Annotated in this window: 56 protein-coding genes (1 of these 56 only partly in view); 28 read left to right on the top strand and 28 right to left on the bottom strand. The window is 73.1% G+C overall.

Annotation, left to right across the window (positions count from 1 at the left end; genetic code table 11):
- From AB0O53_RS31715 to AB0O53_RS31700, 4 genes are all read left to right on the top strand, one after another.
- On the top strand, window positions 1-116 hold the final stretch of the coding sequence (locus AB0O53_RS31715; RefSeq protein WP_173429180.1) for a DUF4442 domain-containing protein. Its footprint begins 337 nt before the window's first position; only the last 116 of its 453 coding nucleotides appear in the window; its start codon lies off the left edge, out of view; its stop codon occupies window positions 114-116.
- Window positions 117-208: 92 nt separating this feature from the next.
- Complete coding sequence (locus AB0O53_RS31710) at window positions 209-409, top strand: type II toxin-antitoxin system VapB family antitoxin (protein WP_350991425.1); 201 nt, start codon at window positions 209-211, stop codon at window positions 407-409.
- A 115-nt stretch (window positions 410-524) separates the two neighbouring features.
- Window positions 525-3062, top strand: a complete 2538-nt coding sequence (locus AB0O53_RS31705) for a glycoside hydrolase family 3 C-terminal domain-containing protein (protein ID WP_365200198.1) — start codon at window positions 525-527, stop codon at window positions 3060-3062.
- Between the two features lie 58 nt (window positions 3063-3120).
- On the top strand, window positions 3121-3804 hold the full coding sequence (locus tag AB0O53_RS31700; protein ID WP_350990716.1) for a DedA family protein: 684 nt from the start codon (window positions 3121-3123) through the stop codon (window positions 3802-3804).
- Between the two features lie 114 nt (window positions 3805-3918).
- Here AB0O53_RS31700 and AB0O53_RS31695 read toward each other — a convergent pair whose 3' ends face one another.
- Window positions 3919-4464 (bottom strand): gamma carbonic anhydrase family protein, encoded by a 546-nt coding sequence (locus AB0O53_RS31695; RefSeq protein WP_350990718.1) that lies wholly within the window; start codon window positions 4462-4464, stop codon window positions 3919-3921.
- Window positions 4465-4617: 153 nt separating this feature from the next.
- On the opposite strand from AB0O53_RS31695, the gene AB0O53_RS31690 reads away from it, so the two are divergent.
- The gene (locus AB0O53_RS31690) at window positions 4618-5436 is read left to right on the top strand and encodes an acyltransferase (RefSeq protein ID WP_365200193.1); all 819 of its coding nucleotides are present in this window, start codon (window positions 4618-4620) and stop codon (window positions 5434-5436) included.
- 47 nt (window positions 5437-5483) lie between these two features.
- Here AB0O53_RS31690 and AB0O53_RS31685 read toward each other — a convergent pair whose 3' ends face one another.
- Complete coding sequence (locus AB0O53_RS31685; protein ID WP_365200190.1) at window positions 5484-6350, bottom strand: EamA family transporter; 867 nt, start codon at window positions 6348-6350, stop codon at window positions 5484-5486.
- 107 nt (window positions 6351-6457) lie between these two features.
- Here AB0O53_RS31685 and AB0O53_RS31680 point away from each other — a divergent pair, with 107 nt between their 5' ends.
- Entirely contained in the window at window positions 6458-7087 is a 630-nt protein-coding gene (locus AB0O53_RS31680) for a helix-turn-helix domain-containing protein (protein WP_365200266.1), read from the top strand.
- Here AB0O53_RS31680 and AB0O53_RS31675 read toward each other — a convergent pair.
- Window positions 7084-7488: a CoA-binding protein gene (locus tag AB0O53_RS31675; RefSeq protein ID WP_365200187.1), complete on the bottom strand. Its 405-nt coding sequence runs from the start codon at window positions 7486-7488 to the stop codon at window positions 7084-7086. The two genes, AB0O53_RS31680 and AB0O53_RS31675, sit on opposite strands and share 4 nt — an antisense overlap.
- Window positions 7489-7665: 177 nt before the next feature.
- Here AB0O53_RS31675 and AB0O53_RS31670 point away from each other — a divergent pair, with 177 nt between their 5' ends.
- From AB0O53_RS31670 to AB0O53_RS31660, 3 genes are all read left to right on the top strand, one after another.
- Complete coding sequence (locus AB0O53_RS31670) at window positions 7666-8292, top strand: YigZ family protein (protein ID WP_350990726.1); 627 nt, start codon at window positions 7666-7668, stop codon at window positions 8290-8292.
- Window positions 8293-8377: 85 nt separating this feature from the next.
- The gene (locus AB0O53_RS31665; protein WP_350990728.1) at window positions 8378-9547 is read left to right on the top strand and encodes an exonuclease SbcCD subunit D; all 1170 of its coding nucleotides are present in this window, start codon (window positions 8378-8380) and stop codon (window positions 9545-9547) included.
- A complete protein-coding gene (locus tag AB0O53_RS31660; RefSeq protein ID WP_365200182.1) occupies window positions 9544-12555 on the top strand; it encodes an AAA family ATPase in 3012 nt (1003 codons plus the stop codon). The genes AB0O53_RS31665 and AB0O53_RS31660 overlap by 4 nt, the downstream gene beginning before the upstream one ends.
- Here the strand turns inward: AB0O53_RS31660 and AB0O53_RS31655 are convergent.
- Window positions 12545-12991, bottom strand: a complete 447-nt coding sequence (locus tag AB0O53_RS31655) for an Lrp/AsnC family transcriptional regulator (protein ID WP_350990732.1) — start codon at window positions 12989-12991, stop codon at window positions 12545-12547. The two genes, AB0O53_RS31660 and AB0O53_RS31655, sit on opposite strands and share 11 nt — an antisense overlap.
- 94 nt (window positions 12992-13085) lie before the next feature.
- On the opposite strand from AB0O53_RS31655, the gene AB0O53_RS31650 reads away from it, so the two are divergent.
- On the top strand, window positions 13086-13610 hold the full coding sequence (locus AB0O53_RS31650; protein WP_365200179.1) for a rhodanese-like domain-containing protein: 525 nt from the start codon (window positions 13086-13088) through the stop codon (window positions 13608-13610).
- A 77-nt stretch (window positions 13611-13687) separates the two neighbouring features.
- Here the strand turns inward: AB0O53_RS31650 and AB0O53_RS31645 are convergent, their stop codons facing one another.
- From AB0O53_RS31645 to AB0O53_RS31630, 4 genes are all read right to left on the bottom strand, one after another.
- Window positions 13688-15391: a DUF885 domain-containing protein gene (locus AB0O53_RS31645; RefSeq protein ID WP_350990734.1), complete on the bottom strand. Its 1704-nt coding sequence runs from the start codon at window positions 15389-15391 to the stop codon at window positions 13688-13690.
- A gap of 243 nt (window positions 15392-15634) precedes the next feature.
- Complete coding sequence (locus AB0O53_RS31640; protein ID WP_350990736.1) at window positions 15635-17095, bottom strand: GNAT family N-acetyltransferase; 1461 nt, start codon at window positions 17093-17095, stop codon at window positions 15635-15637.
- A gap of 79 nt (window positions 17096-17174) precedes the next feature.
- Window positions 17175-18776, bottom strand: coding sequence for an alkaline phosphatase D family protein (locus AB0O53_RS31635; protein ID WP_350990738.1), 1602 nt, complete (start codon window positions 18774-18776; stop codon window positions 17175-17177).
- A gap of 155 nt (window positions 18777-18931) precedes the next feature.
- A complete protein-coding gene (locus AB0O53_RS31630) occupies window positions 18932-19783 on the bottom strand; it encodes an alpha/beta fold hydrolase (protein WP_350990740.1) in 852 nt (283 codons plus the stop codon).
- 288 nt (window positions 19784-20071) lie between these two features.
- On the opposite strand from AB0O53_RS31630, the gene AB0O53_RS31625 reads away from it, so the two are divergent.
- Window positions 20072-20839: a GntR family transcriptional regulator gene (locus tag AB0O53_RS31625; RefSeq protein ID WP_350990742.1), complete on the top strand. Its 768-nt coding sequence runs from the start codon at window positions 20072-20074 to the stop codon at window positions 20837-20839.
- Window positions 20840-20984: 145 nt separating this feature from the next.
- Here AB0O53_RS31625 and AB0O53_RS31620 read toward each other — a convergent pair whose 3' ends face one another.
- The 3 genes from AB0O53_RS31620 to AB0O53_RS31610 form a co-directional block, all read right to left on the bottom strand.
- The gene (locus AB0O53_RS31620) at window positions 20985-22142 is read right to left on the bottom strand and encodes an ROK family transcriptional regulator (protein WP_350990744.1); all 1158 of its coding nucleotides are present in this window, start codon (window positions 22140-22142) and stop codon (window positions 20985-20987) included.
- Between the two features lie 101 nt (window positions 22143-22243).
- Window positions 22244-22894 carry a response regulator gene (locus tag AB0O53_RS31615; protein WP_183069011.1) on the bottom strand — a complete coding sequence of 217 codons (651 nt, stop codon included), beginning with the start codon at window positions 22892-22894 and terminating at the stop codon, window positions 22244-22246.
- A 4-nt stretch (window positions 22895-22898) separates the two neighbouring features.
- Window positions 22899-24077, bottom strand: a complete 1179-nt coding sequence (locus AB0O53_RS31610) for a sensor histidine kinase (RefSeq protein WP_365200173.1) — start codon at window positions 24075-24077, stop codon at window positions 22899-22901.
- A gap of 108 nt (window positions 24078-24185) precedes the next feature.
- Between AB0O53_RS31610 and AB0O53_RS31605 the strand changes: the two genes are divergently transcribed.
- From AB0O53_RS31605 to AB0O53_RS31585, 5 genes are all read left to right on the top strand, one after another.
- Window positions 24186-25097 (top strand): ABC transporter ATP-binding protein, encoded by a 912-nt coding sequence (locus tag AB0O53_RS31605; protein ID WP_350990747.1) that lies wholly within the window; start codon window positions 24186-24188, stop codon window positions 25095-25097.
- Between the two features lie 25 nt (window positions 25098-25122).
- Entirely contained in the window at window positions 25123-25872 is a 750-nt protein-coding gene (locus tag AB0O53_RS31600) for an ABC-2 transporter permease family protein (RefSeq protein WP_365200169.1), read from the top strand.
- Between the two features lie 40 nt (window positions 25873-25912).
- A complete protein-coding gene (locus AB0O53_RS31595; RefSeq protein WP_365200167.1) occupies window positions 25913-26350 on the top strand; it encodes a hypothetical protein in 438 nt (145 codons plus the stop codon).
- A gap of 10 nt (window positions 26351-26360) precedes the next feature.
- Window positions 26361-26837: a hypothetical protein gene (locus tag AB0O53_RS31590; RefSeq protein WP_365200164.1), complete on the top strand. Its 477-nt coding sequence runs from the start codon at window positions 26361-26363 to the stop codon at window positions 26835-26837.
- Window positions 26838-26985: 148 nt separating this feature from the next.
- Window positions 26986-27474, top strand: a complete 489-nt coding sequence (locus AB0O53_RS31585) for a hypothetical protein (RefSeq protein WP_365200161.1) — start codon at window positions 26986-26988, stop codon at window positions 27472-27474.
- 88 nt (window positions 27475-27562) lie between these two features.
- Here the strand turns inward: AB0O53_RS31585 and mug are convergent, their stop codons facing one another.
- The 5 genes from mug to AB0O53_RS31560 form a co-directional block, all read right to left on the bottom strand.
- Entirely contained in the window at window positions 27563-28153 is a 591-nt protein-coding gene (gene mug, locus AB0O53_RS31580) for a G/U mismatch-specific DNA glycosylase (RefSeq protein WP_350991429.1), read from the bottom strand.
- The gene (gene purB / locus AB0O53_RS31575; RefSeq protein WP_359125651.1) at window positions 28150-29583 is read right to left on the bottom strand and encodes an adenylosuccinate lyase; all 1434 of its coding nucleotides are present in this window, start codon (window positions 29581-29583) and stop codon (window positions 28150-28152) included. The genes mug and purB overlap by 4 nt, the downstream gene beginning before the upstream one ends.
- A gap of 71 nt (window positions 29584-29654) precedes the next feature.
- Window positions 29655-30437: an SGNH/GDSL hydrolase family protein gene (locus tag AB0O53_RS31570; protein WP_350990756.1), complete on the bottom strand. Its 783-nt coding sequence runs from the start codon at window positions 30435-30437 to the stop codon at window positions 29655-29657.
- 67 nt (window positions 30438-30504) lie between these two features.
- Complete coding sequence (locus tag AB0O53_RS31565; protein WP_350990758.1) at window positions 30505-31530, bottom strand: hemolysin family protein; 1026 nt, start codon at window positions 31528-31530, stop codon at window positions 30505-30507.
- A complete protein-coding gene (locus tag AB0O53_RS31560) occupies window positions 31527-32870 on the bottom strand; it encodes a hemolysin family protein (protein WP_350990760.1) in 1344 nt (447 codons plus the stop codon). Before AB0O53_RS31560 ends, AB0O53_RS31565 begins: the two co-directional genes overlap by 4 nt.
- A 209-nt stretch (window positions 32871-33079) precedes the next feature.
- Here AB0O53_RS31560 and AB0O53_RS31555 point away from each other — a divergent pair, with 209 nt between their 5' ends.
- Entirely contained in the window at window positions 33080-33550 is a 471-nt protein-coding gene (locus AB0O53_RS31555; protein ID WP_350990762.1) for a GNAT family N-acetyltransferase, read from the top strand.
- Between the two features lie 300 nt (window positions 33551-33850).
- Here the strand turns inward: AB0O53_RS31555 and bioD are convergent, their stop codons facing one another.
- Genes bioD through bioB form a run of 3 tightly spaced genes read right to left on the bottom strand, consistent with a single transcriptional unit; the run spans window position 33851 to window position 37191 of the window.
- Window positions 33851-34594 (bottom strand): dethiobiotin synthase, encoded by a 744-nt coding sequence (gene bioD / locus AB0O53_RS31550; protein ID WP_365200157.1) that lies wholly within the window; start codon window positions 34592-34594, stop codon window positions 33851-33853.
- 10 nt (window positions 34595-34604) lie between these two features.
- Window positions 34605-35927, bottom strand: coding sequence for an adenosylmethionine--8-amino-7-oxononanoate transaminase (locus AB0O53_RS31545; protein WP_365200154.1), 1323 nt, complete (start codon window positions 35925-35927; stop codon window positions 34605-34607).
- Window positions 35920-37191: a biotin synthase BioB gene (gene bioB, locus AB0O53_RS31540; protein ID WP_365200152.1), complete on the bottom strand. Its 1272-nt coding sequence runs from the start codon at window positions 37189-37191 to the stop codon at window positions 35920-35922. Before bioB ends, AB0O53_RS31545 begins: the two co-directional genes overlap by 8 nt.
- A gap of 156 nt (window positions 37192-37347) precedes the next feature.
- Here bioB and AB0O53_RS31535 point away from each other — a divergent pair, with 156 nt between their 5' ends.
- Window positions 37348-38526 carry an 8-amino-7-oxononanoate synthase gene (locus AB0O53_RS31535; RefSeq protein ID WP_365200149.1) on the top strand — a complete coding sequence of 393 codons (1179 nt, stop codon included), beginning with the start codon at window positions 37348-37350 and terminating at the stop codon, window positions 38524-38526.
- Here the strand turns inward: AB0O53_RS31535 and AB0O53_RS31530 are convergent.
- Together AB0O53_RS31530 and AB0O53_RS31525 are read right to left on the bottom strand one after the other, a co-directional pair.
- Window positions 38523-38759, bottom strand: coding sequence for a DUF397 domain-containing protein (locus AB0O53_RS31530; protein WP_350990772.1), 237 nt, complete (start codon window positions 38757-38759; stop codon window positions 38523-38525). The genes AB0O53_RS31535 and AB0O53_RS31530 overlap by 4 nt on opposite strands.
- A 13-nt stretch (window positions 38760-38772) precedes the next feature.
- Window positions 38773-39657 (bottom strand): helix-turn-helix domain-containing protein, encoded by an 885-nt coding sequence (locus AB0O53_RS31525; RefSeq protein WP_365200146.1) that lies wholly within the window; start codon window positions 39655-39657, stop codon window positions 38773-38775.
- A gap of 196 nt (window positions 39658-39853) precedes the next feature.
- On the opposite strand from AB0O53_RS31525, the gene AB0O53_RS31520 reads away from it, so the two are divergent.
- The 8 genes from AB0O53_RS31520 (at window position 39854) to AB0O53_RS31485 (ending at window position 47128) form a co-directional block, all read left to right on the top strand.
- Window positions 39854-40303, top strand: a complete 450-nt coding sequence (locus AB0O53_RS31520) for an ATP-binding protein (RefSeq protein ID WP_350990774.1) — start codon at window positions 39854-39856, stop codon at window positions 40301-40303.
- A gap of 435 nt (window positions 40304-40738) precedes the next feature.
- Entirely contained in the window at window positions 40739-41041 is a 303-nt protein-coding gene (locus AB0O53_RS31515) for an urease subunit gamma (protein WP_030660405.1), read from the top strand.
- A 15-nt stretch (window positions 41042-41056) separates the two neighbouring features.
- Window positions 41057-41368 carry an urease subunit beta gene (locus tag AB0O53_RS31510; protein ID WP_030660408.1) on the top strand — a complete coding sequence of 104 codons (312 nt, stop codon included), beginning with the start codon at window positions 41057-41059 and terminating at the stop codon, window positions 41366-41368.
- A complete protein-coding gene (locus tag AB0O53_RS31505) occupies window positions 41361-43082 on the top strand; it encodes an urease subunit alpha (RefSeq protein ID WP_365200141.1) in 1722 nt (573 codons plus the stop codon). The genes AB0O53_RS31510 and AB0O53_RS31505 overlap by 8 nt, the downstream gene beginning before the upstream one ends.
- Before the next feature lie 13 nt (window positions 43083-43095).
- Window positions 43096-43770: an urease accessory protein UreF gene (locus AB0O53_RS31500; RefSeq protein WP_350990777.1), complete on the top strand. Its 675-nt coding sequence runs from the start codon at window positions 43096-43098 to the stop codon at window positions 43768-43770.
- A gap of 37 nt (window positions 43771-43807) precedes the next feature.
- Window positions 43808-44503 (top strand): urease accessory protein UreG, encoded by a 696-nt coding sequence (gene ureG / locus AB0O53_RS31495; RefSeq protein WP_350990779.1) that lies wholly within the window; start codon window positions 43808-43810, stop codon window positions 44501-44503.
- A complete protein-coding gene (locus AB0O53_RS31490) occupies window positions 44500-45285 on the top strand; it encodes an urease accessory protein UreD (protein ID WP_365200137.1) in 786 nt (261 codons plus the stop codon). Before ureG ends, AB0O53_RS31490 begins: the two co-directional genes overlap by 4 nt.
- A 181-nt stretch (window positions 45286-45466) precedes the next feature.
- Window positions 45467-47128: an alpha/beta hydrolase gene (locus tag AB0O53_RS31485; protein WP_350990782.1), complete on the top strand. Its 1662-nt coding sequence runs from the start codon at window positions 45467-45469 to the stop codon at window positions 47126-47128.
- 48 nt (window positions 47129-47176) lie between these two features.
- Here AB0O53_RS31485 and AB0O53_RS31480 read toward each other — a convergent pair whose 3' ends face one another.
- From AB0O53_RS31480 to AB0O53_RS31455, 6 genes are all read right to left on the bottom strand, one after another.
- The gene (locus AB0O53_RS31480; protein ID WP_350990784.1) at window positions 47177-47887 is read right to left on the bottom strand and encodes a lysophospholipid acyltransferase family protein; all 711 of its coding nucleotides are present in this window, start codon (window positions 47885-47887) and stop codon (window positions 47177-47179) included.
- 84 nt (window positions 47888-47971) lie between these two features.
- On the bottom strand, window positions 47972-48130 hold the full coding sequence (locus AB0O53_RS31475; protein WP_031150049.1) for a hypothetical protein: 159 nt from the start codon (window positions 48128-48130) through the stop codon (window positions 47972-47974).
- Window positions 48131-48162: 32 nt separating this feature from the next.
- On the bottom strand, window positions 48163-49119 hold the full coding sequence (locus tag AB0O53_RS31470) for a cytochrome c oxidase assembly protein (protein WP_350990786.1): 957 nt from the start codon (window positions 49117-49119) through the stop codon (window positions 48163-48165).
- A 125-nt stretch (window positions 49120-49244) separates the two neighbouring features.
- The gene (locus tag AB0O53_RS31465; RefSeq protein ID WP_350990788.1) at window positions 49245-50270 is read right to left on the bottom strand and encodes a 6-phosphofructokinase; all 1026 of its coding nucleotides are present in this window, start codon (window positions 50268-50270) and stop codon (window positions 49245-49247) included.
- A 215-nt stretch (window positions 50271-50485) separates the two neighbouring features.
- Window positions 50486-51214, bottom strand: coding sequence for a type 1 glutamine amidotransferase (locus AB0O53_RS31460; RefSeq protein ID WP_030660438.1), 729 nt, complete (start codon window positions 51212-51214; stop codon window positions 50486-50488).
- A gap of 28 nt (window positions 51215-51242) precedes the next feature.
- The gene (locus AB0O53_RS31455; protein ID WP_350990792.1) at window positions 51243-52481 is read right to left on the bottom strand and encodes a MurT ligase domain-containing protein; all 1239 of its coding nucleotides are present in this window, start codon (window positions 52479-52481) and stop codon (window positions 51243-51245) included.
- 123 nt (window positions 52482-52604) lie between these two features.
- Between AB0O53_RS31455 and def the strand changes: the two genes are divergently transcribed.
- On the top strand, window positions 52605-53159 hold the full coding sequence (gene def, locus AB0O53_RS31450) for a peptide deformylase (protein WP_350990794.1): 555 nt from the start codon (window positions 52605-52607) through the stop codon (window positions 53157-53159).
- 185 nt (window positions 53160-53344) lie between these two features.
- On the opposite strand, the gene AB0O53_RS31445 is transcribed toward def, so the two are convergent.
- Entirely contained in the window at window positions 53345-53989 is a 645-nt protein-coding gene (locus tag AB0O53_RS31445; RefSeq protein ID WP_350990796.1) for a TetR/AcrR family transcriptional regulator, read from the bottom strand.
- A gap of 214 nt (window positions 53990-54203) precedes the next feature.
- Between AB0O53_RS31445 and AB0O53_RS31440 the strand changes: the two genes are divergently transcribed.
- Complete coding sequence (locus AB0O53_RS31440) at window positions 54204-55433, top strand: acyl-CoA dehydrogenase family protein (RefSeq protein WP_031150059.1); 1230 nt, start codon at window positions 54204-54206, stop codon at window positions 55431-55433.
- The last annotated feature ends 130 nt before the right edge of the window (window positions 55434-55563 follow it).

Here is a 55563-nt window from a genome sequence, read left to right as displayed (position 1 = left end):
CCGAACTCGACGCGGGCGGCCGCCCCGAGTTCCCGGTCACCATCGCCATCCAGCGCGAGGACGAGGCCGTCACCGGCGAAATGACCGTCGTCTGGACCCTGCGCCCCAACGCGTGACGTCCGGCCCGGTACGTGCCCGTCGCCCCAAGGGCGACGGGCACGCCTGCTTCCGGCGCTAGAGTCCTGCCACGACGATGGAGGGGGTACCCGTGGCCAAGGTCAACATCAGCCTCGACGCCGAGCTCGTGGTGGAGGTGATGGTGCTCGCCGGAGTGGGCTCCCCGCAGGACGCGGTGGAGGCCGTCGTACGGGACTACATCGCGCGCGGACACCGCACCGAGGCGCGCGTCCAGCGCCAGGACGAACCCCGCCGCAGCACCGACAGCCTGCCGCCCCTGCCGGAGGGCTGAACCTGCGCGCCCCCGGTGGCGCGTCTCGGCCGGGCCCGCGCTCCCGCGGCGCACAGTGGCACCGGGAGCGGTCCGGCGCGGGCCGCTCCCGCCGACCCACGCCGCAGGGAGCACCATGAGCGAGGACGTGTCCAGACGTTCGGCGATGAGGCTGATCGCCGCGGCGGGCGCGGTGGGTGCCTCCCTCGGAGCCGGCGGCTGCGCCCCCACCGTGCCGCCGCCCGGCGCCGCCCGGCGGGCGTCCGCGAGCGGCGCACCGGGCGCACCCGCCGCCGGGAGCGGCAGCGGAACGGGTACGGGCGGCGCCGCCCGGATCGACGCCCTGCTGGAGCGGCTCACCCTGGAGGAGAAGACCGCCCTGCTGCACGGGGCCCCCGACCCCGCCTCCCGGGGCCAGGCCGGATACGTGCCCGGCGTACCCAGGCTGGGGATCCCGGCCCTGCGCCTGGCCGACGGGCCCGCCGGGGTACGGACCGACCGGCCCGCCACCGCACTGCCCGCGCCCGTGCTGCTCGCCTCCGCATTCGACCCGGCGCTGGCCCGCGAGTACGGACGCGTCATCGGCCGCGAGGGCCGGGCCCTCGGCCAGGACGTCGTCCTGGCCCCCATGGTCAACCTCATCCGCACCCCGTACGCCGGCCGGAACTTCGAGACCTTCTCCGAGGACCCGCGCCTGACCGCCGACCTGGTCGGGGAGCTGGTCCGCGGGATCCAGGACGAGGGGCTCATCGCCACCGTCAAGCACTTCGCCCTCAACAACCAGGAACAGGGCCGCGACACCGTCGACGTGACCGTCGGCGAGCAGACCCTGCGCGAGACCGAGCTGCGGGGCTTCGAGGCCGCCGTGGCCGCCGGCGCGGGCGCCGTGATGGGCGCCTACAACAAGGTCAACGGCGTCCACGCCTGCGAGAGCAAGCCGCTGCTCGACGAACTGCTGAGGGGAGGCTGGGGGTTCGACGGCTGGGTGGTCTCCGACTGGGGCGCCGCCCACAGCACCGTCGCCGCCATCCGCGCCGGCCTCGACATGGAGATGCCCGGCGGCACCCACTTCGGCGAGCCGCTGCGCGAGGCGGTGCGCGGCGGCTCCGTACCGGAGGCCGCCGTGGACCAGGCCGTGCACCGGATCCTGGCCACCATGGACCGCTTCGGGCTGCTCGCGGCCCGGCAGCCGGCCCGGCCGCCGCGCGATGCCGCGGCCGGGGCCCGGGTCGCCCGCAAGGTGGCCACCGCCGGCGCGGTGCTCCTGCGCAACGAGCACGGCACCCTGCCGCTGACCGGGGCCGCGGCCCGCTCGATCGCGGTGATCGGGCCCACCGCCCAGGTGCCGTTCACCGGCGGCGGGGGCAGCTCGCACGTGGTCCCCGACGGCGCGGCCGCCCCGCTCACCGCCATCCGGCGGCGGGCCGGGAAGGGCGGGGCCGTGCAGCACGCCCTCGGCGAGGACCTCTACGGGCGGCCGCTCCCGGCGAAGCTGCTGACCCCGGGCGTCGACCTGGAGGCCCGCGAGGTCGGCCCCGGGCGCGCGTGGACGTACGAGGGCGAGTTCCGCCTCGCGGCGGACGACGAGTGGACCCTCCTGGTCCACTACACCGGGAAGCGCCCCGGTGTACGCCTCGACGGGGAGGAGCTGTTCCCCGTCCGGCAGGGCACGGCCGAGCACTACGCGGGCGGACTGCTCGGCTCCGCACCCGACGGGATGGCCGTGCGCCGCCGCACCCTCGCGCTCAAGGCGGGCACCCACCGGCTCGCCGTGACCGCGGCCGGCGGGGACAAGGGCCAGCGACTGCGCCTGCGGCACATCACGGGGGCGATCCGGGCCGCGGACCTGGCCGAGGCGGTGCGGACGGCGAAGGCGGCCCGCAGCGTGGTCCTGTTCGCCTACGAGGACTCCACCGAGGGCCGCGACCGCACCTCACTCGCCCTCCCCGGCGGGCAGGAGCGGCTGATCGAGGCGGTGGCCGCCGCGAACCCCCGTACGACGGTCGTGCTCAACACCCCGTCCGCCACGACCATGCCGTGGCTCTCCCGTACCGGAGCGGTCCTGCAGATGTACTACCCGGGACAGGAGGGCGCCGGAGCCACCGCCGACGTGCTCTTCGGCGACGTGGACCCCGGGGGCCGCCTCACCCAGACCTTCCCGGCCGACGAACGGACGACCCCGGTCGGCGCGGACCCGTCGCGCTACCCGGGGGTGGGCGGCCGGCAGGAGTACGCGGAGGGCGTCCACGTGGGCCACCGCTGGTACGACGCCAAGCGGGCGACCCCGCTCTTCCCCTTCGGGCACGGCCTGTCCTACACGGCCTGGCAGTACGAGAAGCTCACGGTCCGTCCGCAGCGCGGCGGACTGCGCGTGGAGTTCACGGTCCGCAACACCGGTCGGCGCAAGGGGACGGAGGTGGCCCAGGTGTACCTGGGCCCGTCCGAGGAACTCCGGCTCGACCAGCCGGTGCGCGCACTGGCCGGCTACCGGCGGATCACCCTCGCGCCGGGCGCGGCGCAGCGCGTCACCGTCGACATCGACGCCCGGACGCTGTCGTCGTGGGATCCGGAGAAGCACGCCTGGGTGCGGGGCACCGGCCGCCGTGAGGTGTTCGCGGGACGTTCCTCGCGGGAACTGCCTCTGAGGGCGAAGGTCGTACCGGCGAGCCGATAGGCTGCCCGTTCGGCGTGTCACAGGGGGCGCGCCGGGGACGATTCGGGAGGACGCACCGGTGCACATCCAGGAATGGCTGGAGACGATTCCGGCGGTCAGCATCTATCTCCTGGTGGGCCTGGTCATCGGCCTGGAGAGCCTCGGCATCCCGCTCCCCGGCGAGATCATCCTGGTCAGCTCGGCGCTGCTCGCCTCGCAGCACGGGGAGATCGACCCCGTCGTGCTGGGGCTCTGCGCGATCACCGGCGCCATCGTGGGCGACTCGATCGGCTACGCCATCGGACGCAGGGGCGGCAAGCCGCTGCTGGAGCGGCTCGGCCGGCGCTTCCCCAAGCACTTCGGGCCCCAGCAGGTGGCCCTGGCGGAACGCTCCTTCGAGAAGTGGGGCATGTGGGCCGTCTTCTTCGGCCGGTTCGTCGCCCTGCTGCGGATCTTCGCCGGTCCGCTCGCGGGCGTGCTGCACATGCCGTACTGGCGGTTCCTCGTCGCCAACGTCCTCGGCGGGATCCTCTGGGCGGGCGGAACCACCGCCGTCATCTACTCGGTCGGCATCGTCGCGGAGCCCTGGCTGAAGCGGTTCTCCTGGCTGGCCCTGGGCCTGGCCGTGGCGTTCGGACTCGTCGTGACCCTGGTGGTGCGCAGCCGGATGAAGAAGGCGGCCGAGGCGGCCGGGGCCGCCGGAGCGGCCGACGCGGAGATCCCCGCGCAGCCGGCGGCCGCCCGCGCCACCGTCGGCGAGTGACGGCGACGCGGACACCGGAGCCGGACCGACCGGAGCGGTCGGAATGGTCGGAGCGGTCGGTCGAACCGGTCCGGGGCGGTCGAGGCGCTGCTCCCGGCCGCGCGGGAGGCCGGGTCAGACCTCGGGGGTGACCGAGGCGCGGTGCTGCTTGGCCAGCTCCACGTACATCAGGGCGTTGATGCGGATGTGCTCGCGCTCCTCCTCGGTCAGCTCGCGCCGCACCTTCGCGGGGACGCCCGCGACCAGGGAGCCGGGCGGGACGACCATGCCCTGGGGGACCAGCGCCTGCGCGGCGACCAGCGAACCGGCTCCGATCACCGCCCCGTTCAGGATGGTGGCGCCCATGCCGATCAGGCAGTCGTCCTCCACCGTGCAGCCGTGCACGACGGCGTTGTGGCCGATGGAGACGCGCTCGCCGATCGACACGGGGAAGCCGGGGTCGACGTGGAGCGTGCAGTTGTCCTGCACGTTGCTGTCGGCGCCGAGCGTGATCGGGCCGCAGTCGGCGCGCAGCACCGCCGAGTACCAGATGCTGGCGCCGGCGGCGAGGGTGACGTCGCCGACCGCGACCGATGTGGGCGCGGTGAAGGCCGTGGGGTCGATGTCCGGGGTCTTGCCGCCGACACCCGCCACGAGTGCCTGGGCCGCCTGGTGCGTCATGTTCTCTTCCTCTGCCGTCCGTCGTTCGTGGTCCGTCGTCCTGGTGCCGCGCCAACAGCACGGTAGGGCACACGGCCCACCGCGACCGCGATGGGGTGAAGATCACAGGATCGTCGTCCGGACGACCGGGGCCCGGCGCATTACCGTGGCCGGGTGCCGAAGAAACAGAACACGTTCTCATCTGTGGCGGCCCTGCGCCGCAGGCTGGCGAGCCGCGTGGTCCACACCGGCTGGCGCTGGATGCAGCAGGCCGGAGCCGTGACCGCGCAGACTCCGGGCCGGCTGCGGTTCGGCGCGATCGGGGACGGCACCCGGCTCGCCTTCCCTCAGGGCACGGTCTTCGGCGAGCGGTGGATCCGGCTCGGCGGGCACTGCATCATCGGCGAACAGGTCACGCTGACCGCCGGCATGATGCCGGACCTCGACCTGGGCACGGAACCGATGCTGGTCCTCGGCGACGGGGTGGTCATCGGCCGCGACAGCCACGTCATCGCGGACGCCCCCATCACGATCGGGTCGAACACCTTCTGCGGGCCCGGCGTCTACATCACGTCCACGAACCACAGCTACGACGATCCGCACGAGCCCATCGGGCGGCAGTGGCCGCGCAGCGCGCCGGTGGAGATCGGTCCCGGGTGCTGGCTCGGCACCGGCTCGGTGATCCTGCCGGGCGCGCGACTGGGCCGCAACGTCGTCGTGGCCGCGGGGGCCGTCGTACGGGGCGAGGTGCCCGACCACGCCGTGGTCGCGGGAGCGCCGGCGCGCGTCGTACGGCGCTGGACGCCGGAGGAGGGCTGGCAGCCGCCGCTGCGTACCCCGGCGCCCGTACCGATCCCCGACGGGACGACCCCGGAGCAGCTGCGGGTGCTGGCCGAGCTCACCGAGGCCGAACTGGCCGAGGTCGAGCGCGCGGACGCCGGGCTCGCGGAGGCCGGGCTCGCGGAGGCGGCGCTCGCCGAGGCGGAGAAGTAGCACGCCGCGGGGAGCCGGAGCCGGAGCTGGAGCCAGCGCTGAACTGCTCAGCCGGCGGCCAGCAGGACCGTTCCCGCGAGGGCCAGGCCCGCACCCGCTGCCTGGACGGTGCGCAGCCGTTCCTTCAGGACGGCGAAGGCGGCGAGCGCGGTGATCACCGGGTAGAGCGAGGACAGGACGGCGGCGATGGTGACCGGGCCGTTCTGGGCGGCGACGGAGTACGTGCCGTTCGCCGCGACGTCCGCCAGGCCGATGAAGGCCAGCGCGGGCAGCAGCGTCCACAGGATCCGCGGGCCGGTGCCCTCCGGGAGGGCGGGTACGCCGCGCCGGGACTGCACCCAGAGGGCGGCGCCGCCGACGGTGACGTTGGTGACCCGCTGGACGAACAGGGCGAGGAAGAGCCCGGTGACGGTGGTGGAGGCCTGGGCGATCAGGGCCATCACCGCGCCGAAGCCGAAGGCAGCGACCAGCGTGAGGACCACCGCCTGCCGCTGGACGGGGGCGCCGCGCAGCTCCGGGCCGCCGGCGAGGACGATGCCGACGACGGCCACGGCGATGCCGGCGAACTGCCCCGGGCCGGGCCGCTCGCCCAGGATCAGCCCGGCGGCGACGGGCACCACCACGCCGAGGGATCCGAGCGGCGAGACCACGCCCATCGGGCCGAGGGCCAGCGCCTTGTAGAAGCTGAGCATGGCGACCGGTCCGACCACGCCGGCGGCGACCGCGAACCACAGCCGGGCGTCGGCCTCGTGCCAGGCGCCGGTGCCGATGACCACGGCGCCGAGCACGGCGACGGCGACGACCTGCGAGACGACGACCACCGTGAGCGCCGGTATCTTGCGGGTCAGCAGGCCGCCGCCGAAGTCGGCGAGGCCCCACAGCACGGCTGTGGCCAGGGCGAAGAGGGCGGTCATCGGGGGGCCTCGCAGTACAGTGCAGTGAACGCCGCAGTGCAGCATCGAATACGGAACACGTTAGTGCACCCTGTTGGACCGTGTCATCCAGGATATTGGACGGAATGGTGTCGGATCTCGAACAGCTCAGCCAGGCACTCGCCCGGAACCTCAAGAGGTGGCGCGCGGAGCGCGGCTTCACGCTGGACTCCCTGGCGGCCCGCGCCGGTGTGAGCCGCGGGATGATCATCCAGATCGAGCAGGCCCGTACGAACCCCAGCGTGGGCACCACGGTCCGGCTGGCCGACGCGCTGGGCGTCAGCATCTCCGCACTCCTGGACTACGAGCGCGGCCCGCAGGTCCGGGTCGTCCCGCCGGAACAGGTGGTGCGGATCTGGTCGAGCGAGGCGGGCAGCTCGACGACCATGCTGATCGGCACCGACGAGCGCGGGCCCATGGAGCTGTGGACCTGGCACCTGGTGCCGGGGGAGGGCACGGACTCCGTCCCGCACCCCTCCGGCACCATCGAGATGCTGCACGTCACGGCCGGGGAGCTGACCCTGGTGGTCGGCGAGGAGGAGTTCCGCGTCCCCGCCGGGGCCGCGGCCGCCTTCGAGGCCAACCTCCCGCACTCCTACCGCAACGAAGGCCCCGTACCGATGGAGATGACCCTCGCGGTGTCGGTCCCGCCGGTGTCCGCCCCGCTCCCCGCGACCGCGCACGCCCACGGCGGCACGGCCGCGAGCCGCGAAGACTAGAGCGCCGGGATCTCGATCGCCGGGCAGCGGTCCATCACCATCGTCAGCCCGGCCTCGCGGGTCCGGTCGAAGGCGGCCTCGTCGATCACGCCGAGCTGGAACCAGACGGCGTCGGCCCCGACGGCGGCCGCCTGGTCGGCCACGGCCCCGGCCAGCTCGCTGTTCACGAACACGTCGACCACGTCCACCTTGAACGGGATCGCCTCCAGCGAGGCGTAACCCTGCTCGCCGTGCACGGTCTCGGCCTTGGGGTGCACGGGGACCACGCGCTTGCCGTACTGCTGGAGCACGCGGGCCACCCCGTAGGCCGCCCGGTCCCGGTTGTTCGAGAGGCCCACCACGGCCCAGGTGTCGCCGAGCTCGGTGAGGATCTTGCGAATGGTTGCCGGATCGCCGTACATGCGTGCCGCCTCCTGCTGCTGTCTGCCTGCCGTCGTCTGCTGCTCAGCCGCAACAACCGAAACCCCGCCCGCCCGATTCCCGCCGTCCCGGCGAGCACCGCGCGGCCGGTCCGGGCAAGGGGTGTCGGCCCTGGTCGGGCGGGCGGGGCGGGCGCGGCCACGGACTAGGGTGGAGCGGTGAAGGCAGACCAGTACGTGACGGTGGCCCGTGAGGGCGCGCACGAGTCGGAGATCAACCGCTCGCGCTTCCTGTGCTCGCTCGCGCCCGCCGCGACCGAGCAGGAGGCGCAGGAGTTCGTCGCGCGCATCCGCAAGGAGCACCCCACCGCCTCGCACAACTGCTACGCCTACGTCATCGGCGCCGACGCCGCCGTCCAGAAGGCCAGCGACGACGGGGAGCCCGGCGGTACCGCCGGGGTACCCATGCTGCAGATGCTCATGCGCCGGGACGTCCGCTACGCCGTCGCCGTCGTCACCCGCTACTACGGCGGCGTGAAGCTCGGCGCCGGCGGGCTCATCCGCGCCTACGGCGGCGTCGTCGGCGAGGCGCTCGACGAGCTCGGCACCGTCACCCGGCGGCGCTACCGGCTGGCCACCGTCACCGTCGACCACCAGCGGGCCGGCAAGACCCAGAACGACCTGCGCTCCACCGGCCGGACCGTGGTGGACCTGCGCTACGGGGCCGCCGTGGAGATCGAGGTCGCGCTCCCCGAGGCCGACCTGCCCGCCTTCGAGGCCTGGCTCGCCGACACCACGGCCGGAAGCGCCGCCCTCACCCTCGGCGGGGAGACGTACGCGCCCTGAGCGCCCCCGGGGACGGGTTAGCGTAGAGGGGTTCAGCGAGCGGGAGACGACCAGGGGGAGACGGCATGGGCGGCGGGGCCGGCGAGTGAAGTTCCTGCACACCTCCGACTGGCACCTCGGCCGGGCCTTCCACCGGGTGAACCTGCTCGGTGCCCAGGCCGCCTTCGTGGACCACCTCGTCGAGACGGTCCGCACGCACGAGGTCGACGCCGTCCTCGTCGCCGGCGACGTCTACGACCGCGCGGTGCCCCCGCTGCCCGCCGTCGAGCTGTTCGACCGGGCCCTGCACCGGCTCGCCGAACTCGGGGTGCCCACCGTCATGATCTCCGGCAACCACGACTCCGCGCGCCGGCTCGGGGTCGGGGCCGGGCTGATCGGCCGCGCCGGGATCCACCTGCGGACCGACCCGGCCGGCTGCGCCGATCCCGTCGTACTGGCCGACGTACACGGTGACGTGGCGTTCTACGGGCTGCCGTACCTGGAGCCGGCCCTGGTCAAGGACGAGTTCGCCGCGCGGAAGGTCAGCCACGAGGCGGTCCTGGGCGCGGCCATGGAACGGATCCGGGCCGACCTCGCCACCCGCCCGCCCGGCACCCGCTCCGTCGTCCTGGCGCACGCCTTCGTCACCGGCGGCCAGGCCAGCGACAGCGAGCGCGACATCAGCGTCGGCGGAGTGGAGGCCGTGCCCGCCTCCGTCTTCGACGGGGTGGACTACGCCGCCCTCGGCCACCTCCACGGCTGCCAGACGATCGACGAACGGGTCCGCTACTCCGGTTCCCCGCTCGCCTACTCCTTCTCCGAGGCCGACCACCGTAAGACCATGTGGCTGGTCGAGCTCGGCGCCCGGGGCGAGATCGCCGCCGCCGAGCGCATCGACACCCCCGTGCCGCGCGCCCTCGCCCGGCTGCGCGGACGCATCGACGACCTCCTCGACGACCCCGCGCACGCCGTGCACGAGGACGCTTGGGTGGAGGCCACCCTCACCGACCCGGTCCGCCCCGAGGACCCCATGGCCCGCCTCGCCGCCCGCTTCCCGCACACCCTCACCCTGGCCTTCGACCCCGAGGGCCGCCGCGAGGAGGCAGGAGCCTCCTACGCCCAGCGGCTGCGCGGCCGCACCGACCAGCAGATCGCCGAGGACTTCGTCGCCCACGTACGCGGCGGCGGCCACCCCGACGAGGCCGAACGGGCCGTCCTCCAGGGCGCCTTCGACGACGTACGCGCCGACGACAGCCGCCGGGAGACCCACCGATGAGGCTGCACCGGCTGGCCGTCACCGCCTTCGGCCCCTTCGCCGCCCCCCAGGAAGTCGACTTCGACGCCCTCTCCGGCGCCGGGATCTTCCTGCTGCACGGACCCACGGGCGCGGGCAAGACCTCCGTGCTCGACGCCGTCTGCTACGCCCTCTACGGCTCCGTGCCCGGCGCCCGCCAGGCCCCCGGCACCAGCCTGCGCAGCGACCACGCCGCCGCGGGCACGCCCACCGAGGTCACCCTCGAACTCACCGCGGGCGGCCGACGCCTGGAGATCACCCGCCGCCCCGAACAGGAGCGTCCGAAGAAGCGGGGCACGGGAACCACCAAGGACAAGGCGCAGAGCTGGCTGCGCGAGCACACCGGCGAGGGCTGGGAGGCGCTCAGCCGCTCCCACCAGGAGATCGGCGAGGAGATCGAGCAGCTGCTCGGCATGAGCCGCGAGCAGTTCTGCCAGGTCGTGCTGCTGCCGCAGGGGGAGTTCGCCCGCTTCCTGCGCGCCGACGAGGCGGCCCGCGGCCGGCTCCTCGGCCGGCTCTTCGACACCCGCCGGTTCGCCGCCGTCGAGACCCTGCTCGGGGAGCGCCGCCGGGCCGCCGAGGCCCGGGTCCGGGCCGGCGACGAGAAGGTGCTGCACACCGCCCAGCGGCTCGCCCAGGCCGCCGGGGACAGCGCCGACCTGCGGGCCTGGCCGCTGCCCGGACACCAGCCGGGGGATCCCGGGCTGGCCGGGGCGGTCCGCGCCTGGGCGGCCGTCGCCCGCAGCTCGGCCCGGGAACGGTTCGACGTCGCCGAGTACGCGCTGGCCGCCGTCGAGAGCCGGCACGCCGCCGCCCGGCGGGCCGCCGAGGACGCGCGCGAACTCGACCGGCTCCAGCGCCGGCACGCGGAGACCACCCGCCGGGCCGCCCTGCTCGCCGAGGCGGAGCCCGAGCGCGAGCGCGTGCGCGGCCTGCTGGACGGGGCCCGGCGGGGCGCCCTGGTGGCCCCCGCCCTGGAGCTGCGCGGCGCGGCCTCCTCCGCGCACCTCGCCGCCGCCCACGCCGAGACCGCGGCACGGTCGGAACTGCCGCCCCCGCTGCGCGAGGCCGGCGCCGAGCAACTGGCCACCGTCGAGCAGCGGCTGCGCGAGGAGCTGGGCGCGCTCGGCGCCGCCCACCGCACCGAGCAGCGCAGCGCCGAGATCGGCCGCGAACGGGCCGACCTGGAACGGGAGTCCCGGGCCGCCGAGGAACAGCACCAGGAGTCCGCCGAGTGGCTGGAGCGCTGGGAGGAGACCCGCACCGCGCTCCAGGAGCGGGCGGACGCCGCCCAACAGGCCGCCACCCTGGCCGAGCAGCTCGCGGGCCGGCTGGAGCCGGCCCGGATGAACCTGAGCGCCGCCCGCCGGCGGGACGAGTTCGCCGCCGACGCCGAACGCGCCGAGGGCGAACTGCTCGACCTGCGCGAGGAGTCGGCCGCCGCGCGCGAGAGCTGGCTGGAGCTCAAGGAGGCACGGCTGCGCGGAATCGCCGCCGAGCTCGCCGAGGCACTGGTGGCCGGAGAGGCCTGCACCGTGTGCGGATCCGCGGAGCACCCCGCTCCGGCCCGCCCCGCTCCCGGCCATGTGGACCGGGCCGCCGAGGACGCCGCCCACGCCGCCTTCGAAGAGGCCGAGCAGGCCCGTGCCGCCGTCGAGCGCCGCCTCGCCGCCGCCCGGGAGGCCCGGGCCGAGGCCGCGTCCGCCGCCGGCGACGCCACCACCGCCGAACTCCTGGCCCTGACCGCGGACCTGAGCACCCGCCATGCCGCCGCCCACACGGACGCCGCAGGCCTGCACGCCGCCCGCGAGCGGCTCGCCCGGGCCGAACGGGAGCACTCCGCGCGAAGCGCCGACCGGCTCGACGCCGAGACCCGGGCCGCCGCCAGGGCCTCCCGCCGCGAGGCCCTGGACCGGGAACAGGCCTCGCTGGAGGCCGAACTCGCCCTCGTGCGCCGCGACGCGCCCACCGTCGCGGCCCGGGCCCGGACCCTGGAGGACCGGGTCCGCATCGTCGCCGGGGCCGCGGCCTGCCTGCGCCGGGCCGAGACGGCCGCCGCCCGGCTGAAGGAGGCCGACGACCAGCTCGCCGACGCCGCCTTCAAGGCCGGCTTCGACACCATCGAGGCCGCCGCCGACGCCGTCCTCCCCGAGTACGAACGCACCGCGCTCCAGCACCGGATCGACGCCTGGCAGACGGAGGAGGCCCTCCTCGCCGACCGCCTCGGCGAGAGCGGCACCGCCGAGGCGGCGGCGCTGCCTCCGGCCGCACCGGACGCGGCCGAGGCGTACGCGGTACGGGCCGCGGCGAAGCTCCGTACGGCGGGTTCCGCCTGCGACGCGGCCCGTGTCCGCTGCACCGAGCTGGACCGGCTCTCCCGGCAGATGGAGCAGGAACTGCGCGCGCTCGGCCCGCTGCGCGAGGCCTACGACCGCGTGGCCCGGCTGGCCGGACTGACCGCGGGCACCTCCGCCGACAACGAGCGCAGGATGCGTCTGGAGGCCTACGTACTGGCCGCCCGGCTGGAGCAGGTGGCCGCCGCCGCGACGGTACGGCTGCTGCGGATGTCGGGCGGCCGCTACACCCTGGTCCACTCCGACGCGCGAGCGGGCGGACGGGGCCGCTCCGGCCTCGGGCTGCACGTGGTCGACGCGTGGACCGGCAGTGAGCGGGACACCGCCACCCTGTCCGGCGGCGAGACCTTCTTCGCCTCGCTCGCCCTCGCGCTGGGCCTCGCCGACGTGGTCACCGACGAGGCGGGCGGCACGCGCCTGGACACCCTCTTCATCGACGAGGGCTTCGGCAGCCTCGACGACCAGGCGCTGGACGAGGTGCTCGACGTGCTGGACTCCCTGCGGGAGCGGGACCGCAGCGTCGGCATCGTCAGCCACGTCGCCGATCTGCGGACCCGCGTCCAGGCCCAGTTGGAGATCGTCAAGCAGCGCGGCGGCTCGGTGGTGCGCCACCGCACGGCCGCCCTCACGGACTGAGCGGGCGGCGGGGCAGCGGCGAGGAGTAGACGACGCTGGTCGTCACCGAGCCGAGTCCCGCGATCCGGCCGGTGACCTCCTCCAGGTGTCCCATCGAGCGGGTCGCGACCTTGAGGACGAAGCAGTCGTCGCCCGTGACGTGGTGGGCCTCCAGGATCTCCGGGGTGGCCTCCAGGAAGTCGTGGAACGGCTTGTAGTTGCCGTGCGGATAGCGCAGCCGCACCAGCGCCAGGATCGACTTGCCGAGCTTCTCGGGGTCGACCACGGCCGTGTAGCCGGTGATCACGCCGGCCTCCTCCAGCCGGCGGACCCGCTCGGTGACGGCGCTCGCGGACATCGACACGGAGCGGGCGAGGTCGGTGAAACTGGCGCGGCCGTCCCGCTGGAGCGCTTCGAGGATCCGCCAGTCGGTGGCATCAGGGGAATAGTCGGTCATGGGGCAGGTCTAGCAGGGGATTCCCCGGCGAGACAAGGAGAAGGCCGGGGAATCCCACTTCCAGTGATGATCAACGGATCGTAGATTTCTGGCCATGACGACGACGCAGAACGCCTCCCCCGCCTCCTCCGCCCCCGCCGCCACCAACCCCGTGCTCCGTGTGCCCCCCGCCTCCCCGGCCGCGGCCGCCGCGTACTTCGCCGCCAGCCTGGCTTTCCATGCGGACGTCTCGGACGTCGCGAGCGCCTTCAAGGCCCACCGGGAGTCGGGCGCCGAGCTCGGCTTCCAGCTCGTCGACTCCCGCTCCACGCCCTCCTGGGACCAGGCGCACGTGCCCGGCGCCGTCCACCTGCCCACCGCCCTGATCCCCGAGCAGGCCGAGCGGCTCCTCGACAAGAACCTCCCCGTGGTGACGTACTGCTGGGGCCCCGGCTGCAACGGCGGCACCCGCTCCGCCCTCGCCCTTGCCGAACTGGGCTTCCAGGTCAAGGAGATGCTCGGCGGCATCGAGTACTGGATCCGCGAGGGCTTCGAGGTCGAGACCTGGCAGGGCCCGCAGCAGCGCGGCGAGGCCGACCCGCTGACCGCGCCGACCGACTCGGACGACTGCGGCTGCTGACGTGCCCGGCCCACGCGAACGGGCAGCTCGCTCCCGAGGGAGACGAGCGGCCCGTACGGCGTGCGGTCGCGGTGGCGTCAGAGCTTCGAGAGCTCGTCCAGCAGGTCGTCCAGACCCAGCGAACCCTGCGACAGCGCCGCCATGTGCCAGGCCTTCAGGTCGAAGGAATCGCCGTGCGCCGCACGTGCGTTGTCCCGGCCCAGCAGCCAGGTGCGCTCGCCCAGCTTGTAGCCGATCGCCTGCCCCGGCATGGACAGGTAGCGGGTCAGCTCGCTCTCCACGAACTCGGCCGGCCGGCCGCTGTGCAGGCCGAAGAACTCCTGCGCGAGGTCCACGGTCCACGTCTCGCCCGGGTGGAACGGCGAGTCCGCCGGGATCTCCAGGCCCAGGTGCATGCCGATGTCGACGATGACCCGCGCCGCGCGCATCATCTGGCAGTCCAGGTAGCCCAGGCGCTGCTCGGCGTCCTTGAGGTAGCCCAGTTCGTCCATCAGCCGCTCCGCGTAGAGGGCCCAGCCCTCGCAGTTCGCGCTGACCCAGCCGACCGTGGCCTGGTAGCGGGAGAGCTGGTCCGCCACGTGCGTCCACTGCGCGAGCTGCAGGTGGTGGCCCGGCACGCCCTCGTGGTACCAGGTGGACACCAGGTCGTAGACCGGGAAGCGGGTCTGGCCCATGGTCGGCAGCCAGGTGCGGCCGGGCCGGGAGAAGTCCTCCGAGGGGGAGGTGTAGTACGGAGCCGCCGGGCCGCCCGGAGGGGCGATGCGGGACTCCACCTTGCGCACGCGCTCGGCCAGCTCGAAGTGGGTGCCGTCGAGGTTCTCGATGGCCTCGTCCATCAGGCCCTGCAGCCAGGCCTGGACCTCCTCCACCCCCTCGATGTGGGTGCCGTGCTCGTCCAGGTGCTTGAGCGCCTCCCAGGGGCCGGCACCCGGGAGGATCTTGGCCGCCTCGGTCTTCATCTCGGCGAGCAGCCGGTGGTACTCCGACCATCCGTAGGCGTACGCCTCGTCCAGGTCCAGATCGGTGCCGTTGAAGTACCGGGACCAGCGGGCGTAGCGCTCGCGGCCCACCGTGTCGGGCCGGCCCTCGACGGCGGGCGCGTACACCGCGGTCATCCAGTCGCGCAGTTCGACGACGGCGGCGGTGGCGCCGGCCGCGGCGGCGTCCAGCTCGGCGCGCAGCCCCTTCGGGCCGCCGGAGGCGAAGTCCTCGAAGAAGGGCGCGGCGGTGCCGTCCTGGCCGGCCCAGGTGGTCAGCTGGCCGACCATGGTCCCGGTGGCGCGCGGGCCGCCGTACAGACCGCGCTCCAGGCCGAGCTGCAGGGTCTCGCGGTAGCCGGCGAAGGCGGCCGGGACGGCGCGCAGCCGCTCGGCGATGGCCGCCCAGTCCTCGTCGGTGTCGGCCGGGGTCAGGGAGAAGACCTCGCGGACCGAGTGCACGGGGCTGTGGATGTTGCTGACCGCGCGCAGGTCCTCGTCGGCCTCGTGGACCGCGAGCTCGGCGGTGAGCCGTTCGCGCAGCAGCCGGCCGCAGCGCCGCTCGGCGTCGCTTTCGGCGCCGGGCAGCGCCTCGGCGGCGTCGAGGCGGGCGAGGGTCTCGCGGGAGAGCTCGGCGACGGCGGCGCGGCCCGCCGGGGAGAAGTCCGGGAGCTTGGCGGAGCTCTCGGCTACACCCAGGTAGGTGCCGGTGATCGGGTCGAGGGCGATGAGGCCGTCGACGTAATCGTCGGCCACCTGGCGGGGCAGCCGGGGGGCGCTGCCGGTGTGGAGGGTCTCTGACATGCGGCCATCTTCGTATGTCATGCATGCTCCCGTCATCACCGATTGTCGTCAGCCTCCTGACACGGGCCGGGGCACGGCTGGCGGAGATGGCCCGCGGTGATCAACCGGCCCTGGGCACAAGCGACTTCAGGGGACGGAGGGGACGCGGTCGAGGAAGGCGCGGTCCGCAGTTTGGCCGGATCCGAACGGAGGCGCCCGCTCCGGCCGGAGCGGGCGCCCGGGGGTGTGGCGGTCGGCCGGGGCTCAGTGCGGGCGGTGCTGAGCCCGGTGCTCCTGCGGCAGTCCGCGGGGGAGCCCGTACGCCTGCCGCGAGCCGACACCGGTCGCGTCCAGCCGGGCCGTGATCACCAGAGTGCCCTCCTCGATCTGGTAGTCGAGGGGGAGGCCGAGCCCGCGCATGGCGGCGACCATGCCGGTGTTGGCGGCCTGGGTGACGGCGTACACGCTGTCGCACCCGGCCTCGACGGCCATGGCCACGAGCCGGCGCAGCAGCTCCGAGCCGATGCCGCGGCGCTGCCAGTCGTCCTCGATGAGCAGGGCGATCTCGGTCTCGTCGCCGTCCCACAGCAGGTGGCCGAGGGCGACGAGCCTGCCGGACGCGGTGGTGGCGGCGAGCGTGCGGCCGAAGCGGGGGCTGAGGAGGTGGCCGAGGTAGCGGTCGGCGTCGGCGACGGGGCCGTGGTAGCGCAGCCCGAGGGTCCGCTCGGAGCAGCGGTCGTGCATGGCGCGGGCCGCGGGCAGGTCGGAGCCGTCGGCGCGGCGCACGGTGATCTCGTTGCCCTCCGGGAGGGTCAGCACGTCCTGGCTGCGCGGGACGCGCGGGCCGAGCCGGGCGTCGAGCTCGACGAGGGCGCGGGCGCGGGCGAACTCGGTCGGGGTGAACGGCAGGTAGGGCCGCTCCACGGTGATCGCGCCGCCCGAGGGGTCGCGCAACCGCATGACCGTCGCCTCCAGCACGCCCTCGACCGGGGCGTCCGCACCGGCGTTCGGGCGGCCGGAGAGGGTGGTCGCCGGGATCGAGTGGATCGTGCAGCGGCCGAGCAGCTGACGCAGGGCGAGGGGGAGCTCGGCGGCGTCCAGCGCGGTGCGGGTGGCCAGGCCCAGCAGCCGGGTCGGGGTGTCGACGAGGTCGTGGGCGTCGGCGCGCTCGATCCAGGTGCTGTGGCCGCCGGCCCGGGAGACGGCCCGGGTGAGGTCGCCGGAGGGGAGCTGCTGCGGGGCGCGCAGCAGGAACTCGTCGACGGTGCCGCCCTCGGGCAGCGGGTGCGTCTGGAGGGTCAGGATGTCCACGCCGTTGCGGGCCAGGGCGGTGCACAGGACGGCCAGGGAGCCGGGCTGGTCGCGTACGGTCGTGCGCATCCGCCACAGGGCGGTGGCCCCGGCGGCCCCGGCGGCCCCGGCGGTTCCGGGGGCGGCAGTTCCGGGGGTGGTGGCCGCGGACGGCGCCGGATCGCCCGGCGGCGTCGTGCCGGGCGGCGGCGCATGGCTGTGGCGCCGCGCCCACCAGGTGTGGAACGCCGCGGTCACCAGCAGCGCGATGGCCGAGGCGACCAGCAGGATCGGGCCCCTGGGGCCGTGCACGACGAGATTGGCGATGGCGTCGGCGACCGCGACGGCGCAGAACAGTGCGGCGAGTTCGACGACGTCGCGGCGCCAGTGGTGGCGGTGGGGACGCTGGGCGGAGGCGTGGGTACGGTCAGTCATGCACACCACTGTTGCTCAGGGGTGTTGCGTGATCACGAACGATCTGTGACCGACTGGTTAAGTGTCCATCTGGCCGATTTCACCCAGTTTTCGGGGCCTTTTCCAGGTCGCCCGCCTGGCCCACGCGCCCGGGGCGGAGCGTCCGGGTGAAGAGCACGCCCCCGCCCTGGCGGCGCAACCGGACGGTGAGGTCCCCGCTGCCGCCGTCGATGTCGACCTCCCCGTAGTACGGGGGGTTCTCGGACGGCGACATGTTGGCGAAGGGCGCCGACTGCACGAAGGCCGCCCGGGGGCCGAAGGTGGCGTCGAGCCGCCCGGCCGGGAAGCCGCCGGCCCCGATGGGGCCGGAGACGAACTCCCAGAACGGCGCGAAGTCGGTGAAGGCGGCCCGCTCGGGCGCGTAGTGGTTGGCGGCGGTGTAGTGCACGTCGGCGGTGAGCCAGAGGGTTCCGGTGATCCGCTGGTGCTTGATGTGCCGCAGCAGTTCGGCGATCTGCAGCTCCCGGCCCAGCGGGGCCCCCGGGTCGCCCTGGGCGACGGCCTCGAAGTTCGCCGCCCCGTCGGGGACGACGATGCCCAGCGGCATGTCCGAGGCGATGACCTTCCAGGTGGCCCGGGAGCGGGAGAGCTCGCGCTTGATCCAGGCCAGCTGCTCGGCGCCGAGGATGCCGATCGGGTCCTCGGCCTGGTCGCCGGGGGAGTTGGCGTTGCGGTAGGTGCGCATGTCGAGCACGAAGACGTCGAGGAGCGGGCCGTGCCGCATCACGCGGTACATACGGCCCTCGGTGCGGCCCCCGCGCAGGTCGGTGACCGGGAAGTACTCGCCGAAGGCGCGCCGCGCGCGGGTGGCGAGGGTGTCGGCCTCCTTGACGGTGTAGCGGGGGTCGTCGATCAGCTGGCCCGGGTACCAGTTGTTGCGCACCTCGTGGTCGTCCCACTGGGCGAGGACGGGCACCTGGGCGTTGAAGGCCAGGAGGTTGCGGTCGAGGAGGTTGTAGCGGAAGTTCCCGCGGAACTCCTCGAGGGTCTCGGCGACCTTGGACTTCTCCGCGGTGGTGATGTTGCGCCAGACGGTGCCGTCGCGCAGCGGCACGGCCGACTTGATCGGCCCGTCGGCGTAGATGGTGTCCCCGCTGAAGAGGAAGAAGTCGGGGTCGCGACGGCGCATCTCGTCGAAGACGCGGTACCCGCCGACGTCGGGGTTGATGCCCCAGCCCTGGCCCGCGAGGTCCCCGGACCACAGGAAGCGCACGTCGCGGCGGCGCGAGACCGGGGTGGTGCGGAAGGCGCCGTGGACGGGCTCGGAGGTGCGGCGGGGGTCGTCGGGGTCGGCCAGCACGACCCGGTAGTGGATCTGCTGCCCGGGCGGGAGGTCGCGCAGGACGGTGGTCCCGGTGAAGTCGCTCGACGGGCCGAGCAGTGGGCCGCGGTGGCGGCGTACGGCGTAGCGGAACGCCTCGCTCGGAGAGGTCTCGACGTACATCCGCGCGAGGCGGTCGGAGCGGGTCCACACGGTGGCCGAGTGTGCGGTGATCTCGCCGGACTGGACGCCCCAGTACGCGTTCGGCCGCCCGGAGCGGGCGAAGGCGGGGGCGGCGAGCGCCGGAGCGGCCAGCAGCGCGGAGGACAGGGCGAGGGAACCCCCGATGAGGGACCGTCGGGTGTGCGGGGTCGATGCCATCGGTGCGTCTCCAGGGGGGCGGCGAGGACGGGTCGGACCAGGGTGCCGCCGCGCACCGGCCCGGCCGCGTCGCCCACGCGAACCGCGGATGAACAGCCGCCAGCAGCTCATCCGTTCAGACGTTCAACCTCTTGACCGCAGCCGGCCCCGCACACTCACGCGACCGGGGCGGCGGCGCTGCGGGCCGTGTCCAGGACCACGCGGGCGACGAGCGCCGGATCGTCGCTCATCGGGACGTGGCCGCAGCCCGGGAGACGGACCAGCCGTGCGCCGGGCACGGTGTGCTTGGCGCGGACGCCCTGGCGGCGCAGCAGCAGCCGGTCGCGGGTGCCCCACGCGATGGTGACCGGAAGCCCCGGCACGTCGTGGGCGAAGCGTACGGAACCGCCCGCGGCCAAGGTGTCCTCGAACCCGGTGGCGTGGCGCAGGGCGAGGGTCTCGGCGACCACGGCCTCGGGCGAACGGCGGGACGGGCGCGCGTAGATGGTGCCCGTGAGTGCGGCGCGGCCGGCGGCGCTGCGCGAGAGCCGGTCGACGGCGGGGAGGGGGAGCGCCTTCGCGCCGGCCCGCATGGCGAGGAGCGCGGCGAAGGCGTAGCGCCGCTCGCCCTCGGTCCAGAAGCCGGCGGGGGAGAGGGCCGTGACCGAGCGGACGAGATTGCTCCGGCCCATTTCGAGGGCGAGCAGGCCGCCCAGGGAGTTGCCCGCGACGTGCGGGCGCTCCACGCCGAGGGCCGTGCAGAGCGCGCCGAGGGCCGGGGCCACGGTTTCCAGGGAGTACGGAACGCCCTGGGGCAGCGGCTCCGAGGCGCCGAAGCCCGGCAGGTCGACGGCGATCACGTCGTGCTCGGCGGCCAGGATGTCGGTCACCGGCTGCCAGGCCTGGAGGTGGTGGCCGATGCCGTGCAGCAGCAGGAGTGGTTCGCCCGAGCCCTTGCGCTCGTAGGCGACGGTGGTGGTGCGGGGGCCGAGCGGCGAATCGATCGTGAAGGAGACCGTGGCGGTCATGCTGCTCCTCGTCGGTTGGACTGCTGCGAGACAGGCTGTCAGGAGTGCCCACCGCCATGATTACCGTCGGGTAGCCCTTGACTACAAGCCCTTGTGGTGCGCGAGAACATCCCGTGAACGGCTTGATACATATGCCCGATCTGCCCGGCAAAGGTATGAGCATTGGTCTTGACCAAGGGGGTGCACCGTCCTATCGTCGCAGGGATAGTGCAGGAACCTTTAATAAACAAGGGCGCGGAACTGCCGCTGGAACACACGGCGAGTGCAGCGATGGCAGGAGGAGTCAGGGTGGGGACCACGCAGCTGGAAACGGTGCCGGAACCGAAGTACTGGCACCTCAAGACCGTCCTCAGCGAGGCGCTCGACCAGGACTTCGCCGTCGGCGAGGTGCTGCCCAACGAGCGTGAACTCGCAGCCCGCTTCGGGGTCGCCCGCGCGACCCTGCGCCAGGCGCTGGAGCAGCTGGAGCTCGAAGGCCGGCTGCAGCGCCGCCGCGGTGTGGGCACCACCGTCGCCCCGCCGCGCGTCGGCGTCGCCGTCGGCAGCGCGCAGCACAGCTGGCCCGGGGAGGCCGTGGACGGCTGGGAGCCGCAGGACGCCTCGGAGGCCCTGCCGCCCGCCGCGGTGCTGAAGCTCCTCGGAACCGGTGGGGCGTTCGCCGCCGACCAGCCGGTCCACACCGTGCGCCGCACCAGGATGACGAACGGTCAGGCCGTCGCCGCCGAGCTGCTGTACGTGCCGGCCGCCTCGGTGCCCGGACTGCCCGCCATCGAGGCCCCGTCGGGTCCCGCGCGTGCGCGTGCCGTGCTGCGCGAGCTGCAGCGGCTGGTCCTCGACGGGCAGGACCGCTCCGTGGAGCTCGGATCCGCCCGCGCCGACGACGCCAAGGAACTGGACCGGCTGCCCGGCGCTCCCGTGCTCCTGGTCACCACCCGGTACTTCACCGCGGCCGGCACCGCCGCCGTCTCGGTGGCGACCTACCGCGCCGACACCTGCCGCCTCACCTTCGGGGACTCGGGCGGGGTCGAGATCACGCACGAGCCCGTCGCCTCCTGACGGCTTACGAGCCGGGAGAGCCGGGAGAGCCGGCAGAGCCGGTACACGAGTGGCCCCGACCCGCGTCTGCGGGGGCGGGGCCACTCGCGTACCGGCGCTCCGGGCTGCGCGGGCGGACCCGCGCACGCTCGTCCGGTACGGGGTGTCAGCGGCGGCGGGCCGTGACGGTCTTCTCCACGGCGAAGAGCTCCTCCTCGACGTGGTCGAGCGCGAGCCGGAGGGCGCCGGTCGCCACCGCCGCCTCGCCGAGGAGCGACAGGGCCACGCGTGGCGGGCGCAGGCAGTAGCGCTCCAGCTCCCGGCGCAGGGGTTCCAGGACGCCGTCCAGGCCGGCCGCCCAGCCGCCGACGACCACCAGCTCCGGATCCATCGCCAGCACCAGCGCCGCCACATCGTGCACCAGGCGCTGCAGGAACCTTTCCACGGCGGCGACCGCCCGCTCGTCGCCGCGCCTGGCCTTCGCGAAGACCTCGGCGACGGCCGCCTCGTCCAACGGGTGCAGGGGCTCGCCCGTGGTCGACAGGAGCCGCTCGGGCGTCGCCTCGCGGCCCAGCAGGTGCAGGGCGCCGATCTCCCCGGCCGCCCCGCCGAAGCCCCGGTGCAGCCGGCCGCCGATGAGCGAGCCCGCGCCGGGACTGAGCCCCGCCATCACGAACACCATGTCCCCGGTGTCCCGCGCGGCGCCCTTCCAGTGCTCGGCGACGGCCGCCGCGTTGGCATCGTTCTCCACCTGGACCGGGCAGCGGAACGAGCGCCGCAGCCGGTCCCCGAGCGGCAGCCCGGTCCAGCCGGGCAGGGCGGTGCCAAGGCGTACGGTGCCGTCCGCCTCCACGATCCCGGGGCTGCCGACCCCCACGGCACGCAGGGAGTCCCGCGGCACTCCGGCACGGCGCAGGAGATCGGCGACGGCCGCGCGCACCCGCTCCAGCCGCTCGTCGGCCGAGGCCGTCTCGGCGACCTCCTTGGTGCCCGCGCCGATGATGCGGCCGTCCAGCCCGGACAGCAGGACCGCGACCCGGTGTGAGCCGATCTCTATGCCGAGCAGGTGCCCTGCCTCGGTCCGGAACCGGAACCGCCTGGCCGGACGCCCCTGCCGCCGCGCGCCCTCCTCCGCGTCGGCCTCGACGACGAGCCCGGTCCCGATCAGCCCTTCCACGACCCCTTCGACGGTCGGCCGGGAGAGCCCGGTCAGCCGTGTGAGGTCGGTGAGGGTCGGCGACCCGGCCGTCCGCAGTGCCCGCAGCACCACCGCGGAATTGATCCGCCGAAGCAGAGAGGGATCCCCGCCGGTCAGCTGCCCCAACGTGTGTCCTCCCAGCTAGCGAGCTTGTCAGCCGGATCGTACTGCGCGCCGGGTGCGGCGGCGAGAAGCAGCCCCCCATCGGCCGGAGCGGGCCCTTTGGCTCAGGCCGGTGAGACGAAGCCCGACTCGTACGCCGTGATCACCGCCTGGGTGCGGTCCCGGGCTCCCAGCTTCGCCAGGATCGCACTGACATGGGACTTCACGGTCTCCGTGCCAATGATCAGCTCGGACGCGATCTCCACGTTGGTGAGCCCCCGCGCCATGAGCCGCAGGACCGCTTCCTCCCGCTCCGTCAGGGCGGCCCGCTCCAGCACCGCCCGTGCCTGCCGGTTGCCGTACTCCGCGGCCAGGGCCCGCACGGCCGCCGGGAAGAGCAGGGTCTCGCCCTCCGCAACCAGCCGCACGGCGTGCACGATCTCGGAAGGCCGGGCCCGCTTCAACAGGAACCCGTCGGCTCCGGCCCGCAGCGCCTGGTAGACGTACTCGTCGTTCTCGAAGGTGGTCACCACGAGGATCTTCGGCGGGGAGTCCACCGTGCGCAGCACCGCTCGGGTCGCCTCGATCCCGTCGAGCAGCGGCATCCGTACGTCCATGGCGACCACGTCCGGCCGCAGCTGCCGCACGAGCGGGATCACGGAGGCGCCGTCGGCCGCCTCACCCACCACCTCGATGTCGGGTTGGGAGTCCAGGACGGCGCGCAGACCCGCGCGGACCAGGGGTTCGTCGTCGACGAGCAGTACGGTAACCGGCATCCGGTCAGCGTATTCGCTCCAGCGGAAGCCGTGCGCGCACCCTCCAACCGCCCCCGTACGGGCCGGTCTCGGCCTCCCCGCCGAGCAGCGCGGCCCGTTCACGTATCCCGCGCAGTCCGCTGCCGCCGCCGAGCGTGACACCGGGGCGCTCGGGCAGTGCGTTCGTCACCTCCAGGTCCAGCCGGTCCACGGCCATCTCCACCCGCACCCGGACCGGCACGGGACCGCAGTGCCGCAGCACGTTGGTGAGCGACTCCTGCAGGATGCGGTACCCCTCCCGGGTGACCGGCCCCGGCAGCTTCTCCAGCGGCCCCGTCAGTCGTGCGTCCACCTCGGAGCCGGAGGCCCGGGCCGACTCCAGCAGCCGGTCGGCCTCCGCCAGCGTCGGCCGCTGTGACGGCGGCTGCCCGGACTCCCGCAGGACCCCGAGCACCCGCTCCAGGTCCTCCAGAGCGGCGCGGCCCGTCTCCTCGATGGCGGCCAACGCCCGGTCGGTGAAGGCGGGATCACCCGCGGCACGCGCCGCCCCCGCCTGCACGACGGCCACGGTCAGCGCGTGCCCGATGGAGTCGTGCAGCTCCCGCGCGATCCGGGTGCGCTCCAGCAACTGCTCCGTACGCGCCTCCAGGGCACTCAGCCGCTCGGCCGCGGAGGGACTGAGCAACCGGGTCGCGATCGCAGTGATCAACTCGCCGAGCAGGACCACGACGACCATCAGGACGAGGAGCGGAACGGGTGCCAGCAGCGCGGCGACCCACCGGCTCTCGGGTATGAGCGGCGCCAAGGGCCCGGGATCCGGTGAATAGCCGAGGGCGTTCGCGATGAGTTCGACGGTCAGCGCGGGCATCCAGACGGTGGCGGCCACCGCACCCGTCGCGATGACCATCCGCGTCTCCAGCCACAGCACCGTCCGCCAGCGGTCGCCCCAATGCGCCGAAGGAGCCAGGCTTATGGCGCCTTCGGCGGAGCCACGGTCGTACGGCGTGAGCAGGAACTGAGCCTGGAGGCCCTCCGCGAGCCGCACCCAGGGGACCAGCCCGAAGGGCATGACGAGGAGCATCGGCCCCCACGGCCACTCCGGCACCACGAACATCCATATGGCGAGCAGCAGCAGGGGCACGCAGAGGTGCAACCAGCGTGAATAGGTCACTGGTTGGAACGGAGCCCGCAGCAGTCGGTACATGGGTCCATCGTGGCAGGGGCCTGCTCGCTTCCGTCTCCCCCACGTGGGGGAGACGGCACCCTCGCACGGGGGAGGAAAGGGGGTGGGGCCGGCGGCGAATCTTGAGCCATGAACAGCATCGAGCTCCGAGAACTGACCAAGGCATACGGCGCCCACCGTGCGGTGGACGGCCTCACCTTCGATGTCCTGCCCGGGCGGGTCACCGGATTCCTGGGCCCCAACGGCGCCGGGAAGTCGACCACCATGCGCCTGCTGCTGGGCCTGGACCGGCCCACCTCCGGCACGGCCGCCATCGGCGGCCGGCGCTACCTCGACCTTCCCGACCCGCTGCACCGCGTCGGCGCCCTCCTGGACGCGCAGTCGGCGCACGGCGGGCGCACCGCCCGTGACCACCTGCGCTTCCTCGCCGCCGCCGGCCGCATCCCGGCACGCCGGGTGGACGAGGTTCTGGAGCAGGCCGGGATAGCGTCCGTGGCCGGGCGGCGGATCAAGTCCTTCTCACTCGGTATGCGCCAGCGACTGGGCATAGCCGCCGCGCTGCTGGGCGATCCCGGGGTGCTCCTCCTGGACGAGCCGACCAACGGCCTCGACCCGGAAGGCATCATCTGGATCCGCGAGCTGATGCGCGGCCTCGCCGCCGAAGGGCGCACCGTGCTGGTCTCCAGCCACCTCATGTCCGAGACCTCCGCGCTTGCCGACCACCTGGTCGTACTCGGCAACGGAAAGCTGCTGGCCGACACGTCGATGGAGGAGTTCATCGATGCCCGCAGCACTCGGAGGGTGCGCCTGCGCACCTCCGAACCGGGCCGGCTGCGGACCGCCCTCGCCCGGGACGGCTTCGACCTGGCCGTTGCGGGAGACGGGCGATGGACCGTCGAGGGCATACAGGCCGAGCAGCTCGGCAACCTGGCCGCCCGGGAGGGCATTCCCGTGCTGGAACTGTCCGACGAGCGCGCCTCGCTGGAGCAGGCCTACCTCGATCTCACCGCCGACCACGCGCAGTTCACCGCAACCCACTGACGTCCCGACCACAGGAGGCTCCGCCATGCGCGCCGCTCTGCCCACCGTCCCCACCCTGCACTCGGAATGGATCAAGATACGGTCCCTGCGCGGCAGCCTCGGAGGACTCATAGCCGTCTTCGTCGTCACCGCCGGCATCCAGGCGCTCACGGCAGCGGCCATCGGCCGGTCCGAGGACGGCAGCATGGGCGACGATCCGCTCTTCGCGGCCTACTACGGCATCTCCTTCGGCCAGATCGCCGCCATGGTCTTCGGCGCCGGCGCCGTGTCCTGCGAATTCCACAACGGGGCGCTGCGCACCTCGCTGGCGGCGGTGCCGAACCGCACCCGCTTCTACCTGTCGAAGATCGCGACGGTGGGCGTCCTGGCCCTGCTGGCGGGTCAGGTCACCGGGCTCGTCACCTTCGTCGCGGGCCAGGCGTTCATGGGCCAGTACGCCCTTGAGCTCGGCGACCCGGGTACCTACCGTGCTGTCGTCGGCAGCGGGCTCTACCTCACGCTGATGGCGCTGTTCGCGGCCGGGCTGACTGCGGTGCTCCGCAGCGGGACGGTCGTCCTGAGCCTGCTCATACCCTTCGTCCTGCTGGTGTCCTTCGTCGTCGGAGAGGCCGCGGGCGGCGCGGCCCAGTTCCTACCGGACCGCGCGGGCCAGTTGGTCCTGCACGCCCAGACGCAGGGCGACCTCGGTCCCTGGAGCGGGCTCGGCGTGATGGCCCTGTGGGCCGGAGCCGCGGTGCTCGGCGGCTGGCTGGCGGTGCGCCGCAGGGACGCGTGACAGCGGGCCAGTTGTCAGTGCCGGTCGGGATACTGACGGCATGACCACGGCAGAGCACCTCGACACGATCGACCGGCTCCTGGCGGAGGAGTTCCCCCGGGAGCCGGTGCGGACCGTCGACAGCAGCAGCGGTCCGGGATTCCACCTGGTGCGGCTGTCCCGGACACGGCCCTTCTGGGACGACGACGGCTCGGGCCGGATCGAGGCCGCCGACCAGATCAGTGCCGAATACACGGCGCTCGCGCAGGCCGCGACCGACCGGTGGGGAGAACCGCAGATCTTCAGCCTGGGGACGCTGAGGGACCGTGTGGTGGCGGGGGAGGAGATACCGGATCCATGGAAGGAACTGTGCTGCAGCACCGACCACGTCCACCTGTGGCGGGTCGGGGAGCACTGGCTGGTGGCCTGTGTGACGCAGCGGGACGAAGAGGACCCCTACCTGCTGACGGCGGGTGCCACCGTCGTGGACCCGCCCTAGGGTGGCCCGCGTGAGCGACGTGTACGAGCTGATGATTGCCCTCGACCTGCGGGACGAGATCTCCGAGGCGGAACTGTCCGAGCTGAACTGGCATCTGGGGACCGGTCCCCGGCCGGAGCGCCTGACCATCGTCACCGCATTCCCGGTCGTGGTGCTGGACGACGCGGGCCTGCCGGTGATCGAGGACGATCCCCGCCCACTGCTCGCCGGGCGGGGCGCCGCGTGGCGGGTGGGCGGGGCCCTCTGCTCGGCACTGGCGAGCCGTGCGGACCGGGCGCGGAAGGGCTGGTCGCTGATGTCCCGGCAGGAGATACACCCGGACGACTTCGACGAGGTCGGCCGACGGCTCTGCTGGCTGGCCGCAAGGGCCCACCCGACACACGTGCGTGGAGACGGCACCGTCGGGATCGGCTTCCTCAGGTTCCACGAGGCCGAGGTCCCCGACGCCCTCCAGGTCGAGAGCGGACGGGTCGCCTGGCCCGCTTGACCGAACGGCTCCGGGGAGGGCAGTCCTGCGGCCGGAAGTGCCTCGGCTGCTCAAGGGCGCGGGCCGATACCTTCAGCGCGCCGGCGGGGTGGAACCCGATTCCAGCCGGAGCCCCGTGCGACGTGCCGACTCCTGCCAGACTCTGGCCGTGGCTGACATATCAGGGCAGTTGATCCCCGTGGTCTCCGCGCTTGCGGGGGTCGCTCTCACGCTCCTGGGCAACGCGCTCTTGGAGCGCAGCAAGTGGCGCCAGAGCCAGCGGAGCGAGCAGCGTGTCCGCTCTCTCGAGTCGTTTACGGAACTCCTGCAAGCCGTCACCGACATCGCGCGGACGCTGAGGCAGACAGCTGAACAGATCGACGAAGGCCGAGATGTCGACATGCAAGCGGTCGCGGACCGGATCGACGACCTTGTGGGTCAAGTCCGGCGGCAGGGCACGGTGGCCCGGATTGTTGGACCGCGCAGTGCATTCACCTTGATCACAAGCCTGGAGGGACAGATCGCCCCGGTCTACCGCCTGGTGGCTGAGGCCGCGCGGTCGGGGAACGGGGCTGCTCTCGTCGAGCCGGCTCGCCGGCTGATGAAGACACGGGATGCCTTCGTCGATCACCTGCGGAGCGTCGACGGCATGTCTTGACCCTGAGGCTGGGCTGCCGCCCGTGATGGGGCCGTCCGTCGTGCCGGAGGCATGCCGCCGACAGCTGGTCATCGCCCGCTCGCGAACGCTAGAACGCTTCCGCGTCGGGCATCTGTCCGTCGAGCTGCTGTGAAGAGGGCCCGGGGGATTCCGCGGCTTCGCGGAGGCGGGCGTATTCCTGGGCCATGGTGTCGGCGGTCCAGTGGGCGTTGAGGCCGCTGGGGTTGGGGAGGGCCCAGATGCGGGTGGAGCCGATGGTGCGCTCCTGGGGGCCGATCTGTGCCTTCTTCTCGCCGAAGGCCGTGCGGTAGGCGGTCACTCCCACCACCGCCAGCCACTGGGGGCGCAGCAGTTCCACCTTGGCCGTCAGGATGCGGCCGCCCTCGCGGAACTCCTCGGCGCTCAGTTCGTCGGCGCGGGCCGTGGCGCGGGCCACGACGTTGGTGATGCCGAGGCGGTAGGTCAGCAGCTCCTCCTGCTCCGCGGGAGCCAGTCGGCGCGGGGTGAAGCCGGACAGGTGCAGGACCGGCCAGAAGCGGTTGCCGGGACGGGCGAAGTGGTGGCCCGTCGCGGCGGAGAGGAGACCGGGGTTGATCCCGCAGAACAGCACACGCAGACCGCCCGCGACCACGTCCGGGAGGACGCGGTCGCGGGCGGCGTTCAGCTCTTCGGGGGTCAGAGGATCGACCCCGGCGCGTACCCGGCGGCCTCCGGGTGCTGCTTGGCGATCGCCTCGATGCGGGCCACGACCGTCGACACCTGGTCGCCCGCGGCGCCGGTGAAGGACAGCTTGTCGGCCATCAGCGCGTCGAGCTGGGCGCGGTCCAGCGGCATCCGCTCGTCGGCGGCCAGCTTGTCCAGCAGCTCGTTGCGCTCGGCGCCCTGCTCGCGCATGGCGAGCGCGGAGGCCACGGCGTGCTCCTTGATGACCTCGTGGGCGGCCTCGCGGCCCACGCCCGCACGCACCGCGCCCATCAGGACCTTGGTGGTCGCGAGGAAGGGCAGGTAGCGGTCGAGCTCGCGGGCGACGACCGCCGGGAAGGCGCCGAACTCGTCGAGGACCGTCAGGAAGGTCTCCAGCAGGCCGTCGAAGGCGAAGAAGGCGTCCGGCAGGGCCACGCGGCGGACCACGGAGCAGGAGACGTCGCCCTCGTTCCACTGGTCGCCGGCCAGCTCGCCGGTCATCGAGGCGTAGCCCCGCAGGATGACCATCAGGCCGTTCACGCGCTCGCAGGAGCGGGTGTTCATCTTGTGCGGCATCGCCGAGGAGCCGACCTGGCCGGGCTTGAAGCCCTCGGTGACCAGCTCGTGGCCGGCCATCAGGCGGATCGTCTTCGCGATCGAGGACGGTGCGGCGGCCAGCTGCACCAGGGCGGTGACCACGTCGTAGTCGAGGGAGCGCGGGTAGACCTGGCCGACCGAGGTGAAGGCGTGCGCGAAGCCGAGGTGGGAGGCGATGCGCTGCTCGAGGTCGGCGAGCTTGGCGGCGTCGCCGCCGAGGAGGTCGAGCATGTCCTGGGCGGTGCCGACGGGGCCCTTGATGCCGCGCAGCGGGTAGCGCTCGAGGAGGTTCTCCAGGCGGTCGTAGGCCACCAGCAGCTCGTCGGCGGCCGTCGCGAACCGCTTGCCCAGGGTGGTCGCCTGCGCGGCCACGTTGTGGGAGCGGCCGGCCATGACCAGCTCGGCGTGCTCGCCGGCCAGCTTGCCGAGGCGGGCGAGCACGGCGACCGTACGGTCGCGGGCCAGCTCCAGCGAGAGCCGGATCTGGAGCTGCTCGACGTTCTCGGTGAGGTCGCGGGAGGTCATGCCCTTGTGGACGTGCTCGTGGCCGGCGAGGTCGTTGAACTCCTCGATCCGGGCCTTCACGTCGTGCCGGGTGACCTTCTCGCGCTCGGCGATGGAGGCGAGGTCCACGTTCTCCAGGACGCGCTCGTAGTCGGCGAGGGCCGCGTCCGGGACCTCGATACCGAGGTCCTTCTGGGCGCGCAGCACGGCGAGCCACAGCCGCCGCTCCAGCGTCACCTTGTACTCGGGGGACCACAGGACGGCGAGCTCCGCGGAGGCGTAGCGGCCGGCCAGGACATTGGGGATGCGGGGCTTGGCAGTCACGTGTAGGGATTCTACTTGGGCCGCAGCTGTGTGTTTACGCAGGTCGGGCGACCGCTCGCGATTGTGCCTTGCTACGAGAGCGGAAGGTCCCGGTAGGGCTGCAGTTCGGGCCGCTTGGCCGGGCGGCCGTCCCCCGAGGAGCGGCCCGTCAGGCGGCGGCCGATCCAGGGGAGCAGGTGCTGCCGGGCGAAGCTCAGGTCCTGGGACCGGCGCACCGCCCAGCCGGGCGGCTCGGCGACGGGCAGTTCGGTGCGCCAGTCCAGCTCGGCGGGCAGGCCCAGAGTCTGCCAGACGGCCTCCGCCACCCGGCGGTGGCCCTCGGCCGTCAGGTGCAGCCGGTCGACGTCCCACATCCGGGGGTCCGCGAGGACCGGGGCGCCGTAGAGGTCCACGACCAGGGCGCCGTGCCGGGCCGCGAGCTCGTCGATGGTGGCGAAGAGCTGCTCCATGCGGGGGCGGAAGCGCTCCATCACCGGCCCGTTGCGCCCCGGGGAGCGCATCAGGACGAGCTGCTTGCAGGAGGGCGCGAGCAGTTCGACGGCCGACTCCAGGTGCTCCCGGACCAGGCCCATGTCGACTTTGGGGCGCAGGGTGTCGTTCAGCCCGCCCACCAGGGTGACCACGTCGGCGCCCATCGCGGCGGCCACGGGGGCCTGGTCCTGCGCGATCTGCCCGATGAGCTTTCCGCGGACCGCGAGGTTCGCGTAGCGGAAGTCCGGCTCGCGCGCCGCGAGGCGGGCGGCCAGCAGATCGGCCCAGCCCCGGTAGGAGCCGTCCGGCAGGAGGTCGGACATGCCCTCGGTGAAGGAGTCGCCGACCGCGACAAAACTGGTGTAAGAGGCATTCATCTCCATGGCGGAGTGATGTTACCGCGCGGTACCCCGACCCCGCAGGGCCGGGGACCCGCGCTCCCCGCGCGCACTACGCGGAGGCCGGCCTGCCGAACAGCTCCCGCAGCACGTCCTCCATCGTCACCAGGCCCGTCATGGCACCCTCCGCCCCGAGGACCGCCGCCAGGTGGGTGCGGCTGCGCCGCATGGCGGTCAGCACGTCGTCCAGCGGGGTCTCCGCCCGTACCTGCGCGATCGGGCGCAGCGCAGACGCCGGGAACGGCTCGTCGCGCGACTCCCCGTCGGCGTCGAGGGCGTCCTTCACGTGCAGGTAGCCAAGGATCCCCTGCTGCGCGTCGACCACCGGGAAACGGGAGTACCCGCTCTCGGCCGACAGCCGCTCCAGCCCGGCCGGGGTGATGCCCTGGCGCGCGGAGATCACCCGTTCCGCCGGGAGCACCACGTCGGTCACCGGCCGCCGGCCCAGTTCGAGGGCGTCGTGCAGACGCTCGCTCGCCCGGTCGTCGAGCAGCCCCGCGTCACTGGAGTCCTTCACCATCCGGGCCAGTTCGTCGTCCGAGAAGGTCGCCGCGACCTCGTCCTTGACCTCCACCCGCAGCAGCCGCAGCAGGGTGTTGGCGAAGGCGTTGATCGCGAAGATCACCGGCCGCAGTGCCCGCGTGAGCGTCACCAGCGGCGGCCCCAGCGCCAGCGCCGTACGGACCGGCTCGGACAGCGCCACGTTCTTCGGCAGCATCTCGCCGAAGAGCATGTGCAGGTACGTCGCCAGGGCCAGCGCCACCACGAAGGAGATCGCGTGCGTCAGCCCCGACGGCACCCCGACCAGGTCGAAGAGCGGGGTCAGCAGATGGGCGATGGCGGGCTCGGCCACCACACCCAGCACCAGGGTGCACAGGGTGATGCCGAGCTGCGCCGCGGCCATCAGCGCCGACACGTGCTCCAGCCCCCACAGGACGGCGCGGGCCCGCCGGTCGCCCTGCTCGGCGTACGGCTCGATCTGGCTGCGCCGGACCGAGATCAGCGCGAACTCCGCGCCGACGAAGAAGGCGTTCACGACCAGGGTCGCCAGGCCGATCAACAGCTGGATCACGGTCATCGCGCGTCCTCCGTCCCCTCCGCGGCCCCGGCGGTCCCGTCGGGCGCGTGCAACAGCACCCGGGCCGCCCGGCGCCCGATGTCGTCCACCACGTCCAGCTCCCAGCCGTCCAGCTGCAGGCTGTCGCCGACGGCCGGGATCCGGCCCAGCTCGGTCGCTATCAGGCCCGCCAGGGTCTCGTACGGGCCGTCCGGCACCCGCAGCCCGATCCGCCGGAGCTGGTCGGTGCGCGCGGCGCCGTCGGCGGAGTACAGCTGCCGGCCGGAGGCGTCCGTACCGGCCGGGGCCAGGTCGGGGGTCTCGTGCGGGTCGTGCTCGTCGCGCACCTCGCCGACGACCTCCTCGACGATGTCCTCCAGCGTCGCCACGCCCGCCGTTCCGCCGTACTCGTCGATGACCACGGCCATGGTCTGCTTGCCGGACAGCCGGTCCAGCAGCCGGTCCACGGTCAGCGACTCCGGTACGAGGAGGGGCGCGCGCAGCAGCTGCGACACCGGGCGGCGGCGCCGCTCCTCGGCGGGCAGCGCCAGCACGTCCTTGATGTGGACGGTGCCGACGACGGTGTCGAGGCTTCCGCGGTAGACGGGGAAGCGGGACAGGCCGGTGGCCATCGTCGCGTTCGCCACGTCCTCGGCGGTGGTCTGCACGTCGAGGGCGGTGACCTGGACGCGCGGGGTCATCACGTTCTCCGCGGTCAGGTCGGCCAGGTTCAGGGTCCGCACGAACAGCTCGGCCGTGTCCTTCTCCAGGGCGCCCTGCTTGGCGGAGTGACGGGCCAGGGCGACCAGCTCCTGCGGGGTGCGTGCGGAGGCCAGCTCCTCGGTCGGCTCCATGCCGAAGCGGCGCACCAGGTGGTTCGCGGTGGTGTTGAGGTGGCTGATGAGCGGCCGGAACGCCCGGCTGAAGATCCGCTGCAAGGTCGCCACCCGCTTGGCGATCGCCAGCGGGGAGGAGATGGCCCAGTTCTTCGGCACCAGTTCGCCGACGACCATCAGCACGACGGTGGACAGGGCCGTTCCGAGGACCAGGGCCGTGGAGGAAGCGGCGCTCGCCGACAGCCCCATGGCTTCGAACGGCCCCTGGAGCAGGGCGGCGATCGAGGGCTTGGCGAGCATGCCGATGACCAGGCCGGTCACGGTGATGCCGAGCTGGGCGCCGGAGAGCTGGAAGGTGAGGGTGCGGACGGCCGCGAGGGCACTGTCGGCACCGCGCTCACCGCGCTCGGCGGCCCGCTCGAGTTCGCTGCGCTCGACGGTCGTGAGGGAGAACTCGGCCGCGACGAAGACGCCGCAGGCGAGGCAGAGCAGCAAGGCCACGACGAGCAGGAGCACCTCGGTCATCGGTCGATCACCTCCGTCCCATGATCGGCCAGGAAGAGGGGGATCGCGCGATGTCGCGGCGCAGCGGGATGTCGTGGACCGGGAGGCTCGCCCATGGGCGGACGCTCACACACCTTTCACTCGGGAGGGGTCTGCTCCACATGGTAAAGGAACGGCAAAGCGTGTGGATCGTCCTTTTGGCGGAGCACGCCTGATGATGGGATCCGGGCATGAGCGATCTTCACATAGGCCCGGCCTCGGCCGGAGACCTCGGTGCCGTACTGGACTTCTGGAAGACCGCCGCCGAGGGGACGAGCATCAGCGACGACCTCGCGGGCATCGGGCGGCTGCACGAACGGGACCCCCAGGCGCTGCTCCTCGCGCGCCGCGACGGTGAGCTGGTCGGGACCGTGATCGCGGGGTTCGACGGCTGGCGCTGTCACCTCTACCGGCTCGCCGTGCATCCCGGGCACCGGCGGCAGGGGGTGGGCAGTGCGCTGCTGGCCGCCGCCGAGGAACGTTTCGCCGCGCTGGGCGGGCGGCGGGCCGACGCGATGGTGCTCGACCGCAACGAGCGGGCACACCCGGCGTGGGAGGCGGCCGGGTACGGGCCGCAGGAGGCGTGGACGCGGTGGGCCAAGCCGCTCGCCTCGCCGGCGGGGCCGCAGGTTTCCGGGGGTGGGCGCCCCGGATCCGCGTGAACCCGGGGTGCCGATGGCGGGGCTGCGCCCCGGACCCCGCGCTGCGGACGGCTGCGGTGCCGTAGTTCTCCGGGGGCGCCCCCGGATCCGCGTGAACGTGAGGTCCGGGCCCGGGGCCCCCGCCGCCAGCGCCTGCGGGCTCAAGATCGGGGCTCCGCCCCGGACCCCGCGCCTCAAACGCCGGCGAGGCTGGATCAGCACCGGCTGGGGCTGGGCGGTGTTGCCGGGTGTGGGCCCGGGCCCGGGGGTCCGGCCCAGGTGTGGGACGGGGCCCGGGGCCGGTTCGGGGGTGGGGCGGTTTCAGGCGTCGGCCGGGGTGTAGGCCGGCGGGGACCAGGTGGTGAGGAAGGACTCCGCCGACCAGGTGCCCGACAGGGGCGGGGCCAGCCAGGAGGCGGCCGCGGCGCGGAAGCGCTCCGGGGGCAGGGTGCCCGAGCCCTCCGGGACCGCGCCCAGGAGCGGCAGCTCCGAGGACTTCGGGAGGTCGGCCAGGTTGCAGCGGGCCGCCAGGTCCGGGGAGTGCGGCCAGCTGCCGACCACCACGCCGAGCGCGGCCAGGCCGCGGGCCCGCAGCCCCTCCGCCGTGAGGGTCGTGGAGTTGAGGGTCCCCAGACCCGCCTGGGCGACGATCAGGGTCGGGGCGTCCAGCAGGCGCGCCGCGTCGGCCAGCGTGTTGCCCGCCTCGTCGAAGCGCACGAGCAGTCCGCCCGCACCCTCCACCAGGACCAGGTCGTGGTCCTCGGACAGCCGTCGCGCGGCCTCCGCGATCTGCGCCGGGGCCAGCGTCGGCAGCCCCGCGCGACGGGCGGCCGTGTCCGGCGCCAAGGGCTCCGGGTAGCGGGCCAGTTCCATCGCCGTGACGGAGGGGCCGGCCAGCCGCACCACCTCCGCCGCGTCCCCCGGCTCCTGCGGGCCCACACCGGTCTGCGCCGGCTTGAGCACCGCCACCGAGCGGCCGGCCGCCACGGCCGCCGCCGCGACGGCCGAGGTGACCACGGTCTTGCCGATCTCCGTGCCCGTCCCGGACACGATCAGTACGGACATCTCAGCCTTCTCAGCCTTCCTGGGCCGCCGCGCACACCGCGCGGCAGATACGGGCCACATCCGCGTCGCCCGTGACGAACGGCGGCATCACATAGATCAGGTCCCGGAACGGCCTCACCCACACGCCCTCGCGCACCGCCGCCCGGGTGGCCGCGGCCACGTCGACCTCGTGGTCCAGCTGGACCACGCCGATGGCCCCGAGCACGCGTACGTCCCGCACGCCGGGGATGCCCGCCGCGGCGGCCAGGCCCTCGCGCAGCCCCGCCTCGATCCGCTTGACCTCCAGCGCCCAGTCCTGGCCGAGCAGCAGTTCCACGGAGGCCAGCGCCACGGCCGTGGCCAGCGGGTTCCCCATGAAGGTCGGCCCGTGCGCGAGCACCGGCACCTCGCCCTGGGAGATCCCGTCGGCGACCCGCGCCGTGCACAGGGTCGCCGCCAGCGTCAGGTAGCCGCCGGTCAGGGACTTGCCCAGGCACATCACGTCCGGGGTGATCCCCGCGTGGTCGGCCGCGAAGAGCGCGCCGGTCCGGCCGAAGCCGGTGGCGATCTCGTCCAGGATCAGCAGGACCCCGTACTCGTCGCACAGCTCGCGCAGCACCCGCAGGTGGCCCGGGTGGTGGAAGCGCATGCCGCCCGCGCCCTGCACCACCGGCTCCACGATCACGGCGGCCAGCTCGTCCGCGTGCGCGGCGATCTTGTCGCGCAGGTGGTCGGCGTACGCGGGATCCACCGGCGTGTCGAAGCCGCCGGGAGGGGCGTCCGCGAAGACCTGCCGCGGCAGGTGACCCTGCCACAGCTCGTGCATGCCGCCCTCGGGATCGCAGACGGCCATGGGCTGCCAGGTGTCCCCGTGGTAGCCGCCGCGCCAGGTCAGCAGCCTGGTCTTGCCGGTGTACCCCAGGGAACGCCAGTACTGCAGGCACATCTTGACGGCGACCTCGACGGAGACCGAACCGGAGTCGGCCAGGAAGACGTGCTCCAGTCCCGGCGGGGTGATCTCGACGAGCTTCGCGGCGAGCCGGACGGCGGGCTCATGGGTGAGCCCGCCGAACATCACGTGCGACATGCGCCCGAGCTGCGCGGTCACGGCCTCGTTGAGCACCGGGTGGTTGTAGCCGTGGATGGCCGACCACCAGGAGGACATGCCGTCGACCAGCTCGTCGTGGCCCTGCCCCTGCGCGGGGTCGGCGAGCCTGAGGCGCACCCCCGAGGCGGAGGCGACGACCAGCGGCTCCTGCCGTCCGGGCATCGGGCCGTACGGGTGCCAGACGTGCTGCCGGTCCAGCGCGAGCAGGTCCGCGCCGGCCGGCAGCGGGTACGGCTGGTCAGGCATTGGGCGCGATGTCCGTCCCCGCGCCGCGGCGGCGTACCGCCACCAGGTCCGACCGCAGCGCGCCGGGCTCGGCCTGCGCCGGCTGCGCCGCCACCGCCGCGGGCTCCGCGTGCGCGTGCCCGGAGCAGCCGCCGCACGCCGACCCGCAGCCCGCGGCGTCCCCGGCCGCGTCCGAGGACGCGCCCGCGCCCGAACCGCACAGCGAGGCACCGCCCTTGGAACCGCAGCCGCCGCCGGCCGGGGCCGCGTCCGCCACGTCGGAGCGGTGCGCGGGGAGGGTCGTCGTACCGGCGCCCTCCACCTCGAAACCGGCGTCCGCGATCATGTCGAGGTCGGCCTGGCCGGCCTGGCCCTCGCTGGTGAGGTAGTCACCCAGGAAGATCGAGTTGACGATGTTCAGCGCCAGCGGCTGCATCGAGCGCAGGTGCACCTCGCGCCCGCCCGCCAGCCGCACCTCGACGTCGGGGCAGACGAACCGCGCCATCGCCAGGATCCGCAGGCAGCGCTGCGGGGTGAGGTTCCACTCCTTGGCCAGCGGGGTGCCCTCGAAGGGGATCAGGAAGTTGACCGGCACGGAGTCGGCGTCCAGCTCGCGCAGCGAGAAGACCACGTCGACGAGGTCCTCGTCGGTCTCACCCATGCCCGCGATCAGGCCCGAGCAGGCCGACAGGCCCGCCGCGTGCGCCTTCTCCACGGTGTCCACGCGGTCGGCGTAGGTGTGGGTCTTGGTGATCTGGCCGTAGGTGGCCTCGGAGGTGTTCAGGTTGTGGTTGTAGGCGTCGGCGCCCGCATCGCGCAGCTTCTCCGCCTGGCCGTCCGAGAGCAGACCGAGGCAGGCGCACACCTCGATGCCCTCGTTCTGCTCCTTGATCGCCTCGATCGTCCTGCCGACGCGCTCCACGTCACGGTCCGTCGGGCCGCGGCCGCTCGCCACCAGGCAGACCCGCTTCGCGCCGCCCGCGACACCGGCGGCGGCCGCCTGGGAGGCCTCCTCCGGCTTGAGCCACGTGTACTTGAGGATCTCGGCCTTCGAGCCCAGGCGCTGGGAACAGTAGGAACAGTCCTCCGGGCACAGGCCCGACTTCAGGTTGACCAGGTAGTTCAGCTTGACCCGACGCCCGAACCACTGACGGCGCACCTTGCCGGCCGCGGCCACCACGTCGAGCAGTTCGTCGTCGGAAGTCGCCAGTACGGCGAGCGCCTCTTCGCGGGTCGGCAGCTCGCGCCGCAGCCCCTTGTCCACCAGGGTGTTCAGCAGGTCCATGGAGCAGATCCTGTCCCACGGGACCCATCCCGGCCAAGGAGAGATTGAACAACATGGCCGGATGGGTGTGTGTGTATCACCACACCTGGCGGACAAGTCGCGGCGGCTAGGGTCGGGCAGGTCTGTGGACTGCCGACAAAACACGAGGACACGCCGATGCCCCAGCACACTCCCGACCCAGCGGACGTCTTCGCCTGGATCGACGCCGCGGAACGCGCTCGGGAGCAGGCCGGACTGGTCCGCACGCTGCGCCCCCGGCCGCCGGTGTCGCCGCTGCTGGACCTCGCGAGCAACGACTACCTCGGCCTGTCCCGGCACCCCGCGACGGTCCGCGGGGCGCAGGAGGCGGCCGAGCGCTGGGGCGCCGGGGCCACCGGCTCCCGTCTCGTCACCGGCACCACCGAACTGCACGCGGAACTGGAGCGGGAGCTCGCCGCCTTCTGCGGGTTCGAGGCCGCCCTCGTCCTGTCCTCGGGATACGCGGCCAACCTCGCCGCCGTCACCGCGCTCAGCGACCGGGGCACGCTCGTCGTCTCCGACGCCGGCAACCACGCCTCCATCGTCGACGGCTGCCGGCTCTCGCGCGCCGGGACCGCGGTGGTCCCGCACTCCGACCCGGACACCGCGCGCAAGACGCTCGCCGCGCACGAGGGCCGGGCCCTGCTGGTCAGCGACTCGGTGTTCTCCGTGGACGGGGACGCCGCCCCGCTCGCCGAGTACGCGGCCGCCTGCCGTGACGAGGGCGCGGCCCTGCTCGTGGACGACGCCCACGGCCTGGGCGTACTGGGCGAGGGCGGCCGCGGCGCGCTGCACGCCGCCGGGCTCGCAGGCGCGCCCTACGCGGTCGCCACCCTGACGCTGTCGAAGTCGCTGGGGAGCCAGGGCGGTGCCGTGCTCGGCCCGGCCAAGGTGATCAGGCACCTGGTCAACACGGCGCGCACCTTCATCTTCGACACCGGGCTGGCCCCGGCCGCCGCGGGCGCGGCCCTGGCGAGCCTGCGCCTGCTCCGGCGCGAGCCGGAGCGCGCCGACCGCGCCCGCGAGGTGGCCGACCGGCTGTACGGGCGGCTCACCGCGTCCGGCCTGACCGCGGCCCGGCCGGACGCGGCCGTGGTGTCGGTGCGGGCCCCGTCGGCCCCGGCGGCACTGCGCTGGGCCGCCGACTGCCGCGAGGCCGGTCTGTCCGTTGGGTGCTTCCGCCCGCCGTCGGTGCCGGACGGCATCTCCCGGCTGCGGCTGACCGCCCGGGCCGACCTCACGGGGGACGAGATCGATCGGGCGGTCACGACGATCCTCGCGACCGCGCCCGCCGGGGCCACGGACCGCCGGGACTAGACCGACGCGTACGCGTCGGCGTCCGCCCGTACGGAGGCGAGGAAGCCGTCCCAGGCCGGCCCGGTGAAGAGCACGGCCGGGCCGTCCGTCCGCTTGGAGTCGCGGACGGCCAGCAGGCCGTCGCCGAGGACGGCCGCTTCCACGCAGTTGTTCATTCCGGTGCTGCGGCTGCTGCGCCGCCACCGCGCAGTTCTGATCAGAAGTCCGCCGGTGCTTAAGGGGGTTGCGGACACGGGGGTGCCTCCTCTACGCGTCGTCAGCGAGTGAGCCGATGAGTTCCGAAGAGTCCTGGGGCGGCAGGGCGTGCGCCTGGATGGTGCGGAACGCGGCGCCGTACGCCTCTAGGTCTTCCTTCCGCTCCAGATAGAGGCTACTCGTCAAATGGTCGAGTACCACCACATCCAGATCGGCGATGTTCGTAAATGAGAAAATGACGAACGGTCCTGTGAGGCCGAGATGGCCACCCACGCTGAACGGCAGCACCTGGAGGTTCACTTGGGGCAGGCGGGCCACCCGGACCAGATGCCGGAGCTGCTCCGCCATCACCCCGGGCCCGCCGATCTGCCGGCGCAGCACCGCCTCGTCCAGCACCGCGCTCAGCTCCAGCGGAGGATCGGCCCGCAGGACCGCCTGCCGGGCCAGCCGTACGTCGACCAGCGCGTCCACCTTCGGCTCCGGCAGCCCGCCGAGCGCGGCCCGGGTCACGGCCCGCGCGTAGTCGGGGGTCTGCAACAGCCCCGGCACCACGGACAGTTCCACGGTACGGGCCGAGCGGGCCCCCGCCTCCAGGCTGATGAAGTCCCGGTACTCCTGCGGCAGGAGCCCCCGGTAGTCGTGCCACCACTGGCGTCCCCGGCCGGTGTCGCCGCCGGGACCGGGGCCGGCGGCTGAGGCGGAGAGGGCCTCCAGCAGCGCTCGCTGCTGGGGGCTCACGACCTCGCCGTAGGCGTCGAGGAGCAGCCGGATGTCCTCCGGTTTCACGCCGCTGCGACCCGTCTCGATACGGCTGATTTTCGACTGGTGCCATCCCACTATCCGGGCGGCCTCACCACTGGTGAGTCCGGACCGGTCACGCAGGGCACGCAGTTCCTCGCCGAGCTTGCGCCGGCGCACCGCGGGACCGTGCTGCACACCCGCCTCCTTCCACCGGCACAGGTCGCACCAGTCTGCCGTCCAAATACGCTCTTCCGTAGCAGAGTTCACCGCATCGGGCGACAGATATATGCAGATCTTTGGGGAAACCCTGATGCGGAGGCAGGATGGGTGGCACTCTGGCGTCCAGCACAGATCCGGGGCGTTGCCGCTCCGGTGGGAAAGGGACGTCGCCATGGCAGACCACCAGGAAGCATCCGTCACTCTGCCGAGCGATCCCGCCTCGGTGGCCGCTGCCCGACGCTACGTCGCGGAGGTCCTGTGTGAATGGGGACTGCCCGATGACGCCGAGACCGCGGACAGCGTCCGGCTGATCGTCTCGGAGCTCGCCACCAACGCCGTACAGCACACTTTCGGCCAGTCGCCCACCTTCACCGTGGACATCCGCCTGGAGCGCGAGGAATGGCTGCGGGTCGGGGTGACCGACAGCCACCCGCGCTGGCCCAGGCGGCTTCCGGCCGCCGTCCAGCAGGACAACGGCCGCGGGATGGTCATCATCCGCTGGCTCGCCGTGGAGGCGGGGGGCCGGCTCTCGGTCACCCCCACCGAGGACGGCGGAAAGACGGTGTGGATCGCGCTGCCCTGGACCGCGGGCGCGCCGGCCGCGGCCGCCGGGGGCTGCTGACCGCTGCCCGGAGCACCGCCGGCCCCCCTGAACGCCGGCCCCTCCTGAACGCCGGCCCCCCCTGAACGCCGGCCCCCCCTGGGCGCCGGACGACGCTGAGCGCCGGACGACCCCGGACGCCGGGCGGCCCCCATCGGGCCCCCGGCGTTTTCCGTATACGGAAGTCGCGGCCGGGGGACGGCGGACCCGAACCGGGTGCCTTCCCGAAACGTGGGTTAACTCTGCGGAAAAGTGCGGCCCTTAGCGTGGCGGTCACGTGCGACCACCAATGATCACCCATGAGCCGGTAAAGCTGCGGTGGGCGGAACGGAAAGCCTTCCTCTGCGTTGGGCAAGAGACGCTTGGGTCGGAAATGCGCAGGTCAACAGAGTGTTGAACGCCGCTAAGGTCACCTCGGCGCGAAGTCGATCTTGTCCCGGAAGCTTGGTGATACGAGTGCAACTGACACCGCACGAACAGGAGCGACTGCTCATCCACGTGGCCGCGGACGTGGCCGAGAAGCGGAGGGCGCGGGGAGTGCGCCTCAACCACCCCGAGGCGGTGGCGCTGATCACCTCCCACATCCTCGAAGGGGCCCGCGACGGCCGGACGGTGGCCGAGCTCATGGCCTCCGGCCGCACCGTGCTGAGCCGCGCGGACGTCATGGAGGGGATTCCCGAGATGATCCACGACGTGCAGGTCGAGGCGACCTTCCCGGACGGCACCAAACTCGTCACGGTCCACGACCCCATCGTCTGACAAGGAGTACCCCGCATGATCCCCGGCGAAATCGCCTTCGGGGAGGGCCCGGTACTGCTCAACGAGGGCCGCCCCGTCACCCGTCTCACCGTGCTCAACTCCGCCGACCGGCCCGTCCAGGTCGGCTCCCACTACCACTTCGCCGAGGCCAACCCCGGCCTCGACTTCGACCGCGCCGCGGCCCACGGGCTCCGGCTCAACATCGCCGCCGGCACGGCCGTCCGCTTCGAGCCGGGCATCCCGGCGTCGGTGGAACTGGTTCCGCTGGCGGGGCTGCGCACCGTACCGGGACTGCGCGGCGAGACCGGAGGGCCGCTCGATGGCTGAGATCTCCCGCCGGGTGTACGCCGACCTGTTCGGACCGACGACCGGCGACCGGATCCGGCTCGCCGACACCGACCTCTTCGTCGAGATCGAGCAGGACCTCGGCGGCGGCCCCGGCCGCTCCGGCGACGAAGCCGTCTTCGGCGGCGGCAAGGTCATCCGCGAATCCATGGGCCAGGCCCGCACCACCCGGGCCGAGGGCGCACCCGACACCGTGATCACCGGCGTCGTGATCCTCGACCACTGGGGCATCGTCAAGGCCGACCTCGGCATCCGCGACGGCAGGATCTGCGGCATCGGCAAGGCCGGCAACCCCGACACCATGGACGGCGTCGATCCCGCGCTCGTCATCGGCCCGGAGACCGAGATCATCGCGGGCAACGGGAAGATCGTCACCGCCGGCGCCATCGACGCGCACGTGCACTTCATCTCCCCGACCGTCATCGACGAGGCCCTCGCCTCCGGGATCACCACCCTGGTCGGCGGCGGCACGGGACCGGCCGAGGGCACCAAGGCCACCACCGTCACCCCCGGACCCTGGCACCTGGCCCGCATGTTCGCGGCGCTGGAGGCCTACCCGGTCAACATCGGCCTCCTCGGCAAGGGCAACACCACCTCCCGCGAGGCCATGCACTCCCAGCTGCGCGGCGGAGCCCTCGGATTCAAGATCCACGAGGACTGGGGGGCCACCCCCGCCGCCATCGACGCCTGCCTGAGCGTCTGCGACGAGACCGGCGCCCAGGTCGCCATCCACACCGACACCCTCAACGAGGCCGGCTTCGTCGCCGACACCCTCGCGGCCATCGCCGGGCGGACCATCCACTCGTACCACACCGAGGGCGCGGGCGGCGGGCACGCACCCGACATCATCACCGTGGTCTCCGAGCCGAACATCCTGCCCAGCTCCACCAACCCCACCCGGCCGCACACCGTCAACACCGTCGAGGAGCACCTCGACATGCTGATGGTCTGCCACCACCTCAACCCCGCCGTCCCGGAGGACCTCGCCTTCGCCGAGTCCCGCATCCGGCCCTCGACGATCGCCGCCGAGGACGTCCTGCACGACCTCGGCGCCATCTCCATCATCTCCTCCGACTCCCAGGCCATGGGCCGCGTCGGCGAGGTCGTGCTGCGCACCTGGCAGACCGCCCACGTGATGAAGCGGCGCCGCGGCTTCCTCCCCGGCGACGGGCCGGCCGACAACCACCGGGCCCGCCGCTACGTCGCCAAGTACACGATCAACCCCGCCGTGGCCCAGGGCATCGCCCGCGACGTCGGCTCGGTCGAGACCGGGAAACTCGCCGACCTGGTGCTGTGGAACCCCGCCTTCTTCGGGGTCAAGCCCGAGCTCGTCATCAAGGGCGGCCAGATCGCCTACGCCCAGATGGGCGACGCCAACGCCTCCATCCCCACCCCGCAGCCCGTCCTGCCCCGGCCGATGTTCGGCAGCCACGGCCGCGCGCCCGGCCTGAACTCGCTGAACTTCACCGCGCAGGCGGCGCTCGACGACGGCCTGCCCGAACGGCTCGGACTCGGCAAGCGGTTCGCCGCCATAGAGACCACGCGGAAGGTGACCAAGGCGGACATGCGCAACAACGACGCCATGCCGCGGGTCGAGGTCGACGCCGACACCTTCACCGTCACCATCGACGGCGAAGCGATCGAACCGGCGCCCGCCGCGGAACTGCCCATGGCCCAGCGCTACTTCCTCTTCTGATGGGCCGCGACACATGAGCCTCGCCGCGCTGCTCGTCCTCGCGGACGGCCGGTTCCCCGCCGGCGGCCACGCCCACTCCGGCGGCGCCGAGGCCGCCTGCAAGGCCGGCCGGATCCACGACGCCGCCACCCTGGAGGACTTCTGCCGGGGCCGGCTGCACACCGCCGGGCTCACCGCGGCGGCCCTCGCGGCGGCGGCCGCCGCCGGACTCGACCCGGCCGTGCTCGACGCCGCGGCCGACGCCCGCACCCCGTCGCCCGCGCTGCGCACCGCGGCGCGGCGGCTGGGCCGCCAGCTGCTCCGGGCCGCGCGGGCCACCTGGCCCGACCCCGGACTGGAGCGGCTGGCCGCCGCGTTCCCGCGCGGCGCCCACCAGCCCGTGGTGCTCGGCCTCACCGCCCGGGCGGCCGGGCTCGGGCCGCTGGACGCCGCGCACGTGGCGGCGTACGAGAGCGTCGGCGGACCGGCGACCGCCACCGTACGGCTGCTGGGCCTGGACCCCTTCGAGGCGAGCGGGGTGCTGGCCCGGCTCGCCCCCGAGCTCGACGGCATCGCGGCCCGCGCCGCCGAGGCGGCCCACCAGGCCCTGCGGGACGGGGTGGACGCCCTGCCCGCGGCCTCCTCGCCCCTGCTGGAGATCACGGCCGAGGTCCATGCCGACTGGCCGGTCCGCCTGTTCGCCTCCTGACCGCACCCCCTACCCCTTCGACCACCGGGAGCACCCCATGCACCTCGACCACGCCGTCGCCCACACCCACCGGCACACCCACAGCGCCGCACCGCTGCGCGCCGACGGCACCCGGCGGGCCCTGCGCATCGGACTGGGCGGACCCGTCGGCTCCGGCAAGACCGCCACCGTCGCCGCCCTGTGCCGCGCCCTGCGCACCGAGCTGTCCATGGCCGTGGTCACCAACGACATCTACACCCGCGAGGACGCCGAGTTCCTGCTGCGCGAAGCGGTCCTGCCGCCGGAGCGGATCACCGCCGTCGAGACCGGAGCCTGCCCGCACACCGCCATCCGCGACGACATCTCCGCCAACCTGGAGGCCGTCGAAGAACTGGAGGAGGCCTTCCGCGAGCACGCCCCGCTCGACCTGGTCCTCGTCGAGTCCGGCGGGGACAACCTCACCGCCACCTTCTCCCGGGGCCTCGTCGACGCCCAGATCTTCGTCATCGACGTGGCGGGCGGCGACGACATCCCGCGCAAGGGCGGGCCCGGCGTCACCACCGCCGACCTCCTCATCGTCAACAAGACCGACCTCGCCCCCCACGTCGGCTCCGACCTCGACCGGATGGCCCGCGACGCCGCCGCGCAGCGCGGCGACCTGCCCGTCGCCTTCCAGTCCCTGCGCGGCCCCGAGGGCGTGGCCCCGGTCGCCGCCTGGGTCCGCGAGCGGATCGCCGCCTGGGTCGTACGGTGACCACCGCGCCCGCCGTTCCCCCGCCGGCCGCGGGAGTGCGGGCCACCGCCCGCATCCACGCCGTGGCCGACGGGCGGGGCGGGACCGCGCTGCCCCTGCTGGCCGGGGAGGGCCCGCTCGCCCTGCGGCGGACCCGCGGCCGCGAGGCCGAGGCCGGGGTCGTGCTCGTCGGCGCGATGAGCGCCCCGCTGGGCGGCGACCACCTCACGGTCCGCGCCACCGTCGGCCCCGCGGCCCGGCTGGCCCTGACCTCGGCGGCGGCCACCCTGGCCCTGCCCGGCCGGGCGGGCGAGCCGGCCCGTTACGACGTGGAGCTGGACCTGGAGGACGGCGCCGCGCTGCGCTGGCTGCCGGAGCAGCTCGTCTCGGTCCGCGGGAGCGACCTCCGGGTGCGCACCCGGGTCCGGCTGGCCCCCACCGCCCGCCTGCTGCTGCGCGAGGAGCAGGTGCTGGGGCGCCACGGGGAGCAGCCCGGCCTGCTCCGCAGCCGCCTCACCGTCACCCGCGGCGGCCGGCCCCTGCTGGACCAGGAGCTCGCCTGCGGTCCCGGCGCCCCCGGTGGCTGGGACGGCCCGGCCGGCCTGGCCGGACACCGGGCCGTCGGCCAGCTCCTCGTCGTGGACCCGGCCTTCGCCGAGGACCCGCCGCCGCCCGCGGTGCTGGGGGAGTGCGCCGTCGCGACACCCCTGGCCGGTCCGGCCGTCCTGGTGACGGCCCTGGCCGGGGACGCCCTCCGGCTGCGCGAGGTCCTCGACGAGGCCTGCCGCGCCTACCACCGCTGAACGCCGGACGAATCGGGCACCGCTCAGCGGTACTCGCCTGTCCGGTTATCGGCTTGGCAAAGAAGTCGACAGCACCCTGTCGCCGGGACGGGAGCAGGCGACAGGATCCCCCTGCACGCCGACGACCGCAGCGGCCAACCCGGCCGCCCACGGCGGCATTTGACGCAGGGGGAACAACCACGTGATACGCAACGCGGCGCTGGGGAGCGCCGCCACACTGATCACCGGCGCGCTGGCCGCGGGCCTGCTGCTCGCCCCGCCGGCCGCCGCGGCCCCGGCCGACCAGGACTTCCGGCTCCCGGAGGCGCTGGGCGTGCAGATCGCCGCCGCCCGCGCCGCCCGCACCGGCATCGACTGGAAGGACTGCCCGGCCGACTGGGGCCTGGAGAAGCCCATCCAGTGCGGCTGGGTGAAGGTACCGCTGGACTACGCGAAGCCGTACGGCAAGACCATCGACATCGCCGTCGACCGGATCGGCAGCACCGGAACCAAGGAGGAGCGCCAGGGCGCCCTCGTCTACAACCCCGGTGGCCCGGGCGGTTCCGGCATGCGCTTCCCGCGCCGCGTCACCACCAAGAGCCCGCTGTGGGTCAACGCCTCCAAGGCCTACGACTTCGTGGGCTTCGACCCGCGCGGTGTCGGCCATTCCGCACCCATCTCCTGCATCGACCCGCAGGAGTTCGTGAAGGCCCCCAAGGCCGACCCGGTCCCGGACAGCGAGGCCGACAAGCGCGCCCAGCGCAAGCTCGCCGCCGAGTACGCGGACGGCTGCAAGGAGCGCAGCGGCGAGATGCTGCCGCACATGACCACGCCGAACACCGCGCGCGACCTCGACGTGGTCCGGTCCGCCCTCGGCGAGAAGAAGCTGAACTACCTCGGCGTCTCCTACGGCACCTACCTGGGCGGGGTCTACGCGACCCTCTTCCCGACCCACGTGCGCCGCATGATCGTCGACAGCGTGGTGGACCCCTCGCAGGACAACATCTGGTACGAGGCCAACCTCGGCCAGGACGTCGCCTTCCAGATGCGCTGGAACGACTGGCAGGACTGGGTCGCCAAGAACGACGCCGTCTTCCACCTCGGCGACACCCGCGCCAAGGTCGACGCCAAGTGGCAGGAGCTGCGCGGCAAGGCCAAGGCCAACCCGCTCGGCGGGATCGTCGGCCCGGCCGAGCTGATCGGCTTCTTCCAGAGCGCTCCGTACTACGACTCCTCCTGGGTGCCCGTCGCCCAGACCTTCGCGGCCTGGGCGGCCGGCGACGAGCAGGCGCTCATCGACGCCATCGCCCCGGACATGTCGGACACCAAGGGCAACGCGTCGGCCGAGAACAGCAACGCCGTCTACACCGCCGTCGAGTGCGCCGACGCGAAGTGGCCCACCAGCTGGAACAAGTGGGACCGGGACAACACCAAGCTGCACGAGAAGTACCCGTTCCTGACCTGGTCGAACGCGTGGATGAACCTGCCGTGCGCGACCTGGAGGTCCAAGCAGAGCACCCCGATCGAGGTCGGAGCCAAGCGCGGCCTGCCCCCGGTCCTGATCGTCCAGTCCGAGCGGGACGCGGCCACCCCGTACAAGGGCGCCGTCGAGCTGCACCGCCGGCTCGCCGGCTCGCGCCTGATCACCGAGCAGAACGCCGGCTCGCACGGCGTCACCAGCCTGGTGAACAGCTGCGTCAACACCCGTGTGGACACCTACCTGCTCACCGGCAAGGTCGATGCCAAGGACGTGACGTGCGCCCCGCACGCCACCCCGGTCGCCCCGCCCGCGGCGGCCGCCCGTTCGCTGGACGCGGCCCCGGCCGCGCTCCCGGCGCTCGAGGAGCTGCCCGCCGTCCGTTGAGGACGGTGACGCGGGCCGCCCCGCGTGACCCGTGAAGCGGGAGAAGGCTCAGCGCGTCGTGCGCCGGGCCTTCTTCCGCGCTTCCTCCTCCTCGGCCTTCACCTCGGCCGCGTACCGGTCGACGTACTCCTGGCCGGACAGCCCGAGGATCGCGTACATGATCTCGTCGGTGACCGCACGCAGGACGGCGCGCTCGCGCTCCATCCCGGCGTACCGGGAGAAGTCCAGCGGCTCACCGAAGCGGATCGTCACCCGCCGGATGTTCGGGATCTTCTGGCCGGGAGGCTGGATCTCGAAGGTGCCCACCATCGCGCAGGGGATGACGGGCACCCCGGCGCCCAGGGCCATCGCGGCCACTCCCACCTTGCCCTTGTACAGCCGGCCGTCGTGCGAGCGCGTGCCCTCCGGGTAGATGCCCAGCAGCTCGCCCTTGGCGAGGACTCCCAGCCCTTCGCGCAGGGCCGCCTGGCCGGCGTCCTTGCCGGACCGGTCCACGGGGATCTGCCCGGCGCTGCGGAAGAACGCGGCCGTGAGCCTGCCCTTGAGCCCGGGGCCGGTGAAGTATTCGGCCTTCGCCAGGAAGGTGATCCGCCGGGCCAGGATCGCCGGCATCAGGAAGTGGTCGGAGAACGACAGGTGATTGCCCGCGACGATCGCGGCGCCCTCCGCCGGAATGTTCTCCAGGCCCTCGATCCGCGGCCGGAACAGCAGCCGCAGCAGCGGGCCGAGGAACACGTGCTTGAGCAAGTGGTAGAACACCAGGCCGCTCCTGTCGGTATCCCGTCGTCACGGCCATTTTACGGACGGTGAGCCCCGGGATGGAGGGGGCGGCGGTGACCTTCCTCAGGCATTGCGCGAGGCGGCCATCCCCGCGGTCAGCAGCCCCAGCACCACCCAGCCGAACCACAGCCAGCCGTTGCTGCCGAGGACCACCGAGTACGTGGCGACGGCCACCAGTGCGGCGAAGGTCATCACTGCCATCGCCTTAACGGATCCGGTCATGCCCCATGGTGGCGCGCCGGGACGGGATCGCGCTACTGGCCACGCGCTTGGAGCGAGGCGAGATACGCGTTGTACGCCTCCAGCTCCTGGTCCCCGTTGCGGTCCGCGGCCCGGTCGGAGCGCTTCGCGGCCCGCTGCTCCGAGTGGTACCACTGGTAGATCAGGGCGATCAGGACCAGCACGGAGGGGATCTCGCTGAACGCCCAGGCGATGCCGCCGCCCCACTGCTGGTCGAGCAGCGGATCGATGCCGAGGGAGGCCGGCGGGTTCGCGTAGGTCTTGATCATCGGCTGGCTCGCCATCATCAGGGCGATGCCGAAGAACGCGTGGAAGGGCATGCCCGCGAAGAGCTCCAGCATCCGCATGACGTAGCCCGGACGGTGCGGACCGGGGTCGATGCCCATGATCGGCCAGAAGAAGATCATGCCGACCGCGAAGAAGTGGACCATCATCGAGATGTGCCCGGCGCGGCTCTCCATCAGGAAGTCGAAGAGCGGGGTGAAGTACAGCGCGTAGAGGCTCGCGATGAACATCGGGATCGTGAAGGCCGGGTGCGTGATCACCCTCATGTACCGGCTGTGCAGCAGCGCCAGCAGCAGCTCGCGCGGCCCCTTGCGCCCGCGGGCGGCGGGCGGCAGCGCGCGCAGCGCCAGCGTCACCGGCGCGCCCAGCAGCACCAGGATCGGGGTGATCATGCTGATCACCATGTGCTGGACCATGTGCACGCTGAACATGACCATGCCGTAGTCGTTCAGCTTGGTGCACATCACCAGGAGCACGGTCAGCACGCCCAGCGTGAACGCGATGGTCCGGCCCAGCGGCCAGGAGTCCCCGCGCCGGCGCAGCCGCAGCACGCCCCACCCGTACAGGGCGAGCCCGAGCAGGGAGCCGAACAGGAAGAACGCGTCGAAGGAGAACTCCAGCCCGCGCCCGAGAGTGAACGGCGGCAAGTCCATGTGCATGTCCATGCCGTGCCCGCTGTGGTCCATCTGTTCACTCCCTCGACTGTGCTGCCCCACCACACTAGTGCCGCCCCCGTACGCTCGTGCGCGCGGGGGCGGCCCAGGACAAAAGGGGCGTCGGAAAGGTGTGTCGGAGACCGGCGGGAGAACGGTCAGAGAACGGTCTGGGCCTCGTCGTAGCGCTCGGCCGGGACGGTCTTCAGGGTCGAGGTCGCCTCGGCGAGCGGCACCATCTCGATGTCGGTGCCGCGCAGCGCGGTCAGCATGCCGAACTCGCCCCGGTGCGCCGCCTCCACCGCGTGCCACCCGAAGCGGGTCGCGAGGACCCGGTCGTACGCGGTGGGTGTGCCGCCGCGCTGGACGTGGCCCAGGATCACCGGCCGGGCCTCCTTGCCCAGGCGGTTCTCCAGCTCGACGGCCAGCAGGTTGCCGATGCCGGCGAACCGCTCGTGGCCGTAGATGTCCTTGCCGCGCTCCTCGAAGGCCATCGAGCCGGGCTTCGGCTTGGCGCCCTCGGCGACCACGACGATGGCGAACCGCTTGCCCGCGGAGAAGCGCTCGCCGACGATCGCCGTCAGCTCGTCTATGTCGAAGGGGCGTTCCGGTACGACGATCGCGTGCGCGCCGGCCGCCATGCCCGAGTGCAGGGCGATCCAGCCGGTGTGGCGGCCCATGACCTCGACGACCATCACGCGCTGGTGGGACTCGGCGGTGGTCTTCAGCCGGTCCAGCGCCTCCGTGGCGACCCCGACGGCGGTGTCGAAGCCGAAGGTGACGTCGGTGGAGGCGATGTCGTTGTCGATGGTCTTCGGGACGCCGACGATCGGCAGACCGGCCTGCGAGAGCAGGTTCGCGGCCTTCAGGGTGCCCTCGCCGCCGATCGGGATGATCGCGTCGAGCCCGAGGTCGGCGACGTGCCCGCGGGCCCGCTCGACGCCGTCGCGCAGGTGCTCGGGCTGGACCCGGGAGGAGCCGAGGATGGTGCCGCCGCGGGCGAGGATGCCGGCGACGGCATCGAGGTCGAGCTTGCGGTAGTCCGCCTCCAGCAGGCCCTTCCAGCCGTCGTGGAAGCCGATCACCTCGTCGCCGTGGTCGACGACGGCACGGTGTACGACGGAGCGGATGACGGCGTTGAGGCCGGGGCAGTCGCCACCGGACGTGAGCACACCTATGCGCATGGCAGAAGAGACCTTTGCAACGTGGGCCGGCGACCGGACCACGTCGTCCGGTTGGAACTACGGCCACCCTACAAGCGGTTTAGCAGTGCACTGAACCATCCTCCACATGCTGGTCGCACCCTTCGTGCAAAACGACGTCGGCCCGGTTCCCCCAAGGGAAAACCGGGCCGAACACATGATGCGGGGGCCGCCCTGATGAGCGGTTTTCGCGGGTGCTACGCGGGCTGCGTGGCGGCCGCGATGCGCTCCGCGCGGAGCGCCTCGTACCACCGGTCGTCTATGGCCGGCAGCGCGTTCACGTCGAGGGCCAGCTTCAGCAGCAGGTCCGCGATCTGCGGGTTGCGGGCCATCACGGGACCGTGCATGTAGGTGCCGAACACCGTGTCGTTGTACGCGCCTTCGGTGCCGTCGCCGGTGCCGTTGCCGCGGCCCATGGTCACCCGGGCGAACGGCTTGGCGGTCGGGCCGAGGTGGGTGACGCCCTGGTGGTTCTCGAAGCCCGTCAGCTGCGGCAGGCCCAGGCGCGGGTCGATGTCGGCGAGGACGTCGCCGACGCACCGCTCGCCCTCACCGCGCACGGTGACGACGTCCAGCAGGCCGAGGCCCTCCTGGCGCTGGCCCTGGTCGTTGACGAACTCCTTGCCGAGGATCTGGTAGCCGGCGCAGACGGAGAAGACGATCGCGCCGTTCGAGACGGCACGCTCCAGACCGCCGTCGCGCAGCAGCCGCTCCGCCGCCAGGCGCTGCGGCCGGTCCTCGCCGCCGCCGATCAGGTAGATGTCGCCCGAGGTGGGGATGGGCTGGTCGCTGCGCACGTCCACGCGCTGCACGTCCAGGCCGCGCTGGCGGGCCCGGCGCTCCACGACGAGGGCGTTGCCCTGGTCTCCGTACGTGCTGAGCAGGTCGGGGTAGACCCACACCAGACGCAGGCTGTTGTCGCTCATGCTCTTGTGTCCTCTGGGGGTATGAGTACTAGTTGCCGACGCGGCGGCGCACGTCCTGGAAGGCGGTGTAGTTGGCGATCAGCTCGATCTGTCCGGGCGGCGCGAGCTGCACGGCCTCGTCGAGGCTCTCGCACACCCGGAAGTCCAGGCCCGCGACCTCCAGGCGGACCGCGAGGTCCAGCTTGCGGTCGCCGATCACGAAGATCGGGTGGCCGGCCAGGCGCGGGTAGTCGACGTCCCACAGCCAGGAGGTGTCGGTCCCGTCGGCGCCGCGCGCGTTCACGGAGAGGATCACCGGGGTCGGCGGCGGGTCGATCAGCGAAAACGTTTCGAGCCAGCCGGCGGGGTTCTTCGCGAGCAGGAGGCGCAGCTCGCGGCCCTGGAAGTTGACCACGTCGTAGCGGCCGGCGACGGCCTGCACCTGGTACATCCGCTCCAGCGCGACCTGCGGCGGGACGCCGAAGACGGCGGCCACGGCGGCCGAGGTGGCGGCGTTGGCCTTGTTGGCGCGGCCGGGCAGCTGGAGGTGGATCGGCCAGGCCGAGCCGTGCGGGTCCAGGACGTGGTCGCCGGAGAGCACCCAGGTCGGGATCGGGCGCCGGAAGCCGCACTCGCCGCAGAACCAGTCGTCGCCCGGGCGCTGCATGACACCGCCGCAGGAGGGGCACGACCAGGCGTCGTCCTTCCACTCCTGGCCGGCCGCGACCCACACCACGTTCTGCGAGGAGGAGGCGGACCAGACGATCAGCGGGTCGTCGCAGTTGGCGACGATGACCGCCTTGGAGCCCTGGAGGCCCTCGCGCCACTTCTCCGCGAGCATGCGGGTCTCGGCGGCGCGGTCCAGCTGGTCGCGGGAGAGGTTGAGCAGGGCGATCACCTTGGGGGTGACGTCCCGGGCCACTCCGGCCAGGTACTTCTCGTCGACCTCGATGACGCCGTACTTGGCGTCCGAGCCGCCGGCGAGCGCCGAGGTGATGCCCGCCGGCATGTTGGCGCCGAGGGCGTTGGAGACGACCGGACCGCTGGCCCGCAGGGCCTCGGCGATCAGCCGGGTCGTCGTGGTCTTGCCGTTCGTCGCGGAGACGAGGACGACGTCGAGGTGTTGCGCCAGCGCGCCGAGAAGATCGGGGTCGAGCCTGAGTGCGACCTTGCCACCGATCACCGATCCGCTTCCGCGTCCCGCGGCCCGCGACACCGCCGCCGCGGCCTTGCCCGCCGTCACGGCCAGCTTGGCCCGCGGCGAAAGCGGCTCCGTGTTGCCTGCCATCGTCCCTTGTCCTCCTAGCGTCGGTCGGCCCCAGCCTATCCAGTACCTGCCGCAGCCTTGACCGCGGCGCCCCCGCCCCGCCGCGGATCTCCTCATATAGTCGCCCGTCGTAGGCTTGGCGCCATGCGACAGCGCCTGATCCCCGGTACCACCGGTCTCGTCCGCACCATGAGCCTGCTGGGTGACCCGGTGCTCCACTCTCCCTGCCCGGAGGTCACCGAATTCGGCCCCGCCCTCGACCGGCTGATCGAGGACATGTTCGCGACGATGTACGCGGCCGAGGGGGTCGGCCTCGCCGCGAACCAGATCGGTGTCGCCCAGCGGGTGTTCGTCTACGACTGTCCCGATGACGAAGACGTACGGCACGTCGGGCACATCGTCAACCCGCGGCTGGTGACGGCCGACGGGGACGAGTTCCTCGGACCCGAGGGCTGCCTGTCCCTGCCGGGGCTGGAGGCGGGCACGGCCCGCTTCGACCACGCGGTGGTGGAGGGGGTCACCTCGGACGGCGCTCCCGTACGGGTCTCCGGTACGGGGTTCTTCGCGCGCTGCCTCCAGCACGAGTGCGACCACCTCGACGGGACCGTGTACGCGGACCGTGTGACGGGGATGCGGGCCCGTCGCCTGCGGCGGGCGATCGCGAAGACGTCCTGGGGAGCCGAGTCGCTGCGCGGCTAGGCGGATCACTTCCGGGGTGGCCCCGTTGCCCCTCCGGGAACCGGGCTCCGCCCGGACCCGCGCCTCAAACGCCGGCGAGGCTGGGGATGGGACCCCGCGCCTCAAACGCCGGCGAGGCTGGAGTTGCTCCGGCGAGGCTGGAGTTGCTCCGGCGGGGCTGAAGGTGACCGGTGGGGGCGGAGGGGTCAGAAGCCCGGGCCGTCCTTGCGGTTGCCGGCGGTGGCGAGGCGGCCCCAGAGGAGGTCGGTGAGGGCCGCGACCAGGTCCGCGCGGTCGCAGGGGCGTTCGCCGAGCCACCAGTCGCCGGCCGCGTGCATCATGCCGACGATGCCGTGGCCCCAGACCCGGGCCAGCCGCTCGCCGTCGGAGCCGAGGTCCACCCGCTCGCTGATGACCTGGGCCAGTTCCTCTCCGAGCCTGCGCAGCAGCGGCGCCGAGTGCAGCCCGACGTCGAAGCCCCGTTCGGCGGTGTGGGAGTCCTCCGCCGGGTGCATCAGGAAGCGGTAGACCTGCGGGCGGGCCTCGATGGCGGCCAGATAGGTGTCCAGGGTCGCCTCCACCCGCCGGCGGCGCTCCGCGGGGGCGTCGAGCGCGGCCCGGAGCGAGTCGAGCAGGGCATCGGTGTGCCGGACGGCGAGGGCCTGGTAGAGGCCCGCCTTGTCCCCGAAGTGCCGGTAGAGGATGGGCTTGGTGATGCCGGCCTCGGCCGCGATGGCGTTCATGGAGGCCTTGGGGCCGTCCCTGAGCACGACCCGGTCGGCGGCTTCGAGCAGTTCCCGCCGGCGGCGTTCGGCCGCTCCCGGTTCGCCCGTCTGCTGCGTGGTCTCCATGACGTGTTCTCTCCCCGCCCTTGCGATGTGCGTGACGCACACGCAACGTAACACCCGAGGCACCCCGGCGATCGAATCGGCGGACACCGACTGCGGGCTCTGGGCGGCATCGCTCGTGCTTGACAGTGCTTACTCGTCGGTAACAGACTGTGGCCCTCGCGTGGGTTACCGCTAGTAACCTCCGGAGCGACGAGTGCGGACAGGTGGAGGGAACATGGCGGAGTTCACCATGGAGCTGAACGACGACCAGAAGCAGGTGCGGGACTGGATCCACGGCTTCGCGGCCGACGTGATGCGACCCGCCGCCGCGGAATGGGACGAGCGCGAAGAGACTCCGTGGCCCGTCATCCAGGAGGCCGCCAAGGTCGGCATCTACTCCCTGGACTTCTACGCCCAGCAGTTCTTCGACCCGACCGGACTCGGCATCCCGATGGCCATGGAGGAGCTCTTCTGGGGCGACGCCGGCATCGCGCTGTCCATCGTCGGCACCGGGCTCGCGGCGATCGGCGTCGTGGCCAACGGCACCGAGGAGCAGATCGGCACCTGGATCCCCCAGATGTACGGCACCCCCGACGACGTGAAGGTGGCCGCCTTCTGCTCCTCCGAGCCGGACGCCGGCTCCGACGTCGGCTCGATGCGCACCCGCGCGGTGTACGACCAGGCCAAGGACGAGTGGGTGCTCAACGGCACCAAGACCTGGGCCACCAACGGCGGTATCGCCAACGTCCACATCGTCGTGGCCGTCGTCGACCCGGCGCTGGGCACCAAGGGCCACGCGTCCTTCATCGTGCCGCCGGGCACGCCCGGGCTGTCCCAGGGCCAGAAGTTCAAGAAGCACGGCATCCGCGCCTCCCACACCGCGGAGGTGGTGCTGGAGGACGTGCGGATCCCCGGCAACTGCCTGCTCGGCGGCAAGGAGAAGCTGGACGAGCGCCTCGCCCGGGCCCACGAGCGCGCCCGCAGCGGCGGGGGCGAGCGGGTCAAGAACGCGGCGATGGCCACCTTCGAGGCCTCCCGGCCGGCCGTCGGCGCGATGGCCGTGGGCACCGCGCGCGCCGCGTACGAGGTCGCCCTCGACTACGCGAAGACCCGTACGCAGTTCGGCCGCCCGATCATCGACAACCAGGGCGTGGCCTTCCAGCTCGCCGACATGCGCACGCAGATCGACGCCGCCCGGCTGCTGGTGTGGCGGGCGTCGTGGATGGCGGTGGCGGGACGGCCGTTCGAATCGGCCGAGGGCTCGATGTCCAAGCTCTTCGCGAGCGAGGTCTCCAAGAAGGTGACCGCCCAGGCCGTCCAGATCCTCGGCGGCAACGGCTACACCCGCGAATACCCGGTCGAGCGGATGCACCGGGACAGCGCGATCTACACCATCTTCGAGGGCACCAGCGAGATCCAGCGGCTGGTGATCGCGCGCACGATCTCCGGCATGCCGATCCGCTAGGCGCTGCCTCGGCGGAGGGGGGTGGGGGGGGGGGGGGCCCCCCCCCCCCCCCCGGCGGCCGCGGCCGCGGCGGGGGGGGGGGGGGGGGCGCCCTCCCCGGTCATCACACCCCCCCCCGTTGGTCTTCCGT

Source organism: Streptomyces erythrochromogenes (assembly GCF_040684695.1).
Lineage (GTDB): Bacteria > Actinomycetota > Actinomycetes > Streptomycetales > Streptomycetaceae > Streptomyces > Streptomyces erythrochromogenes_C.
The sequence above is the reverse complement of the archived record's forward strand: the minus strand, read 5'-3'. Positions and strand labels throughout refer to the sequence as shown.

Bases quoted from the DNA above. Each gene is read 5' to 3' on its own strand.
- AB0O53_RS31600 (WP_365200169.1), top strand. From the start codon at position 25,123: ATGCGCGCCGCTCTGCCCACCGTCCCCACCCTGCACTCGGAATGGATC.
- AB0O53_RS31470 (WP_350990786.1), bottom strand. From the start codon at position 49,119: ATGGACCACAGCGGGCACGGCATGGACATGCACATGGACTTGCCGCCG.
- AB0O53_RS31510 (WP_030660408.1), top strand. From the start codon at position 41,057: ATGATCCCCGGCGAAATCGCCTTCGGGGAGGGCCCGGTACTGCTCAAC.
- AB0O53_RS31565 (WP_350990758.1), bottom strand. From the start codon at position 31,530: ATGACCGTGATCCAGCTGTTGATCGGCCTGGCGACCCTGGTCGTGAAC.
- AB0O53_RS31630 (WP_350990740.1), bottom strand. From the start codon at position 19,783: ATGACCGCCACGGTCTCCTTCACGATCGATTCGCCGCTCGGCCCCCGC.
- AB0O53_RS31695 (WP_350990718.1), bottom strand. From the start codon at position 4,464: ATGACGCACCAGGCGGCCCAGGCACTCGTGGCGGGTGTCGGCGGCAAG.
- AB0O53_RS31610 (WP_365200173.1), bottom strand. From the start codon at position 24,077: ATGTACCGACTGCTGCGGGCTCCGTTCCAACCAGTGACCTATTCACGC.
- AB0O53_RS31640 (WP_350990736.1), bottom strand. From the start codon at position 17,095: ATGACTGACCGTACCCACGCCTCCGCCCAGCGTCCCCACCGCCACCAC.
- AB0O53_RS31685 (WP_365200190.1), bottom strand. From the start codon at position 6,350: ATGACCGCCCTCTTCGCCCTGGCCACAGCCGTGCTGTGGGGCCTCGCC.
- AB0O53_RS31595 (WP_365200167.1), top strand. From the start codon at position 25,913: ATGACCACGGCAGAGCACCTCGACACGATCGACCGGCTCCTGGCGGAG.
- AB0O53_RS31505 (WP_365200141.1), top strand. From the start codon at position 41,361: ATGGCTGAGATCTCCCGCCGGGTGTACGCCGACCTGTTCGGACCGACG.
- AB0O53_RS31645 (WP_350990734.1), bottom strand. From the start codon at position 15,391: ATGTCAGAGACCCTCCACACCGGCAGCGCCCCCCGGCTGCCCCGCCAG.
- ureG (WP_350990779.1), top strand. From the start codon at position 43,808: ATGCACCTCGACCACGCCGTCGCCCACACCCACCGGCACACCCACAGC.
- AB0O53_RS31475 (WP_031150049.1), bottom strand. From the start codon at position 48,130: ATGACCGGATCCGTTAAGGCGATGGCAGTGATGACCTTCGCCGCACTG.
- AB0O53_RS31465 (WP_350990788.1), bottom strand. From the start codon at position 50,270: ATGCGCATAGGTGTGCTCACGTCCGGTGGCGACTGCCCCGGCCTCAAC.
- AB0O53_RS31635 (WP_350990738.1), bottom strand. From the start codon at position 18,776: ATGGCATCGACCCCGCACACCCGACGGTCCCTCATCGGGGGTTCCCTC.
- AB0O53_RS31440 (WP_031150059.1), top strand. From the start codon at position 54,204: ATGGCGGAGTTCACCATGGAGCTGAACGACGACCAGAAGCAGGTGCGG.
- AB0O53_RS31500 (WP_350990777.1), top strand. From the start codon at position 43,096: ATGAGCCTCGCCGCGCTGCTCGTCCTCGCGGACGGCCGGTTCCCCGCC.
- AB0O53_RS31555 (WP_350990762.1), top strand. From the start codon at position 33,080: ATGAGCGATCTTCACATAGGCCCGGCCTCGGCCGGAGACCTCGGTGCC.
- AB0O53_RS31520 (WP_350990774.1), top strand. From the start codon at position 39,854: ATGGCAGACCACCAGGAAGCATCCGTCACTCTGCCGAGCGATCCCGCC.
- AB0O53_RS31570 (WP_350990756.1), bottom strand. From the start codon at position 30,437: ATGGAGATGAATGCCTCTTACACCAGTTTTGTCGCGGTCGGCGACTCC.
- def (WP_350990794.1), top strand. From the start codon at position 52,605: ATGCGACAGCGCCTGATCCCCGGTACCACCGGTCTCGTCCGCACCATG.
- bioB (WP_365200152.1), bottom strand. From the start codon at position 37,191: ATGGACCTGCTGAACACCCTGGTGGACAAGGGGCTGCGGCGCGAGCTG.
- AB0O53_RS31660 (WP_365200182.1), top strand. From the start codon at position 9,544: ATGAGGCTGCACCGGCTGGCCGTCACCGCCTTCGGCCCCTTCGCCGCC.
- AB0O53_RS31615 (WP_183069011.1), bottom strand. From the start codon at position 22,894: ATGCCGGTTACCGTACTGCTCGTCGACGACGAACCCCTGGTCCGCGCG.
- AB0O53_RS31535 (WP_365200149.1), top strand. From the start codon at position 37,348: ATGCCCCAGCACACTCCCGACCCAGCGGACGTCTTCGCCTGGATCGAC.
- AB0O53_RS31655 (WP_350990732.1), bottom strand. From the start codon at position 12,991: ATGACCGACTATTCCCCTGATGCCACCGACTGGCGGATCCTCGAAGCG.
- bioD (WP_365200157.1), bottom strand. From the start codon at position 34,594: ATGTCCGTACTGATCGTGTCCGGGACGGGCACGGAGATCGGCAAGACC.
- AB0O53_RS31675 (WP_365200187.1), bottom strand. From the start codon at position 7,488: ATGTACGGCGATCCGGCAACCATTCGCAAGATCCTCACCGAGCTCGGC.
- AB0O53_RS31605 (WP_350990747.1), top strand. From the start codon at position 24,186: ATGAACAGCATCGAGCTCCGAGAACTGACCAAGGCATACGGCGCCCAC.
- AB0O53_RS31455 (WP_350990792.1), bottom strand. From the start codon at position 52,481: ATGGCAGGCAACACGGAGCCGCTTTCGCCGCGGGCCAAGCTGGCCGTG.
- AB0O53_RS31445 (WP_350990796.1), bottom strand. From the start codon at position 53,989: ATGGAGACCACGCAGCAGACGGGCGAACCGGGAGCGGCCGAACGCCGC.
- AB0O53_RS31560 (WP_350990760.1), bottom strand. From the start codon at position 32,870: ATGACCGAGGTGCTCCTGCTCGTCGTGGCCTTGCTGCTCTGCCTCGCC.
- AB0O53_RS31545 (WP_365200154.1), bottom strand. From the start codon at position 35,927: ATGCCTGACCAGCCGTACCCGCTGCCGGCCGGCGCGGACCTGCTCGCG.
- AB0O53_RS31460 (WP_030660438.1), bottom strand. From the start codon at position 51,214: ATGAGCGACAACAGCCTGCGTCTGGTGTGGGTCTACCCCGACCTGCTC.
- AB0O53_RS31650 (WP_365200179.1), top strand. From the start codon at position 13,086: ATGACGACGACGCAGAACGCCTCCCCCGCCTCCTCCGCCCCCGCCGCC.
- AB0O53_RS31705 (WP_365200198.1), top strand. From the start codon at position 525: ATGAGCGAGGACGTGTCCAGACGTTCGGCGATGAGGCTGATCGCCGCG.